The following is a 56,300-nucleotide window of genomic DNA, read 5'->3' on the forward strand; positions in this document are numbered from 1 at the left end:
CGCTCTGGTGCGTCGGGCCGTCTTCGCCCAGGCCAATGGAGTCGTGGGTGAAGACGTGGATGACCCGCTGCTTCATCAGCGCCGCCATGCGGATGGCGTTGCGGCTGTAGTCGCTGAAGGTCAGGAAGGTGCCGCCGTAGGGGATGAACCCGCCGTGCAACGCGATGCCATTCATGATCGCAGCCATGCCGAACTCGCGCACACCGTAGCTCAGGTGGTTGCCCCTGGCATCGCGCCCGGCCTTCACGCAGCCCTTGAAGTTGGTCAGGTTGGAGCCGGTCAGGTCGGCGCTGCCACCGAAGAACTCGGGCACCAGCGGCGCCAGCAGATCGAGTGCGTTCTGGCTCGCCTTGCGGGTGGCCACGGTGTCGGGCCGGGCGGCGATGGTGGCCAGCAGCTCGGGCAGCCGGGCCTCATAGTCGGGCAGCAGGTCGCCCGCCATGCGGCGCGTGAACTCGGCCGCCTCCAGCGGGTACGCGGCGCGGTAGGCGTCAAAGCGCTGTTGCCAGGCGGCTTCGGCCTCGGCGCCAGCGGCGCGGGCGTCCCAGGCGGCAGCGATGTCGGCCGGCAACTCGAACGGCGCGGCCGTCCATCCCAGGGCTTCGCGGGTGGCGGCCACTTCAGCGGCGCCCAGCGCGGCGCCGTGCACGTCGTGGGTGCCGGCCTTGTTGGGCGAGCCCATGCCGATCACCGTCTTGCAGCAGATCAGCGTCGGTTTGCCGTCCGGGCGGGCGGCCTGGGCGCGGGCGGCGGCCACGGCGGCGTCCACCGCGGCGCTGTCATGCCCGTCCACACCGGCGATCACATGCCAGCCGTAGGCGCGGAAACGCGCCGGGGTGTCGTCGGTGAACCAGCCTTCAACATGGCCGTCGATGGAAATGCCGTTGTCGTCCCAGAACGCCACCAGTTTGGACAGGCGCAGCGTGCCGGCCAGGGAACAGGCCTCGTGGCTGATGCCTTCCATCAGGCAGCCGTCGCCCAGGAACACATAGGTGAAGTGGTCCACGATGGTGTGGCGGGTGTCTTCGTCCTCGCGGTTGAATTCCGCCGCCAGCAGTTTTTCGGCCAGCGCCATGCCCACCGCGTTGGTGATGCCCTGGCCCAGCGGCCCGGTGGTGGTTTCCACACCCGGGGTGATCCCCACCTCGGGGTGGCCGGCGGTTTTGCTGTGCAGCTGGCGGAAGTTTTTCAGCTCGTCGATCGGCAGGTCGTAGCCGGTCAGGTGCAGCAGCGCGTAGATCAGCATCGAGCCGTGGCCGTTGGACAGCACAAAGCGGTCCCGGTCGGGCCAGTGCGGGTTGGCCGGGTTGTGTTTCAGGTGCCGGTTCCACAGCACCTCGGCGATGTCGGCCATGCCCATCGGGGCACCGGGGTGGCCGGATTTGGCCTTTTCCACGGCGTCCACCGCAAGCATGCGGATGGCGTTGGCCATGCGGCGGGCGAGTTCGGGCGAAGGATTGCGCATCGTCGTGTCTCCTTGCCGCCGCTCAGGCCAGTCCCATGGCGCGCTTCTTGCGCTCCATCATGCGCCAGATGAAGGGCGTGAAGATCAGCTGCATCGCCAGTTCCATCTTGCCGCCGGGCACCACGATGGTGTTGGCACGGCTCATCCAGGAGCCGTTGATCATCGTCAGCAGGTACTGGAAGTCGATGCCCTTGGGCTGGGCGAAACGGATCACCACCATGCTCTCGTCGGCGCTGGGAATGTCCCGCGCGATGAAGGGGTTGGAGGTGTCCACCACCGGCACGCGCTGGAAGTTCACGTGCGTCAGGCCGAACTGCGGCACGATGTAGTTCACATAGTCGGGCATGCGGCGCAGGATGGTGTCCACCACCGCTTCCTGGCTGTAGCCGCGTTGCGTCTTGTCGCGGATGAGCTTCTGGATCCACTCCAGGTTGATGGACGGCACCACGCCGATCAGCAGGTCCGGGTAGCGGGCGATGTCGACCGTGTCGGTTTTCACCGCGCCGTGCAGGCCTTCGTAGAACAGCAGGTCGGTTCCGGCGGGAATGTCTTCCCACGGGGTGAAGGTGCCGGGCTCCTGCTGGTAGGGCGCCGCTTCTTCGGCGTTGTGCAGGTATTTGCGGCACTGGCCGGTGCCGTCGGTGGCGTACTGGCGGAACAAGCCCTCGATTTCGGGGAACAGGTTGCCTTCGGCGCCGAAGTGGCTGAAGTGGCGGTTGCCTTTGGCCTCTTCCTCGGCCATTCGCTGTTTCATGGCTTTGCGGTCCAGCCGGTGGAAGCTGTCACCTTCAATGACGGCGGCCTTGAGGTTCTCGCGGCGGAAGATGTTCTGGAAGGTACGGGTCACCGTGGAGGTTCCGGCACCGCTGGAGCCGGTGATGGCGATGATGGGATGGCGTTCGGACATGGGGATATCTCCGGAGAGTGAAATTCAGGTCAAATCTGGCAATACCCAGCGTAAAAAGGTCACTGTTTGCTATTCTTTTCGGAACTTTCTCAATCCCGAAACAGACTCCGCTCGGAAAACAGCGGGTTGTCGTCCTTGATCGCGACCGGCTCCCGGTGGTAGCGCTCGATGCGTTCCACCTCGTTTTTGCTGCCGAACACCAGGCCAATGCGCTGGTGCAGGGCCGTCGGCTGTACGCCGAGCACCGGCTCCCGACCGGTGCTGGCCCGGCCACCGGCCTGCTCCATGATGAAGCCCACCGGACTGGCCTCGTACAGCAGGCGCAGGCGCCCGGGCTTGCTGGGGTCCTTGGTGTCGCGCGGATACATGAACACGCCGCCGCGCATGAGGATGCGGTGCGCCTCGGCCACCATCGAGGCAATCCAGCGCATGTTGAAGTCCTTGCCACGCGGGCCGGTCTTGCCAGCGAGGCATTCGTCCACGTAGCGCTTGACCGGCGGCTCCCAGAAGCGGCTGTTCGACGCATTGATGGCGAACTCCTGGGTGTCCGGCGGCACCTGGATGTTCGGATGCGTCAGCATGAACTGGCCCAGATTGGGGTCCAGGGTGAAACCGGCCACGCCGTTGCCCACGGTCAGCACCAGCATGGTGCTCGGGCCGTACAGCGCGTAGCCGGCCGCCATCTGCTGCGCGCCTGGCTGGAAGAAATCCGACTCGACCACGTCGCGGCCACTGTCAATGACGTCCTGCGGTGCGCGCAGGATGCTGAAAATGCTGCCTACCGTGACGTTCACGTCCAGATTGCTGGAGCCGTCCAGCGGGTCGAACACCAGCAGGTAGTTGCCGCGCGGGTGCGGCGCCGGGATCTGGTAGGGGTGATCCATCTCTTCGGAGGCCATGCCGGCGAGATTGCCGCTCCACTCGGTCATTTCGGTGAAATAGGCGTTGCTGATGACATCCAGCCGCTTTTGTTCCTCGCCCTGAATGTTGACGGCCGTGCTCACCTCGTCCTCGCCAAAGTGGCTGAGCACGTTGCCCAGTTCACCCAACGCAACCGAGCGGGCAATCGCTTTGCAGGCCAGCGCGACCTCAAGGACCAGCGAGTTGAAATCGCCGCTGGCGCCAGGAAAGCGTCGCCGTTGCTCGATGAGGTACTGTGTGAGGGTAAATCGGCGTCTTGTGGTCATCGTGGTCTTTCGACAGAAGAGGGGAAATCAGTGCAATCGGGTCGGGATCAGGGGCGGGCGCTGGAACGCAGGGTTTTCATGACACCGCGGTAGCCACCATCCGGGTCCGGTGCGCCAAACACCGCGCTGCCGGCCACGCAGGTATCGGCACCCGCCGCGACGATGGCACCAATGTTGTCCGACTTCACGCCTCCGTCGACCTCCAGCCAGATAGCCCGGCCGGTCTCGCCGGTGTACGCGTCAATCCGCCGGCGCGCCTCGCGCAGTTTGGGCAGGGTGGCGTCGATGAACTTCTGGCCGCCGAAGCCGGGGTTGACGCTCATCAGCAGCACGATGTCCAGCCTGTCCATCACGTGGTCCATCCAGTCCAGCGGGGTGGCCGGGTTCAGCACGATGCCCGCCTTGCAGCCGTGGTCGCGGATCAGCTGCAGCGTCCGGTCCACATGGCGGCTGGCCTCGGGGTGGAAGGTGATGAGATTGGCGCCGGCCTTGGCAAACAAGGGAATCAGCGCATCGACCGGCTCCACCATCAGGTGCACGTCAATGGGGATCGACACATGCGGACGGATCGCCTCGCACACCAGCGGGCCGATGGTGAGGTTAGGCACGTAGTGGTTGTCCATCACGTCGAAGTGCACCAGATCGGCGCCAGCGGCTTCAATAGCGCGCACCTCCTCGCCCAGGCGGGCGAAATCGGCGGAAAGAATGGAAGGAGCAAGGCGCAAAGCGGTGGTCATGGCAGGGTCTTTCAAGCGACACGGCGCTGCAGGGCATCCGAATGCCACGAGCGCAGGTGGGCAACGGTGGTGCCTTGCAGATCAGGAAGGACACGCAACGCGCCCCGGAAGTCCTGGTGGGCGGTATAGGCGTTCGGGGTAATGAGGGTGGCCAGGCCGGCCGATGTCGCCGCGCGCAGCCCGTTGGCGGAGTCTTCGAAGGCCAGGCATTCGGACCCGGTCAAACCCAGGCGGCGGAGTGACTGCAGGTAGACCTGCGGGTTGGGCTTTTTTTCGGGCGCGGTCGAGGCGTCTTCCACCACCTGAAAAAAATGCGGCCAGTCCGGCCCGATGGCGGCGCGCAACAGCGCAGCGATATTGACCGGTGAGGTCGTCGTGGCAATGGCCAGGCGCAAACCCGCCGCCCAGGCCGATTCGATCAGGCGCAGTACGCCGGGGCGCAACTGCACCGCACCCTCCTGGACGGCACGCTCGTAGGCGGCAGTCTTGATCTCATGGATACGGGCGACGGTGTCACGCACCCCGGCGCCCCCTATGTCCTTCAGATCGGGCTGAATGCTACGCCAGTAATGCAGGATGCGCTCTTTGCCGCCCGATACCTCCAGCAATCGGGTGTACAGGGCCTCGTCCCACACCCAGTCGCGCCCCACTTCGGCAAACGCCGCATTGAACGCAGCGCGGTGTGCGTTTTCCGTATCGGCCAGCGTGCCGTCGACATCGAAAATGAGCGCCTTGAGCATGGTCTGCATGGGTTGGAAAAAATCGGAGGGCACCCCTGTTGGGGCATGACGGGCTCACTATAAGCAAAAGCTTAAGTAAGTTATATTCAAGTTTTATTCTGTTTATATTCAGCTAAACCTGAATGAAAAACGCTACATTCCGCCAGCTTAGGGTTTTCACGGAGGTCGCCCGCCACCTCAGCTTCGCTCGTGCCGCCGAAGCCTTGCATCTGACACCGCCGGCGGTGACCATGCAGGTCAAGGAACTTGAAGGGCATGTGGGCCTGCCTTTGTTTGAGCGTACCGGTCGCCAGGTCGCGCTGACCACCGCGGGCGAGTACATGCTGGTCTACGCCCGCAGAATGCTCTCGACACTCAAGGACGCGGAAGATGCCGCCGCGCGGTTGCAGCGACTGGAGGTCGGACAGCTGACGATCGGGATGGTCAGCACCGCCAAGTATTTCTTGCCACGGCTGCTGGCGGAATTCAAGCAGGAGCACGCGGGCATCGAAATCCGCCTTGCGGTCGGCAATCGCGAGCAGCTGGTCAAGATGCTGCAGGGCAACGAAGTGGATATCGCGGTGATGGGACGGGCACCGAACGAGCTGGCCACCCGCGCCGAACCCTTTGCCGCACACCCCCATGTTTTTGTTGCGCCCACCGACCACCCTCTGCTCAAAGTGGGCCACCCAAGTGTGGAGTCGCTGCGGCCCTACGGATTCATCCTTCGCGAGCGGGGCTCAGGTACACGCGCCGCCATGGAGAAATTTTTGTCCCGCTCGCGCCTGGAGCCGCGTGTGGTGATGGAAATGACCAGCAACGAAACCATCAAACAGGCGGTCATGGCCGGCATGGGGATCAGCTTCCTTTCGCTGCACACCATCGGTCTGGAACTGGAGCATCAGCTCATTGCCACGCTGGATGTGGAAGGCACCCCCGTTTGGCGCGGCTGGAATCTGGTGCACAACCTTTCCAAGCTGCTGTCGCCGGCGGCCGAGGCATTCCGCTACTTCATGCTGGAGCGCGCTGAGAGTTACCTGGCCGGCAAGTACGGCGCCCTGGTCCCGCTTCCGTCGGGCAGCCACAGCGGCGCCTGATCAGTCATCGTCGGCCAGCTCCGCGTCCCAGCCCAGGCTCTTGGCCCGCTCCACCGCCTCGGCGTGGATGCGCGCATGGCGCTGGACCAGTTCGGCAGGCAGGCGACTGGGCAACTGGCCGTAGGGCTCCCAGGCCTTGTGCACGGCCTCGAACAGATTCTGCAGATCACCCGCGCTTTTGCCGGCAAAACCTTCGCCCTCCGGCAAAAGACCAAACACCCAGGCATCGCGGATGATGCGCCCGGTCATGGTCATGCCATGGGGTTCTTCGTGGGCGATGCCAGCGTAGGTCTGCTGACGGCTGTGGATCGTGCTCATGGTGGATTTCCAGGTTATCGGGTCAGACCAGCATAGAGCACCGGCAGCTTCTCAGGCAGTCTTTCCACTTTGTCCACCACCAGATAGTGGCGTTCACCAAAGATGCGGCGCACGTACTGGTCGGCGCGCGGGTCCAGGCTCATGCAGTAGGTCACCACGCCGCTGCGGCCGGCCTCCTCCACCGCTTTCCGGGTGTCCTGGCGAAGGTACTGCGGGTCGCGCACATCCACATCCGCCGGTTCACCGTCGGTGATGACGAGCAGCAGCTTTTTGGTGCTGCGTTGCGCCTTGAGCGACGCCGCGGCGTGGCGGATGGCCGCGCCCATGCGGGTGGAGAGCTGACCTTCCATGCCCGCCAGGCGCGCTTTCGCCACGCCGTCGTAGGGCTGACCAAAGTCCTTGAAGCGCCAGTAGTTCACGTCGTGCCGGCCGTCGGAACAGAAGCCGTGGATGGCAAACGGGTCGCCCACTTTCTCGATTGCGTCAGCAAGCAACGCGCAGGCCGAGCGGGTGAGGTCAAGCACGGTGTGTTCCTGGCCCGGGACCTTTTCGTTGGTGGACTGTGAGAGGTCCAGCAGGACAAGAACCGAAATGTCGCGCGTCTTGCGCACACTGCGCATCATGATGCGGGGATCCGGTTGCCGCCCCATGCGCAGATCGGTGAGTGAGGCCAGCGCCGCGTTGAGGTCGATTTCGTCGCCGTCTTCCAGCTTGCGGATCCGCTGCACGCCCTGGGGCTGCATGGCGTCCAGGAGGTACTTCATCCTCCCGGTCAGGCGGCGATGTTCAACCAGAATGTCATCAATGACTGCCGGGTCACCGGCCCTGGGCCGTCGCTCCTGTACGGTGGCCCAGGCCGGTCGTTCGAGCTGGATCATGTGGTCCCACTCACCGTAGTGCACTGCCGGCAGCACCGGCTCGCGACCTTCACTCTGGTTGAACGACACGCCCAAGTCTTCGTAGGGGAAAAGTTCAGTGCCCAGGACCCAGATTTCCTGCGCGTCATCACCCGCCCCTTCCACCTCCAGCTCGTTGACGAACTCCATCAGGTTGACTTGCTTTCGCACCTGCTGCGGCGGTTCGTACCCGGCGGCGATGGAACGCTCAACGTCAAAGCCGTCGAAAGCCCAGAAGTAGCGGTTGTCGTCGCGGTAGGCCGCGGTTTGCAGGTCGGTGCGCGGCTGGAAGGCCGGACCCTGCGTGAGCTCCCGGTAACGGTGTGCAAGCTGCACGCCCATCTCCCAAGACACCGTGTTGTGGTGTGGATCAGCGATGATTTGCGGAAGCGCCGCAGCCAGGAGCGCACGGCCCTGGGCGATCCAGGGGTGTGGGTCGACGAAGTCCGGGTCGAGCAACGCACGCGCCAGTCGCCCCAGCCAGTCGCCCGCTGACCGCTGCTGCGAGGCCTGCGCCGTGTGCAGGCTCGCCCAGAGCGATCGCAGCCCGGGAAAGCGCGCCATCGCCAGTGCCTCGACCCGTGCGTCTTCCATCAGACCGATCACCGCCATTTGCCACGGGCTGAGCGACTCGGCCGAGATTGGCTGGCGTGTGAAGACCACGTGCGCAGCGGCATGCGCGGCTGCGGCGCGGTACAGCTGTATCGCGTCCACCGGGCCGGCGTTGCCGTCGACCGCGTCGTAGGCGTCGGGCAGGTGGATGAAGTAGTCCTCAATGAAGGGCCGGTAGCCATCGCGGCTTTCGTAGTCTCCCGCCGTGGGGCGCATGAAAAAGTCGCGGCCCCAGAGCGCGCGAAGGTACATGTTGATGCGCCTTTGCACATCCACCAGCAGCGTGCCCTTGCGCTCCTTCTGCAGCATGGCCAGCGACTCTTTCGACTGCAAGCCGAAATAGGCGATCTGTTCTTCGTAGTTCGTGCGGTGCGCCTGCGCTCCCCAGGTCGCCCAGCGCCGCAGGCCGCCGAGTGTGAGCTGCACGAACAGTGCATCAAGCTGTCCCAGCAGGGGACGCAGGCCGCGCGGCGCCTGCGCCACCAGGGTATTGAGAAACTGCAGGTATTGCAGGAACAGCGCGCCATCGGCCAGGCGGCGCGCGGCAGTGGGCGCGGTGGCCAGCACCAGTTCGATCACCGCGCCCGAGGTCTTGGACGCAAGCAGGAGCGCGGTGGTGGCAAGCTCGCCCACCACGTCCTCGCCGATCTCCCGGGCCACCTGCGGCGCGCCGTCGAGCCAGGCATTGACCAGCTCATCGCCCCGGCCCAGACCCTGCAGCGCAGCGGCGCCTTTGACATAGTTGTCCAGCCCGCGTGCGGAGAACACTTTGGTGGCATCGGACCAGGTGTGCTCCAGCAGCGCGCGCGAGGCGGGTGCGAGCTGCTGGGTCCACTCGGTGTGGTCGTGCAGGTGGACGCTCATGGCGGAACGTCGGGAGTCAGAAGAATGTAGCCACTGCGGCGTCGAGCGCGTCGCGCATGTCCGGGTCGTCGGTGATGGGGCGCACCAGGGCCACACGGCAGGCGGCCTGGGCCAGCACGCCCTGGGCGATCAGGCTGCCCGCGTAGATCAGCATGCGGGTGGAGATGCCTTCGTCCAGGCCGTGGCCCTTGAGGTTGCGCGCCCGCTCGGCGATACCAACCAGCTTGTCCGCCACCTCGGCGCCGACGCCGGTTTCGTGCGCCACGATCTCGGCCTCGATCGCGTGTTCGGGGTAGTTGAAATCCAGCGCGCCAAAGCGCTGCTTGGTGGACTGCTTGAGGTCCTTCATCAGGCTCTGGTAGCCCGGGTTGCAGGAGATGACGATCTGGAAGTCCGGGTGGGCCTTGACCAGTTCGCCCTTTTTCTCCAGCGGGAGCACACGGCGGTTGTCGGTCAAAGGGTGGATAACCACGGTGGTGTCCTGCCGGGCTTCGACGACTTCGTCGAGGTAACAGATCGCGCCGTAGCGTGCGGCCATGGCCAGCGGGCCGTCCTGCCAGCGGGTGCCCTGGGCATCCAGCAGGAAACGGCCCACCAGATCGCTGGCAGTCATGTCTTCGTTGCAGGCCACAGTGATCAGCGGCCTGTTGAGCCTCCACGCCATGTATTCGACGAAACGTGTCTTGCCACAGCCGGTGGGGCCCTTGAGCATCATGGGCATGCGCACCGAGTACGCAGCCTCATACAACTCGACCTCGTCGGCGACGGGGCGGTAGTAGGGTTGTGTGGCGACGCGGTACGCGTCCAGAGTATCGCTCATGGGCCCCACCCCTTTCAGACGGTCTTTCCGCGGTAGATCACCATCGACGCGCCTTGCGACTGCTTGAAGTTGTCGTAGCCGATCAGGCGTACATGGTTGTCCGGATTGGCCTGGCGGCAGGCTTCGCACTCGGCCAGCACCTTGTCCACATCGGTCTCACCGAACATGGGCAGTTTCCACATGTACCAGTACGAGTCCATCAGGTACTGCGGCTCGGTGTGCTCGATCGCGGGATTCAGGCCCTTCTTGACCAGGTACTCGACCTGTTTGCGGATCTCATCCTTGGTCATGGCGGGCAAGTAAGAGAAAGTCTCGAACTTGCGGCTGGAGGGGTCGGAGAGGCGGCTGTGATAGTCCTGCATGCTCATGATGTGCTTCTTTCAGAGGGTTCGATGGAGCGGGTTCACTTGTGGGCGATGTCGAGTTTGTCCACCGTGTCGAACTCGAACTTGATCTCTTTCCAGGTCTCCATGGCGATCTTGAGTTCGGGCGAGTGTTTGGCGGCTTCGCTCAGTACGGCCTTGCCCTCTTTCTCCACCGCGACGCCTTCGTTGCGCGCCTTGACGCAGGCTTCCAGCGCGACACGGTTGGCGGCTGCGCCAGCGGCGTTTCCCCAGGGGTGACCGAGCGTGCCGCCGCCGAACTGCAGCACCGAATCGTCACCGAAGATGTTGACCAGGGCCGGCATGTGCCAGACGTGGATACCGCCGGAGGCCACCGGCATCACGCCGGGCATGGAGCCGAAGTCCTGGTCGAAGAAGATGCCCCGGCTGCGGTCTTCCTTGATGAACTCGTCACGCATGATGTCAATCCAGCCTAGGGTGGAAGCGCGGTCGCCTTCGAGCTTGCCCACCACGGTTCCGGAGTGCAGGTGGTCGCCGCCGGACAGGCGCAGGCACTTGGTCAACACTCGGAAATGGATGCCGTGGTGCGGATTGCGGTCGATCACGGCGTGCATCGCCCGGTGGATGTGCAGCAACATGCCGTTGTCGCGGCACCAGTTGGCCAGACCGGTATTGGCACAGAAGCCGCCGGTCAGGTAGTCGTGCATGATGATCGGCGAGCCGATTTCCTTGGCGTACTCGGCGCGCTTGTACATCTCTTCAGGCGTGGGGGCGGTCACGTTCAGGTAGTGGCCTTTGCGCTCGCCGGTCTCGCGCTCGGCCTTCTCGATGGCTTCCTGCACGAAGTCGAATCGCTGGCGCCAGCGCATGAAGGGCTGGCTGTTGACGTTCTCGTCGTCCTTGGTGAAGTCCAGCCCCCCACGCAGGCATTCGTACACGGCACGCCCATAGTTCTTGCCTGACAGACCGAGCTTGGGTTTGATGGTGCAGCCCAGCAACGGACGGCCGTACTTGTTCATCATGTCCCGCTCGACCTGGATGCCATGGGGCGGGCCACCGCAGGTCTTCACGTAAGCGATCGGGAAACGGATGTCTTCGAGCCGCAAGGCCCGCAATGCCTTGAAACCGAAGACGTTGCCCACCAGGGAGGTCAGCACGTTGACCACCGAACCTTCCTCGAAGAGGTCGATCGGATAGGCCACAAAAGCGTAGAAGCAGGTGTCGTCACCGGGCACGTCTTCAATGCGGTAGGCGCGGCCCTTGTAGTAATCCAGGTCGGTCAGCAGGTCGGTCCAGACTGTGGTCCAGGTACCCGTGGACGACTCGGCGGCCACGGCGGCGGCCACTTCCTCCCGATCGACCCCGGGCTGGGGCGTGATCTTGAACACCGCCAGAATGTCGGTGTCCTTGACGGTGTACTGGGGCTCCCAGTAGGTGCTGCGGTATTCCTTGACACCGGCGTTGTAGGTCTTGACGGCCATGCGTATTGCTCCAATTCGGGTAATGAACGACTCACTGAGGTGCCCAAAGCGGTCCGCACTGTGCTGCGATGGGGCGCTCCTGCTCTGAACTGGTGCGGATTCTGTCGGTCCTGAACAATAAATAAAAGTAAAATGTTTAGACGATAATGTTTTATAAAAATAAATGGTTCCGACACGCCCATGAACCTGCGTCACGTCACGTTGAACCAGTTGCGCATCTTTCTCGCGGTCGCGCGCAACAAAAGTTTTGCCCGTGCGGCCGAGGAACTGCATCTCTCGCCGCCCACACTGTCCTTGCAGGTCAAACAGTTGTCAGAAACCGTGGGCCAGCCGCTGTTCGAGCAACTGGGCAAGAAGATCTACCTGACCGCTTCCGGAACGACGCTGGCCGAAGCAAGCGAGGACATCGAAGCGCGCTTGCAGCGGCTGGCCGAGGACCTTGCCGCGCTGCAAGGTGTGGAGCGCGGCAGCCTCAAACTCGCCATCCTGACCACGGTGAAGTACACCGTGCCCAAGTTGCTGGGCGGCTTTTGCGCCGCGCACCCGGGTATCGAGGTAGCGATGGTGGTGGGCAACCGGGAGAAGCTGCTGCAACGCCTGGCCGGCAACGAGGACGACCTCTACATCATGGGTCAGCCCCCCGAGCAGATGAACGTGATCAGCGAGGAACTTGCCGACAACCCCCTGGTGCTGGTAGCGCCGCCCGAGCATCCGCTGGTGGGGCAGAGGGGCATCGCGCCGAAAAAACTCGCGCACGAGCCGTTCATCCTGCGCGAACCCGGCTCGGGAACCCGACTGACCGCAGAGAAATTCTTCGCCAGTCAGGGCCTCGTGCTCAGAAATCGACTGGAGGTCGGCAGCAATGAGGCCATCAAACAAACCGTGGCCGGGGGCCTGGGACTGGCGGTGCTGTCAATTCACACCGTCGCGGCGGAACTGGCTCTTGGCGAACTGGCACAACTCGATGTGCAGGGCTTCCCGCTGATCCGCCGCTGGCATGTGGTCTATCCGCGCGGCAAGCGCCTTTCGGCAGCTGCCACGGCGTTCAAGGACTGGCTCTTCACCCACAGCACCCAAACGGGCAGTTCGCCCATGGCCAACCCGCGGCCCGCCTGATCGCCAAACCTGCCAGGGCCAGGGTCGGACAAGCCTATTGCGCCAGGCCCAGGAACTCAACCATGTCCAGCCCCAAGGGACGATCGGGCATCGTCACGAGCGCGCGTCGCCCGGTACGGACACTCCCACGCAGGAGCACATTGGTCTGGGTGGTAGCTGCGATCGCCCAGTCGGGCGCGTTCGGGTTGCTGAAGAACTTCAGGACCGTGCTTACCGGCTCGCCGACCGGGGTCGACTGGGTCGCCATGGCGAAAAGTCCATCCAGCGGCGTGAACATCACTGGCCCGGTGTGCATGACCACGTTCAAACGAAACGGGGGAAGCCCCCGATCAGCGAACTTCTGCTGAATGAAGGAATCAATTCGCCGGCAGCCGTCTTGCAGGCCCAGCGCAGCCTTTGCCGCCCGCAGCGCATGGTTGACCGAATGGGTGTCTGCCGAGTTGACAAAAACGCACAACATGCCGTCACCGACGAACTGCATGTGCCGTGCCCCGAACAGATGAACCGTGTCGCCGACGCTGGAGTAGAACTTGGTCACCAGATCACCCAGTTCATGGGGCGCGAGCCGCTGCGTCCACTTTGCATAATCACGCATGTCCGCGAACAGTGCGGTCGCGCTCGGATGTCGCTCATGGGCATCGGTCTGCCCCGCCTCCGGCCACTGCATCGACAGCTCTTTGGCCATGCGCTTTTCGTAAAGCTGCGTAATCTTTTCCTGCTGTACCGCTAGCGCCTTGTCGACCGCCTGAGCCCGCACCGCCTCGACCCGCCCCCGCTTGTTCAACTGGGCAACGGCCGCCTCTCTCAGCTCCTGCGCCTTGAATGGCTTGGTGAGGTAGTCGTCCGCACCAGCTGTCATGCCGTGGCGCATGTTGGCTCGATCCTGCAAGGACGTGAGCAGAATGATGGGGGTGGTGGCCGTCGCCTCGGAGGCGCGAACGGCCTCCAGGACGCCGAATCCGTCCATCACCGGCATACGAACATCACTGATGATCAGATCAGGAAGGTATTCGCGGATCAGTGCGAGGCCCTGGGCACCGTCTTCGGCCACCACGACCTGGTAACCCTCCTTGCGCATCACGGCGGAAACCAGCACGCGCGTGCTGGCATCGTCTTCGATCACCACAACCAACGGCATCACATTACTCCAACAACCGGCAGCACTTTCCTGTTCGCGTCCTCACGGTTCCGGGTCACTCCTGGGACACCAAGTGACTGTCCGAACTGAACTCGTGGCCGAAGAGCCCGTATTGTGACCAGTGAAGCGCGCCCTTTGCGACAAATTGGCGAGTGAATTACCCCGGCTTTCCCCAAGGCCAACCCCTGACCGGCGGGCTGGTCAGACAGGAAGTACTCCATTGGTACGCGTTTTTGTGTCACTGGCAACCGAGTTTCCGCCGACGTACTCGAAGCGTTCGCTCGCAGTGGCAACCGCCCCACACGCCGCTAGAGTTTCCGGTGCGATTCCTCCATACTGCGACATCCCCGGTTGAAGTTCCGATACGTCCCACGAGACTCCTCCCCGCCCGCCTCGTGCCGATCCGCACATGAAACAGTTCTCGATTCGCAGCCTGCTCGGCCTCAGTTTGCTGCTTCTTGTTCTGCTTCCGGCCATCGGTCTGGGGTATCTGCTGATCCAGCGTGATCTGGCCTCGGTTGACGAATTGGCCTCGCGGACCCTCAGGGAGGCGGCCTTGCGCGGGCAAACAGCCGTTCAGGCCCATCTGCGCCACGCAACCCGCGCTCTTGACGGGATGGCGCCGGAAGGCGCGACAAGCCCGCAGAGGACCCGCACATCGGAATGGGTGAGTGATCCCGCCCTTTTTGCGCCGATGGCCATCGCGCTGGCCCGTTCTTCGCCGGACCTGCGTTTCATCTACTTCACCGGTGCCGACGGTCGTACACATGGCGTCGAGAACGCGGCCGATGGGCTACGTTTCGGCGGGCGCGGAGCTCTGGACAACGGGGCCCGCGTTTTTTCGTCGAGCACGGCCAAGTCGCCGCTCAGGCTTGCCGAAACGGCTGGCCAGAGCGCGGCACCGGGCAACCGCCCCTGGACCGACGCCGCATTGCAGGCCAAGGCCCGGGTGTTTTCACCGGTCACGCTGTCGACAATCAACAAACAGCTGTTGCTCACGGTTTCTCAGCCGGTCTATGACGGTGAAGGCGCAGCTGCCGGTGTGCTGGGGGTCGATCTGCGCCTTGAGGCCTTGTCCAGCCTGTTGCGCACCCAACCGGTCTCACCCAATGGCGTGGCGTATGTAGTGGATGAAAACGGCTTTCTGCTGGCCAGCAGCACCGATACGCTGACAACGCACCTCAAGGACGGGCAGCCGGCCTTGCGCACGCCGCACAGCAGTTCCAACGGACTTGTGCGGGCCAGCTATGCAGCGGTGGAACAGCAATGGGCGGCGGCGCCCGGTCTTCGCGAGAATCCTGCCGACCACAGTGTTCGCCTGGCGAACGGGGATGAACCCCTCTTCAGCCGTGTTGCCCGCGTCGGTAGCGCCGATGGCCTGCAATGGAGACTGGTGGTGGCGGCCCCTGAGGGCGACTTTCGCGTCATGAGCCAATCGGGGTTGATCGCGTTGCTGATGGGCATCGGCGCGCTGATGCTCGCCGGTGGGCTGATTGGCGTCTACAGCGCAAACCACATGGCCAACTACCTGCTTTATCTGAGGCGTGGGGTGGAAAGTCTGCATGATGGATTCGCGCTGGATCGGGTTCCACCGACGCCTGTACAAGAGCTGGCCGCTTTGACGCAGGCCATGGTTGATTGCAACCTGCAGCGACAGGACCGGAACTTCGACTCGCTTGCCGGCCCGGTCACGTATCCCCCCTCCATGCCCCTGCTGCCCGACGGGCAGGTGCAAGCGCTGCAAGACGAACTGTTCGCGCGAACGACCGAACTGGCGGCGGCTCGCGACCTCGCGATGAGCGCAACACGCAGCAAATCGGCTTTTCTTGCCGTCATCAGTCACGAGCTGCGCACACCGTTGAACGGGGTGGTCGGCATGGGCTCACTTCTGGCCCACACGACCCTCAACGAAGAGCAGCGCAACTACCTGCGGATTCTGAGCCTGTCCAGCCAGCAGTTGCAATCGGTATTTGACGAAATCCTGGAGTTCTCCCGGACCCATTCCGGCGAATTGTTCCTGCGGACGGAGCCCCTGAACGTGCGCGATGTGGTCGTGCAAGCCTGCGAATCCGCCGTCGAACCCGCGCAGGCCAAGGGCCTGCAATTGCTGGTGGACGTACCGGGCGAGGTTTTCCGCCCTGGCCGAGGCCGCGTGCCCTGGGTTACCCAGGGCGACCCCACCCGACTGGCCCAGGTTGTGAGTCACCTGTTGCTGAACGCCGTCAAGTTCACCGAAGCCGGAAGCATTTCCGTCAAGGTACGACCATTCGTCCAAGCGAATCCCGCAGCGCTGCCGATGCTTGAAGTTCGGGTCCAGGACACCGGCCAGGGGATTGCGTCCGACCAGTTGGGCAACATTTTTCTGCCGTTCACCCAGCTGGACTCTTCCACCAGCCGCAAGCACTCCGGCACCGGCCTGGGTCTGGCGACCTGCAAACGCCTGGTGGAGTTGATGGGCGGCGAGATCAATGTCGAAAGCAAGCCCGGCAAAGGTTCCCTGTTCTGGTTTACTGCTCTGGCTCCGTGGGCCGACACCGATGCGGTAGCCGAGGACGCCCCGGAGGTCGAAATGCTGACCCGGCCGGTTGCAACCGATCAGGAAACGAGTACACCGGCCGTTTTGGTTGTCGATGACAACCCGATCAATCTGGAAGTTGCCTGCGCGATGCTGCTGAAGCTAGGGTACAAAGTCCTCAAGGCAAAGGGCGGGCAGGAAGCCATCGACAGCGTTGCCGCAGCACTGGAACGGGGCGAGTGGCTGGGCGCCGTGTTGATGGACGTGCACATGCCCGAGGTCGACGGCATCGAGGCGACCCGGGCCATTGTCTCGGCCCATGGCAAGTTCGCGCCGCCGATCATCGCCCTGACGGCGGGTGATTCGCGCGAAGACATGCAACGATGCATGGATGCCGGGATGGTCGAATACCTGACCAAACCGCTGCAACTGCGTGCACTGGTGAAGGCCCTCGACCACTGGGTCAAGGGCGAGACCACGCAGCCCAGGAACGGCGACGACGCGAACGAGGAAGCCCCGCCATCGCGGTCAACGGATGCCGACATGGCTGCCGAAGCGCCGACACCGATGCGGTTCAGCGATACGGAAGCGGCCATGCCCATGGGTCTGGTGGATTTCGACCGGTTGAACGAGTTCCGGGAGTTTGACGATCCCGAACTGACGATGACCCGGGAAGTCATCGGCCTGCTCATTCATGAGGCACCTGTCCACCTGGCATCCATCGAGCAGGCAATCATGAACGGCGATGCCGAGCGGTTGAGCCTGGCCGCCCACTCCTTGCGCGGGACTGCCAGCAACGTAGGCGCCCTGACCTTGCAACACCTGTGCGGAGTGCTCGAACGGGCAACCGACGAAGCCAAGGCGGTCCCGGACGATGCAACCAGTTACCTGGTCGCCTTGCGCTTTGCCTGGCGCCGCACCCGACCGCTGCTCGAAAACTGGCACTGAACGGCAGGCAAGCGGCCTGCGGCACAGTCCCGGCGCAGAAGCCACGGTTTTTGATTCGCGCTGCGCGGCCCCTTGGAGTGAATGCCGATTCAGTGCCGCGCGGGAGTGTTCGTCCGCGCGGCTGCGTCGAAGCCCCCTTTGGCCTTCCATTCCTCCATTCCGCCCTGGAGGATGCGGACGTTCTCCCACCCGGCGACCCGTAGCGCAAAGCCCGCCTGCGCCGACAAGGATCCCGTGTTGCAGTAGACCAGTACCGACCGGTTCTTCGGAATCTCGTTTCGCCGGGCCAGCACCTGACGCCAGTCCATGTTGATCGCGCCAGGAATATGCCCTTTGGCAAACTGGCCGGCATCACGGGCGTCGATCACGAAGATGCGCGGCCACTCGTCTCGCGGAATCTGCTCAGGAAAAATCACGCCCCCGCCGTAGTCCACAAACTCCAGATAGCCGGCCATCTCGTCAATGGCAATGGCCTTGCTGTCGGCCCGGGCCAAAGGTGCGCAGAACATGCTGACCGCCAGCACCGCCAGGGAGAGCCGAGTTGTCAAATGCATGTTGCCTCCTGAAACACCGTTCTTTATATTGCCAGTCACTTATATTTTATCGTGACCACCGAATCCTTGCTCGAACCGTTGCGGCTGGCGCCGCTGCGCAGGCGAAACCCGCTGACCGCTTCGGGCTTTCGGTCGCACCCCCGCTCCAAGGTCCCGGCCGCCCGCGCAGCAGCCAGCCAACGACACCGGGGCCTGCAGGCGAGACAGCTCGAACGCCTGACAACACAGGCCAGCCCGCGCGCATCCACCGCCGAGGATTGGTGGGCCTTCCGCCTTGTACCCAGCGCGAAAAGGTCAATGATTGCTATCGAAACATGACTTCCGCTGCCCCCAAGGGGCCCGCGATCGTTCGCCCTCAGACCGCCCGGGCCGCCTCGACCGCCTTGTGCAGCGCCAGCAGCGCCTGGGTGAGTTTGTGTCCGGGGTCGAGGTAGACCATGGGGGTGGATTGCTCGTGCGATTCCCGCACCTTCACCGATGAGGGCAGGTAAGGCTGCAGCACCGGCAGGCCGTCGTCGATCAGGTCCTGCACCAGGCGGCGCGGCAGGTTGGCGCGAGGCTGGAACTGGTTGACCACAATGCCGTCCACCGACAAGTCCGGGTTGTGGTCGGCGCGGATTTCCTGCACGTTGTTCATCAGCGTGTACAGCGCCTGGCGGGAAAACTCGTCGCAGTCGAACGGAATCAGGCAGCCGCGCGCGGCGATCAGCGCCGAGCGGGTGTAGAAATTCAGCGCAGGCGGAGTGTCGATGTAGATGCGGTCATAGCGTTCAGACAGCTTCTGCAGCGCTTCGCGCAGCTTGTAGAGCTTGTGGCGCGATTCGAGTTTTCCCTGCAGTTCGTCCAGCGCCGGGCTGCTGGGCATGAGGTGCAGATTCTCGAACGGGGTTTCGACGATGTAGTCGGCCGGGTCGAGCGGACGCAGGCTGAAGCTCAACGTATGTTCAAACAGACCGGCCACGTTGGCATGGTCGCCCTGCGCGGCCTCGCCCAGCAGGTAGCTGCTGGAGTTGCCCTGCTGGTCCAGGTCAATCACCAGGGTGCTCAGGCCCTGGCTGGCGCTGATGGCGGCGAGGTTGCAGGTGATGGTCGACTTGCCCACCCCCCCTTTCTGGTTGAAGACGACGAGCGGCATGGCAGTTTTCCTTGGGTATCGATTGGAGGGTGCAGCAAAGGCCAAGCAGGGATTGTGCCGTTTCCGCCGCCCCGTCGGCCGCGACCGATGGCTGGCTACATACGGAGCAAGGCCTCGAACCGCTCCCATCAGGCGGCAAGCAGTTGTTCTGGCGCCAGAATGCGGTAGACCCTTCCCTGTTTGTCCAGCGGCTCGATCATCCCCTCCCGAACCAGGGCGCTGACCTCGCGGCTGACGGTTTCCAGCTTGAGGTCGAGCATGGCTCCCATGTCTTCGCGGGCAAAGAGGGTGGCGATGCCAGCATCGGCCGGACTGCGCATCTTGAGCACAAAGTGTGAGACCCGCTGCCGGGCCGTGCCGAAATTCAGATCGGCCAACCAGTCATCGGCCTCCTTGAGTGCGCGGTGCCACTTCTCCATCAGGCGCTTGTGCAGGCGCGGCGACTGCGCCGCCAGAGTCTGTATCACCGCCAGCGGGATGCGGCAGACGCTGATATCGGTGAGCGCGACTGCGTCGCTGTCGTAGTGCGCGGTGGCCAGGGCTTCCAGCCCCGCCACATCCCCGGGGCGCAGCACCCGCACGATACGCTGGCGCCCATCGGGTGTCACCCGCACCAACTTGATCAGTCCGGTGCGCAAAGTGAACACCCCCAGCGCGTTCGAGGCTTCGGTGAACAGCGCGCTACCGGCGCGGAGTTCCAGATCGTCGATGGGCGCGTGGATGAGGCCGAAATCCTGCTCGTTCAGGTCGGCAAACAGCACCATGTCACGAATGCCGCAGTTGCGGCAGTCGGACGTACCTTTCCAGGCCGATTCGGTCTTGATGGGGATCATGCAGCACTCCGGTAGGCGGCTGCCATTGTGTCATGGTCCCGATACTGCGGCTTGCTGCGGCCGAGATCTGGGAATACTACAATTTCAATAGCAAAAAGGTACCATTTTACGCTGGGTACAGTCGAAAAAAATGCAGAAACAGGTGCGCCATCAGGCTTTGAGCGTCCGGCGAGCCTGCTCAAGGCGCTGTTCAAGGTAAGCACCATAGAACTCGGCCAGGTAACCACCGACAAGGCGCTCCGCCAGTTCAACACCGTCACGCCCGAGGAACAACACGGTCGGCGCGATTCGCACCTTCCAGCCTCGCGCCAGCTCCTCGTGTGAGGCGCGGCCCCCTTTGGCATCGGTACTGGCGACGGCACTGCGCATGTCCACCTGTACCACGGGCAGGCCAATCTCGCGTCGCAGCGGCGCCAGATAGCTGTCACGCACCACGTTGCAGAAGGGGCAGCCGCTCAAACTGACCATGACCACCAGGGGCGAGCCCCCATCTACCGCGCGACGGATTTCAGCCGCCAGATTTGCGGAAGCCGGCAAACGCGCAGACAACGGCTCCGCCGCCCTCGCAGGGGGAACACCCACGATCGGCACCACCGGACAAAGCGCGCCTGCCATCAGAAGGCGGCGGCGCAATGGGCTGCCCGGCAACGATGTCGGTTGGAGAGGAATCGGCGTTGAGGACATGGCGATGCGGCGCGGCGAACGTGACCTGACAGTCGGCCTCTATATCAGTGAATGCGCAATTATCGGCGAACCCGTCCAGCGTGACAACTGGGCAGACCGCTCACGGACCTGAGTGAGCCATTCCCACCAGACCCGCTCATGCCGGGACGAACGTTGACTTCAATCAATACATTCTTTCATAAGGATTCATAAAGTGCTGCCATGGAGACTATGAGCATGGCACATCACCAAAACAGTAGACCGCAACGACTCGCCCGATGGGTGGCACTGGGGGTTCTCGTGGCCGCGGCAGGCTTGGCCCATGCACAGGGCAACAACGTCGCGTCGGTGATCGCCCGAAACCAGTGTGCGGTTTGCCATGGCGAACAGGGAGAGAGCACCAATGCGCAGTTTCCTCAGCTGGCCGGGCAGAACGCGCAGTACTTGCGCAAGCAGCTGGAGGATTTCCGCGCCGGCACGCGCAAATACGACGCGATGAATGCCATTGCCCGCGAGCTGACCGACGCGCAGATTCAGGCGCTTGGTGCGTACTACGAAGTCCAAAAACCGGCCCAGCATCCGTCGGACGACGCCTTGCTGGTCGGCGTGGGCCGTTACATCTACGAGCGGGGAAACATCTACACCAAAGTCCCCGCCTGCGTTTCCTGCCACAGCGCCAGTGGTCAGGGCAGCGCCCGATTGCCGCGACTCGCGGGACAGCATCCGCAGTATGTCGAGAACCAGTTGCGGCGCTTTCATGCGAAAGAGCGACGGAATGATTCCGGTGCCATGGCCTTCGTGACCGAAGGGCTCAGTGAGCTGGAACTGCGCGCAGTCGCAGCCTATGTCGGTGGCATGGGCGCTTCGGCAGCCAACCCGAGAGGCCGTCCATGAAATTCCCCGCACTCCCCTTGCTGCGCAGACGTCCCCGTCTGACCATGTTGGCTACATTGCTCGTGTTGTCGGCCGTCCCAGCCGCCTGGGCAATCGAGGCCGACAAGGTGCCCGAAGCCAAAAAAACCCCTCTGGGACTGTATCTGACGGCCAAAGAGGCGGCGGCCATGAAAGCCGAGGGTGGAGCGGCGGTGGCATTTGTCGACGTCCGCTCGCGCGCCGAAGCGACTTTCCTTGGCATGGCCACGGCGGCCGATGCGCTGATTCCGTACCAGGATTTCAGCGGTGACTCCGCCGGTTGGGATGAAAAGAACAGCACCTTCTCCATGGAAGGCAATCTGGATTTCGTCAAGCAGATGGAAGCGCTGTTGAAATCACGCCAATTGGGCAAGGACAGCCCGGTCATCGTGATGTGCCGCTCGGGCGCCCGTAGCGCGACCAGCGTGACGCTGTTGGCCAAGTACGGCTTCACCAAGGTGTACAACGTGGTGGACGGGTACGAAGGTGATGTTGCCCGCAGCGGTCCGCAGGCAGGTCAGCGGGTCGTCAACGGCTGGCGGGTCGAAGGCTTGCCGTGGTCCTACAAGCTCGATCCGAAGAAGGTCAAGCTCCTGGAATAACGCGCGACGACGCAAGCAGTCCAGACGGGAACCGATTCACCGGCACGTCTGTCATGCCGACGTCGGTTTACTTGCCACTCAGATATTCGGCCACGGCAGCCATCTCCAGCGGCGTCATCTTGCTGGCAATGGAGTGCATCACCGCGTTGTCGTTGGTCCGCTCGCGCTGGTTGAACAGCTTGAGCTGGCTTTCGGTGTAAGACGCAAACTGTCCGGCCAGCATGGGCAGACTGGCCGTGCCCTTGCCATCGGGACCATGGCAGCTTGCGCAGGCTGCGACGCCGCTGAACTTGTTACCACTGTGGTAAATGTAGCGACCCACTGCGGCGAGTGACGGGTCCTTGGGTGGTTCCGCCTGATGGGACTTTTTCTCGAAATATTTGCCCAACGCGATCATTTCGTCGGGTGTCAGTTTGGCCACCATGTCTGCCATGGCAGTGCTCTTGCGCTTGCCACTCTTGAAGTTTTCCAACTGCTTGGCCGTGTATTCGGCATGCTGGCCAGCCAGACGCGGAAAGACCTCGCTGGCCGATTCCCCCTCAGCACCGTGACAGACGAAGCAGACGCCAGAGACAATTTTCTTGGCCCGTGCCTCGTCGGCCTGGGCGAACACGGCGCTGGCGGCGAAAGCCGTCAAACCCGCAAGAATGCAGCGGGCCAGAAATTGGGGGGGAGTCAATGCCAACACGGTAGGGGCCATCCAAAATAGAGTCAACGGGACGAACAAAAAAATGGCCGCCGGCTTGTGACCGACGGCAATTTATCGGCGCATCAGGCGAGGACGTCGGCCCAGATGTTGCGCGCCCAAGCCATCGCGTAGCGGCCTTCCAGCTCGCTGGCGGCACTGGAGACACCACCCGAACCTGGCACGGTCAACATGGTTTTCTGGGCCGCGTCATACCGGTGCACGCTGGCGACGTGAACCACATCTTCTTCGGTGACGAAGCTGTAGCAGGTGTTGTTGTAGATGGGCAGCTGGGCCGGCTGTTTGCCCGTGAGCAGCGCCACCACGGCAGCCGCGCAGGTCTTGCCGTGCTGGTTGGCCATGTGGCCCGACTTGGGCATGGCCGGCGCGATCTGCAGGGCATCACCCAGCACATGCACGTTCTTGACAGCCTTGGATTCGAACGTAAGCCAGTCCACTTCGCACCAACGCTTGTTGGCGGTAGCCAGGCCGGTCTTGACAGCGATATCACCGGCACGCATGGCAGGAACAACGTTGGCCACGGCTGGCTTGAAGTCATCGTTGAACTCGAACTTCAGGGTGTTGGTGGCAGCATCGACATCGGTCACCGCGTGCTTCGGGCGGTATTCGATCATGCCGTCGTAGTGCTCTTTCCAGGCCTTGAGGAACAGCCCCTTCTTGGACTGGATGTCTTCGTTCGCATCAAAAATGATGACCTTGCTGCGTGGCTTGGCCTTCTTGAAGTAGCTGGCCACCATGCAGGCACGCTCGTACGGCCCCGGGGGGCACCGATAGGGTGCCAGGGGAATGGTCAACGCATAGACACCCCCGTTGGGCATGGCTTCGAGCTGTTTGCGCAGTGCAACCGTTTGCGGGCCGGCTTTCCAGGCATGAAGCACCCTGTCCTGCGCACCCGCCTTGGACATTCCGGGCAAGGTCTCCCACATGAAGTCGATGCCAGGCGACACAATCAGCCTGTCGTAGCCCAATTCCTGGCCAGAGGCGAGCTTGACCACGCGCTTGTCAGGGTCGATGGCTGCAGCCATGTCGCGCACCAGTTGCACACCGTGGCGCTTGACCAGATTGTCGTAAGGCGTGGTGACGTCGGCCATGGTCTTGTGACCACCCAGCACCAGGTTGGAGATCGGGCAGGAGACGAAGCTGGCGTTGGGCTCCACCAAAGTGACATTGACCGTGCCCTCGGACCACATACGGATGTATTTGGCAGCTGTGGCGCCACCGTAACCACCGCCGATGATCACCACACGGGGGCCGCCACTGCCACCGGTTGTGGCACATCCGGCGATCAGGGTCGATGCACCCAGAACTGAACCGGCACCCAGAGTCTGAACAAACTGACGACGTTTCATGGTAGTTCCTCCGGTTTACTTCTTCAGTGCCGCGAAATAGGCGGAAATCTGCTGGATTTGCTCGTCGCTGTAGCCTTTGGCCAGCTGGTGCATGACCGTCGCTGGCTTGCGGCCATTCTTGAAATCAAGCATCTTTTTGGCCAGGTCTTCCTGTTTCTGACCCGCCAGCGATTCCATGCCCGGCTGCGCCACGCCATTGGTACCGTGGCAGTTGGCGCAAGCGGCGGCCCAGTTACGCACCTGCAAGGCATCAGCCGCCTGGGCCGACGCATATGGCGCTGCAACCGCGAGCGCTGCAAGTACCAGTCCATGTCTCCAGCTTTTCATTGCATCTCCTATGTCAAAAGAACGATTCCAGTCCACAACCCGACCGCATCCAGCTTAATATGCCTGAATGGTTATATTCAGATTGACAATACTATCAGAGGCTTTCCCGCCTTGAAACCGGGGAAACCCCCAGCTACCGGGGTTCAGCGCGACGTGACGTCGTTTTCAATGGCAATCTGCGTGCACACCGCTCGGCACAGTGTCACCACCCGATCATTGATGATTCGATAGTAGATTTGCACGCCTTCACGACGCTTACCAAGCACTCCCGCCTGATACAGGGTGTTGAGATGCTGTGACATGTTGGGCTGGGTGGTGTTGATCTCGCTGAGCAACTCACCGACGTTCTTTTCACCGTTGCACAGGCTGCTGATGATTTTCAGCCGCATGGGCGCCGACATGACACGAAACACCTCGGCCGCGAGCTCGAAAACCTCATCGGTCTCGGCCAATGAGTCGTCGGAAGCGGAGCGCGCGGGTGGCGGCGAAATGGTTTTTCCCATGAGGTTCCCCTGCCTGGACGGTCGACCGCCCGGCGAGCGTTCAATTCGATAGTTGCGAATATACGCTTGTTATGGCCCCGAAATCCGGAAAGCGGCCACCGTCGATTCAGTGCGTTGCGCTGCGCAGGGTGCGACTGAGCAAAATGACCGGGATCAGGCCAACCAGTACCAGCGCCAGCGAAGGCAGGGCCGCCTCGCCCAGCCGCTCATCGCGCGCGAGCTGGAACGCCACGACCGCCAAGGTATCGGAATTGAACGGGCGCAGCACCATGGTCGCGGGCAGTTCCTTCATCACGTCGACAAAAACCAGCAGCGCCGCCGCAACGAGGGAGCGGCGCAGCAGCGGCACATGGACCCGTCCGAGCACCGCCGCGGCGCCCGAGCCAAGCATGCGGGCCGAGTCATCCAGACTGACCGGGATGCGGGCGTAGCCACTTTGTACCGACTGCAGGGCCACCGCACAAAAGCGCACGAGATAGGCCCAGACCAGACCCAGGGATGTCGCCGTGAGAAGCAAGCCGACGCCGGACTGGGGCGCCACCTGCTGCAGCCAGCCAACCGGCAGCAAAAGTCCCACCACAATGACAGCGCCGGGCACCGCATAACCCAGGCCCGCCAACCCGACGACCGCCCGCGTGAGTCGGTCGGGGCTGCGGCGCTGGCCAAACGCCAGCACCAGCGCCACGGCAACCGCCAGAACGGCGGTCAGCGCCGCCAGACGCACGCTGTTGAACGACCAGTCGACAAACCGATCCCAGGGCAACACCGACCAGTCGGCGGCCAGCGGGCGAACCATGAAGGCGACCGGCAGCACAAAACCGAACAGGATGGGCAGTGCGCACAGGACCCAGGCCACCGGCCAGCCGCGCCTGGACAGACGGACGGGCTGCGCATCAGCGGTGCCGCCGCGCCCGCCCCGACCGGTTGCAAACCGCATCTTCCGCTGCGCCCGTTGTTCCAGATGCAGCAAGATCACCACCACCACCAGCAGCCCCGTGGCCAACTGCGAGGCCGCGACGCGGTTGTCCATCGACAACCACGCCTTGTAGATGCCCGTCGTGAAGGTCTGGATGCCGAAATAGCTGGAGACGCCGTAGTCGGCCAGGGTCTCCATCAACGCGAGCGCCACCCCTGCCGCAAGGGCAGGCCGGGACATAGGCAACGCGACCTCCCGGATACGCCGCGACAGCGGAGCACCCAACAGCCGCGCGGCTTCCATCAGCTGCGCGGCGCGTTCGCTCAGGGCGGTTCGGGTGAGCAGATAGACATACGGATACAGCGACACGGTGAAGACCCATGCAGCGCCACCGATGCTGCGAATTTCGGGCAGCAGGCGGCCCTCCCAGCCGAATTGCGCACGCAAGCCCGTCTGCAGCGGGCCGCTGAACTGCAAAAAGTCGGTGTACGCATAGGCGACCACATAGGCCGGCATGGCCAGCGGCAACAGCAGCGCCCATTCGAATAAGCGCCGACCCGGGAAGTCGAACAAACTGACCGTTGCAGCCGTGGCCGCGCCCATCAGCGCCACGCCCAGGCCAACCCACAACGAAAGCTGAACCGTGGTCCAGACATAGTCGGGCAGAACGGTAGCGGCCATTCCTCGCAGGATGGCAAGTGTCTCGCCGTCCCATTGCAGCCAGGACAGCAACAAGGCCACCGCCGGCAGACACAGGAATGCCGCGATCAGCAGGAACAGGGCAGCGTGAAGCCGGCGCAGCGGCATGGGGAGGACCGGGGGATTGAATGAATGAGAATTGTAAGCATCTACAATCGAGTCATGTTTCTGCAGGTCTCCCAACTCGATGTGGTCTACCGCGGCCGGTCGCAACCGGCGGTGCAGCAGGTTTCGTTGGGCTTGCGCGCCGGGGATATCGGCGTGTTGATCGGGCCCTCGGGCTGCGGCAAGACAACCCTACTGCGTGCCGTTGCCGGATTGGAGTCCGTCTCCGGTGGCGAAATCCGCCTTGACGGCCAGGTAGTCAGCCGGGTGGGTCAGGTGCTACCACCGGAGAACCGGCGCATTGGCATGGTGTTTCAGGACTACGCCTTGTTTCCCCATCTGGATGTGGGCCAGAACGTGGCCTTCGGTTTGAACGCCCTGGCACGTGAACAGCGGGCCGCGCGGGTGGACGAGGTGTTGTCCCTGGTCGGCCTGGACGGTTCGGCGCGGCGCTTTCCGCACGAACTCTCGGGCGGTCAGCAACAGCGCGTGGCGCTGGCTCGGGCCCTCGCACCGCGGCCACGCCTGTTATTGCTGGATGAGCCGTTTTCGAACCTGGACGTTGATCTGCGCGAACGCCTGGCGCACGAGGTGCGCGGCATCCTCAAGCAGGCTCAGGCCACTGCCTTGTTCGTCACGCACGACCAGCTGGAAGCATTTGCCATCGGCGACACGATCGGCGTGATGCACCAAGGCACCCTGCAGCAATGGGACGACGCCTACACCCTCTACCACCGGCCCGCGACCCGGTTCGTGGCGGAATTCATCGGCCACGGCGTATTCATGCCGGCGACGATCCGGGAACGCGGCCACGACGTGGTCGTCCAGACTGCGCTGGGTGACCTGACCGACATGGCCGAGTGTCCACTGCCTTGCGCCTTTTCCGAGGGCCAGTGCGACCTGCTGTTACGGGCAGACGACATCCTGCATGACGACGATGCACCGGTAAAGGCGGAGATCCTTCGAAAGTCTTTTCGTGGTTCCGAGTTCCTGTACACCTTGCGGCTGGCCAGTGGCGAGACCGTTCTCGCCCATGTTCCCAGCCACCATGACCATCGGATCGGCGAGTGGATCGGCATCCGTGCACAGGTCGACCACGTGGTGACCTTCAACCGCGCCTGCCCCGCAGAACATGGTGACATGTGTGCGCTTCCCTGCACCGCGCCGTGCACCCGGGACTGCCATCATGCGCAATCCGCCCGCAGCGAACTGCCGCCCGGTGCCATTCCCATCGCGGCGGCAACGAACTGAACCTGCGGGTTCGCCACCCCGGCGGCTGCCAGCCGCAAAGACATTTGTGCTGCTGTCCGTGGAATGCGAAAACATGCTCCGACGGCAACACCATGGCGGCCCGAAAACGGCCTGGGCCGCATGATCATCAACTAAACAGCCCATAGCCAGCGTAAAAAGGTACTTTTTAGCTATGTTTTATATAGCGACATCCGTTCGCAATGCGTCGACACTTGCCCGGAGATCCGCAGCCCAGCTTCGGCGGTCGCGTCCATCGGCGGTCTGCGGCGTGCCATAGGTAACCGTGGCCACAATTTCGGGCGTGGTCAGTGTCCGCCAGACGGATCGCAGCAGGCTGTCGTCCCCGATGTAGCAGGGCGCCAGGCTGGTCCGGCCCGTGCGAGCATCAAGAAAGCGCAACGCAACCGGCTGTACCGGTGCCGGCGCCGAAATCGCCGCCTGGATCAGGTTGGCATGAAATGGCAACAGATGAAGTCCGTCGCTGGTGGTGCCCTCCGGAAAAACCGCCACGACTTCGCCCGCGCGCAGGGCATCAACCATGTGGTGTACCACCCGCATCGCGTCGCGGCGTGATTCGCGCTGCACGTACAGGGTCCCGGCCCCGGTGGCCAGCGCACCAACCACTGGCCAGTCCTTGACATCCGCTTTGGAGACAAAGCGGCAGTAACGCGCCGCGTGCATAACAACAATGTCCAGCCACGAGATATGGTTGGCCACGAGCAAGGCCGGCCCCGATGTGACCGGGTCGCCGCGTACCTCAATGCGGATGCGCCACAGGGCCAGCAACTGCTGGGACCAGATCTGAACATGCGCCTGCTGGTGGGCCGGGGACAGGCGGTGGAACCGGGTCTGAATGATCCACAAGCCCACCAGCAGGTGCCCCAACCCCCGCAACAGGCGCCAGACCGCCCCCATGGCCTTCATGCATGTCTCGATCGATCGCGCGGCATCAGCTTCGCATCAGGGCGCCTCATAGGCCACATGGCCACCTACCAGCGTGCATCGCACTACGCCTGGCAACTCCAAACCTTCAAACGGGGTGTGCTTGCCCTGGCTGCGCAGGCTGGCGGGCCCGACAGTCCAGTGCCGGCCGGGATCGAACAGGCACAGATCCGCCACACCGCCCACGGCCAGCCGCCCGACACTGGCCTGCAGGGTTCCAAGCGCCGGACCAAGAACCCGTGCCGGCTCACTCGTCACCCGCGCCAACGCAGCAGTCATATCGACGCCCTGCTCGGCAGCCCACTTGAGCGTGAGCGACAGCAACAACTCCAGCCCGGTGGCACCGGGCTCGGACTCGGCAAATGGCAAGGTCTTGGCGTCCGCATCGACCGGGGTATGGTCCGAAACCAGCACGTCGATCAACCCCTCGGCCAAGGCAGCACGCAGGGCGTCCCGGTCCCGGCTCTGCCGCAGTGGCGGACTCAGGCGCGCGCGGGTGTCGTAGTACCCCAGATCGGTATCGGTCAGGTGTAGTGAGTGAATGCCAACATCCGCCGTAACCGGCAAACCTTCCGACTTGGCTTTGCGTAACAGTTCAATGCCAGCGGCACTGCTCAGACGGCACAGGTGAACGCGGGCCCCCGTGGCTCGTACCAGTTCAAACACGACATGCAAGGCGATGGTTTCGGCAGCGACCGGAATACCCGCCAGGCCCATACGGGTAGCCAGCGGCCCACTGGCCGCAACGCCGCGCCCAAGATACAGCTCCTGAGGACGCAACCAGACGCCATACCCGAAACTGCTTGCGTACTGCAGTGCCCGCAGCAAAACCTGGGTGTTCGCAATCGGCACATCGGCCTGACCGAAGGCCACACAGCCCGACTCGCTGAGTTCGACCATTTCGGTCAGCACTTCGCCCTGCAGCGCACGGGTCAGCGCGCCCACCGGAAAGACCCGCGACTGATGAAGCTTTTCTGCGCGCATGCGCAGCATCTCGACCAGTCCGGGCTCGTCCAGCACCGGATCGGTATCCGGCGGACAGGCCAGTGCAGTCACCCCCCCGGCCACGGCTGCGGCCATCTCGCTTTCCAACATGCCTTCATGTTCATGACCGGGCTCGCGCAATCGCACCGCCAGGTCGACCAGGCCGGGCGCTACGACACAGCCGCGGGCATCAATCTCCCGGCTGGGAACAAAGCCATCGGGCGCTGCACCGATCGCCAGTACACGCCCTGCGGCGATGGCCACGTCCGCCTTCTGGTCGCGTCCGCTTGCCGGATCGACCACGCGGCCGCCTCGGATCAGTATCTTCATCGCTCTATTCCTCACGCTTCGTTGCCGGCCACAATCGACATCACGGCCATGCGGACCGCAATGCCGAAGGTCACCTGCGGCAAGATCACGCTCTGGCGGCCATCAACCACCGCCGAGTCGATTTCGACGCCACGATTGATCGGCCCCGGGTGCATGACGATGGCGTCGGGTTTGGCCCGCTGCAACCGCTCGGGCGTCAGACCGTAGCTCTTGAAATATTCCTGGCTCGACGGCAGCAAGGCACCACTCATCCGTTCGTTTTGCAGACGCAGCGCGATTACCACATCACAGTCGCGGATGCCCTCTTCCAGGCTGTGACACACCCGCACACCCATCTGGGCAAGATCGCCTGGCACCAGCGTTTTCGGCCCGACTACGCGCACTTCCGGCACCCCCAGAGTGGTCAGCGCGTGAACGTCCGAGCGCGCGACCCGGGAGTGCAAGACGTCACCGACGATCGCCACGGTCAGGTTGGTAAATTCTTTCTTGAAATGCCGGATGGTGTACATGTCCAGCAGACCCTGGGTGGGATGGGCATGTCGACCATCACCGGCGTTGATGACATGGACATGCGGTGCGACATGCCGGGCAATCAGGTACGGTGCACCGGACTCGCTATGCCGGACCACAAAGATGTCGGCCGCCATCGCACTGAGATTGGCGATCGTGTCCAGCAGCGACTCGCCCTTGCTGGCGGACGAGCGTGCGATATCGAGATTGATCACGTCCGCGCTCAGACGGGTGGCAGCGATCTCGAAGGTGGTTCGGGTTCGGGTGGAATTCTCGAAGAAAAGGTTGAACACGCTCTTGCCCCGCAACAGCGGCACCTTCTTGACTTCGCGATCACTGACGCTCACAAAGTTGGCGGCCGTATCGAGGATGTGGGTCAGGATGTCACGCGACAGACCTTCTGTGGACAAGAGGTGAATCAGCTCACCGTTGCGGTTGAGTTGGGGGTTGCGTTTATGCAGCATGGTCAACAGTCCTCGACCTTGAAACTGAATCGGTCGCCCTCTTCCCGAGCCAAGGCAAGCGACTGGGATGACGGCAAACTGACCCGGGCCGCGGCAAAGTCGGCCTGAATCGGTAACTCCCGCCCTCCGCGGTCCACAAGGACTGCCAGGCGGACGCGGGCCGGACGACCATAGTCAAACAACTCGTTCAGCACAGCGCGGATCGTGCGCCCCGTATAGAGCACATCGTCCAGGACCATGATGTCGGCCCCATTGACGTCAAACCCGAGTACCGTTTGACCACCCGCCGAAAGTCCCCGGCTCGCAAAGTCGTCCCGGTGCATGGCCGACGAGATCGCCCCCGCCGAGCCGGTCAATGACAAATCATGGTGCAGGCGATCAGCCAGCCACGCTCCGCCGGAGCGGATTCCCACCAGTCGGGTATCAGGGAGGCACAGGGCTCGTACACCACGCAGCAACTCGGCATACAGTGCCTCGGCATCGAGGGCCAACAGGCTCATGGCAGATTCCTCAGGAATTGTTCAAGAATGATGCAGGCGGCGCCGGCATCGTCGTCGGCCCCTCCCGCCATGCGGGCCTCGGTCGTGCTGTAGCGTTCATCCACTTCGAACACCGGAAGGCCAAACCGCCCAGCCAGCTGCCGCGCAAAGCGTTGCGCCCGCGCCGTGTTCTCGTTGGGTTGCCCATCCGGATATCGCGGCACACCAACCACCAGTGCGTCGGGCTGCCATTGACGTAGGCGTGCGGCCACCTGGACAAACCGCGCGTCGCCTTCTGCACGCACAGTGGCCTGTGGCGTGGCGGTTCTCAGGAGGCGGTTGCCCACGGCAACACCCGTTCTCTTGAGTCCGAAATCCAGAGCCAGGAAGGTGTGCAGGTGGGCAGGGACGTCCGCAACCACAACGTGGGTCATGCGTGCCCTGCTACGGGTGAGAGCATCCACGGTGCCAGACCAAGCAGGCCGAGCGCCCGATCGTAGCGCTCGGCAACCGGGGTCTCGAAAATGAGTGCCGGGTCGGCAGCAACCGTGAGCCAGCTGTTCTCGGCCAGCTCGGACTCCAGTTGGCCCTGTGCCCAAGACGAATAACCGAGCGACATCAGGACCCGTCGCGGGCCGGCACCGGAAGAAAACGCCTCCAGAACATCGCGGGATGTGGTCATCTCCAAGCCGCCTGGAATAGCCAACGAAGAGGCATAGATGCTGCCGGTTTCGTCTGTGTCGTCCGCAGCCACTCGCTCATGCAGAACAAATCCCCGCTCCGTCTGTACCGGACCGCCCACAAAAACCGGCTCGCTCACCAGGTCCGATCGTCGCAGGGGCAACTCCACCTTGTCGAAGAGTTCTGCCAGATTGATCGATCCGGGTTTGTTGATGATCAAACCCAAAGCACCCTGGTCATTGTGCTGGCACAGATACACCACACTCCTGCCGAATAGCTCATCCCGGAGGCCGGGCATCGCAATAAGGAAATGGTTGGTCAGATCGATCGGGGCAGAATCGGCGGCCATCCGACGATTTTAACGGCGCCCATGACAAAAACTTTCCATGACGGGCTGATGTGGTTTCGCCGCGATCTGCGGACTGATGACAACGCAGCGCTTTTTCACGCCCTCAAGGCTTGCCGACGGGTTTTCTGCGTCTTCGTGTTCGACCGGGAAATTCTGGATCCCTTGCCCCGCTCAGACCGCCGGGTTCATTTCATACGCGATTCGCTGGTTGAACTCGACCACCTGTTGCGCACTCTTGCCGGTAACGACGCAGCAGGACTGATTGTTCGCCACGCCGCAAGCCGCACCGAAATTCCTCGTCTGGCAAGTGAGCTGGGGGTTCAGGCGGTTTTCGCCAGCCATGATGACGAACCGCAGTCCCTGGCCCGGGATGCGCAGGTGCGCGGCGAGCTGGCGGCACGAGGCATCGCGCTGCACACGGTCAAAGACCATGTGGTGTTCGAACGGGATGAATTGCTGACACAAGCCGGCCGGCCCTACACGGTGTTCACGCCATACAAAAACGCCTGGATGGCCAAAGTGGACGACTTTTATCTCCGCCCCTATGCCGTCGAGCACCATTCGTCCGGGCTGGCATCAAGGCCGCCAGACCTGATTTCGCCCGTGCCTGTGCTGGCAGATATTGGTTTCAAAGAAACCAACCTGCACAACCTTCGGCTTCCCACCGGTGCAAGCGGAGGTCAAACCCTGTTTGCCGATTTCCTCGATCGGATCGATTCGTATCACGAAACCCGCGATTTCCCGGCCAACAAGGGCCCAAGTTATCTGAGCGTTCACCTGCGCTTCGGAACCGTTTCGATCCGTCGTTTGGCAGCGCACGCTCATCGACTGGCCCAAGACGGCAGCCAGGGCGCGGTCACGTGGTTGAGCGAGCTGATCTGGCGCGACTTCTATGCCCAGATCCTGTCGCATTTCCCGCATGTGGTCGGGCACAGCTTCAAGCGGGACTACGACCGAATCCATTGGGCACACGGAAAACACGCCCAACAGGACTTTCTGGCGTGGTGCGAAGGGCAAACTGGCTACCCGTTGGTTGATGCGGCCATGCATCAGCTCAATTCGACCGGCTACATGCACAACCGCTTGCGCATGGTGGTAGCGAGTTTTCTGGTCAAAGACTTGGGAATCGACTGGCGACAAGGAGAAGCATACTTCGCCGAAAAACTCAACGACTTCGATCTCGCTTCAAACAACGGTGGCTGGCAATGGGCCAGCTCGTCCGGATGCGACGCACAGCCATTTTTCCGCATATTCAATCCGGTCAGCCAGAGTCGAAAGTTCGATCCGCAGGGGAAATTCATCCGTCGCTATCTGCCACAACTGCATGCCTTGCCGGATGAGGCAATTCACGCGCCATGGGAAGCACCTACAGCAACATTGGCCCAAGCCAATGTCGTACTCGGGCAAGACTACCCTTTCCCCCGGGTCGCCCATGATGAGGCACGCCGTAAGACCTTAGAACGCTACGAGGTCGTCCGAAACGGCTGAAAACAACCGGAACGGGAGGTGACAGCCTGATAAACAGCTCAGGCTGTCGCGGCCACCGCCGTATAGCGCTGTATCAGTGCCAGCAACTCGTCTTCGGCATACGGTTTGCCAAGGTAGTGGTCGACTCCGAGTTCCTTGGCATGTTCACGGTGCTTCTCTGCGATCCGGGATGTGATCATGATCACCGGCAGATCGCGCAGGCGTTCGTCCGCGCGAATGTTTCGCACCAGATCGAATCCGTCCATACGGGGCATTTCAATGTCGGACAACACCACCGACGGACGCTCTTCCTGCAAACGCTCCAGAGCCTGCAATCCGTCGGCCGCCATTGAAACCCGATAACCTTCACGCTGCAGCAGGCGTTGCGTTACGCGGCGGACCGTAATGGAATCGTCGACAACCAGAACCAGCGGAATCTGTGGCGCGATGGCTTCGAGCCGAGCGACGGCAGCGCCGGAAGTTGTCGCCGCGGACTGCTGGGCGCCCTCGCTGCGAGCCCGCACGGACCACTCGCGTGCCTGCGCTCCGTGAATGGCCGCCAGCGCAACCGGGTTGTAAATCAGAACAACCGCGCCGGAGGCCAGCATGGTCATTCCAGTCAATCCCCCAATACGCGCCAACTGCGGCCCCAGGTTCTTGACCACCACTTCCTGGTTACCCAGTACCTCGTCTACGTGAACTGCAACGCGTTGGTCGGCACTGCGAAACACTACAGTTGGCGTCGTCCGGCCGACAGGATCCGCACTGGCGCCGCTGGATTGAAGCAAAGCTCCAGACCAGAAGAAGGGCACAGGCTCGCCGCCAACTGCAATGGACCCATGCAAATAGGCCGATTCCAGTTCCGGCGCGGAAAGGCGCCGGACGATTTCCACCAAGTTGGCTGGCACACCAAAGGTCAGCCCGCCCGAGCGGATCATCACAACCTGCGTAACGGCGGTCGTCAGTGGCATGATCAGCTTGAAACTGGTGCCTTGACCACTGTTGGTCTGCGTCTCGATACGGCCACCGAGACCTTGCACTTCGGTACGAACCACATCCATACCGATACCACGTCCGGCCAGCTCTGTCACTTCGGTGGCCGTGGAAAAGCCTGCAGAAAAGATCAGATTCGCCGCGTCACTGTCACTGATTTCGCCCGTGAGCAGTCCTTTTTCCTGCGCCTTCCTGCGGATCTGAACGAGATCAAGCCCTGCACCATCATCGCGAAACTCCACCGACACATCATTGCCTGCCTGGTTGAGCTCGATCGTAATGACCCCAATCGGCTCTTTACCACTTCGGCTCCGCTGATCCGCATGTTCGATTCCATGGACAACACAATTGCGCAGCAAATGTTCAAAGGCGGCCGTCATCCGGTCAAGAATGCCGCGATCCATTTCGATCGACCCACCGACGATATCCAGCTTGACTTGTTTGCCGGTATCCTTGGCAGCCTGACGGACTACGCGGTAAAGCCGCTCCGAGATGCTCTCGAATTCGACCATTCGGGTTCGAAGCAGATCGCGTTGAAGCTCTCGCGTCTGCCGGGACTGGGCCACCAGATCATCCTGCGTCGCATCAACGGCTTTCTGAATGGTCCGCTGCACCGTCGCCACGTCATTGACCGACTCAGCCATCATGCGAGTCAACTCTTGAACGCGGGTGAATCGATCGAATTCAAGCGGATCAAAATTCAGTTGGGAGTCTTTTGCTTGCGCCAGTCGCGACTGCATCTGCGTTTCGGCCTGCAATTCGATGTCACGGAGTTGCTGGCGCAAACGGTCCAAGTTTCCGGTCAGGTCGAGCATCGCCGCGCGGAGCTGGCTGAGTTCGGACTCAACCCGCGAGCGGGAAATCATGACCTCACCAGCCTGGTTGACCAATCGATCCAGGACCTGGGCACGCACCCGTACAGCCTGCTGCGCACCCGCGCGCGTTCCGGCCAGAATCAAGGCCGCCGGCTGGGCCACGACGCCCCGCTGGATCGGCTCGGCCGCCGGAGACGATGGGGGGATCGGCGCCTCACCGACAGCAATGGGTTCGACCAGGACAGCAAGCTCGTCCGACGCAGGCAGAACCGACTCGACGACCGAAGGAGCGCCGGGGGCAGCAATCGCTGAAATCGGGAGCGCACCGTGATCCTGACTGGACTGGCGCAAACGTTCAAAGACCGCTTCAATTTCGTCAACCCGCCCCATCAAGGGCGCAATCTGCGCCGTATTCACCGGCTCAGACCCCAGGCTTTCGATTTCACTTTCCAGGCGATGGGTCAATTCACCCAGTCGCATGGCTCCCGCCAGGCGGGAACTTCCTTTGAGCGTATGCAGAACCCGCAATACCTGAGCCCGTGCCGAAAGGTTTTCCGGTCGCTCCACCCACTGTCGCATGGCACCACCCAATTGGGGCAACAGTTCCAGCGCTTCGTCCTCGAACACCGGGAAAAGATCGGGGTCCAAGGTATCCGTTGAGTCCAGATCAGATTCGGCGGCCTCGTAAACGGTTGAAACGGAGGCAGCTGCGGCGAATGTCAGTGCAGCGGGTGCCTGCCAGGCGCTGTCGTCCAAAGAGGCTTGTGGTGGAGTCACCTCCAATTCAGCCAACTCGGAGGAGCCCGATGATTCCGCCGCCAAATCCTCTGGCGAGAGCAGGAATTCATCCTTCGTCGGCGCTTCATCAGCGTCCACAGGCTCCAAGGCCTGCAGCAAGTCTTCCAGACCGGCGGGGGCCTCACGCAGGAAGCCGGCAGCAAACTGATGCAGGAGGCGACGGATCTCTTCAGCCGCATGTCGTAAAACCGCGCCTTGTTGGGCGGTACCACGATCCTGCAGCCGCAGGCGCTGAATGGCGTGCTCCGTCGCCCTGGCCACAGCCGAGAGAGACAGAAATCCGACAGTTCCGGAACTTCCTGCCAAGGAATGCGCCCACGCTTCAGCAGACTCCGGAATCGGGGCATCCGGCGCCAGAGCCCATTCGTTGAGCGCGTTCTCCAGACAACGCGACCATTCGTCCGCTTCATTCAGGAATACGTTGTACAGGGGAATGCTGACGCGCAGATCCCCGATAACCTTGACCGATTCCTCCACCGGTTCAAGACCGTCACCGGTAGCCGCATCGGCAAAGGCAAGCGCATCCCAGGAGTCGACCGCTTCCACCGGAGTGGGTGCCACCTGAGGCGAAGCTTGCTCAGAGTTCAACGCCAACGCGGGCGGGGCCACACCATCGAGCTGACCCTCAGGCCACTCCATCTCCATTGCTTCAATCTGGTCGACCGAAGAGGGCGCCGACGATGATTCACTGACATCAACAAACTCGCCGGGAACGTAGTCTCCGCTGTCTGCCGGTACTTCAAACGTCTCGCCAACCGCGGGAACGTCACCGAAGACATCGATCATCTCGGAGGCGCCCTCCGTCGCCGCCGCAACCTGCTCTTCCACCACAAACGTCACATCAACAGGGGGAACTTCAATTACCAGGCTACTGGCCGGTTCAACCGCCAAGTCGGCCCCGTAGTCCCTTGCGACAGCAGGCAACTCCTGACCTTCAGGTTCGGTGTAGCCGTCTCCCCCGGGCGTATCGCCAACCAAGAACGCTGGCGCAGCCACCGCTTCAGCCGCTTCGGCCTTGTGGATAGGCAACAACTGTCCAGACAAACGCATGGCGTCCGCCGCCACACGAACCGGCATCGGTGTCCATCCGGTCGGACGTGCCATTGCGATGTCGTCGGCCCACTCGGAAAAAACGTCAAACGCTTGCTCGCACAAGGTACCCAGTTCCCGCGTGACAGGCTTGTTCTCGGCCAACCACGCATTGAGAACCTGCTCCATGGACCATGCGGCCTCGCCGAATTCGGTAAGGCCAACCATCCGGGAGCTGCCCTTGAGGGTGTGGAATGCGCGCCGCAAGGTTGTCTGCATTTCCAGATCGGACGGCAGGTCACGCAAACCTGCCAGCGCATCACGCCCGCCTGAGATGACTTCACCCGCCTCTTCCAGGAAGATTTGAAGCAACTCGTCGTCCACCTCATCGCCGGAATCAACGGCCGAACTAACCGGCGCTGGTGGCTGGGGAACGGTGACCGCTACCGGCACAGACTCCAACACGTCGTCCACTCTCGCGGACAATGCCCCGCCATCGCCCTGCGAGGCGACGACGGATGCCGACTGATCGGCTGCAAATACATCGGAGAGATCGACTTCAGGCGCAGACTCCACAACCGGGGCGGGCACGACCGCTGTAGCGACCTCAGGCACCAGAAAATCAAGGTCAAGGCTCGCGGCAGGTGCTTGCTGCGCAGTTTCAGAAGTGGGTTCAGGCGCGGCGTCGCCCGCGAACTCCAGATCAAGTCCGCTGGACTGGACGCTACGCCCCATGACTGGCTTGAGCTCACCGGCATCGGCGTCAAAAACAAACAGCTTGCGGGCCAGCGCCGGCTGGTAATTCAACATATCAATCAGGAACCCCAGCGCACCCAGGTTGTTGCCCAAACGCTCAAAGTCACCTGTGTCGTCGCCACCGGCGATATCCACCTGAATGGCCTTTTCGACCGTATCTCGCATCCGCGCGACCGCTGTCACAGCCTGATCAAGGCCAAGAACCGACAACACGCCCCGCATCTGACCAAGGTAGGCCGGAACCTCCGCAATCGATTGGCGGTCTGCCGGATTGCGAAAGAATTGATCCATGGCCTTCTCGGCCAAAGACAAGGTGGTTCGCAACTCACCGACCACAGTACCCATGGTCTGCCGGTCATTGACACTGCGATAGAGATCCTCCATCCAGGATTCAAGAGGCTGCGACTCGCCACCACCGCCCACCCATTCCAGACGATACGCCAACGTATCGATACGGGCCGCCGTTTCTGCCCCCTCCAGCCGTCGCTCGGCGAGCGATGCCTCCAGGTAAAGAATGGCCGTTGCGACTTCCAAGGCCAGCGGAGCTGCAGGGGCAGCCCCTGAACGCACCGTTTGTTCCGCCATCTGGCGCAACACGCCGGCCAGTCGGTCGCCCCCTTCAACAAGCCGTGCGATGGAGTCACCCATCAGGGAAAACTGATCACCGAGATTCTTCAGGCGGGTCAGATCTCCCCCGGAAACGGCGGACCACGCCTCCTTGACTGCCTCAATTCGCTTGCGCGCCTGCGTCAGCAGCGACGGGTCATAGCGCCCGTAGACCGGAACGTCGTAATCGACCGGTTGATACGCCTCCAGGCCAAGACTCCTGCGCACCGCCATCAAAACAGGCGCTTCTCCTGGGAGGGCTGGCAATGCCTGTGAGCAAAAGAATGCAAGATCCTTTGCCAGACGCTCCGGGCTGCTGCGATCACCCTGGATGAAACTCGCAAACTGCAAAAGCATCCGAGAAGCCATCCGCTTGGTGTAGACATCCAAACGGACCAGGCCTTTACCCATTGCTTCAAAACAGCCAGCAGCGACCGTCCAGAGCACGGCAAGATGCCGGTCGCCGCCCTGCGCAGCCACCGCGAGGCACGCACTGTGGAGGCGCAACGCGGAGTTCACATCGCCGGACTGGATCAGATTCAGGACCGCCTGATCAAGCTCCCGGCGAGCCGGCAGTTCCCGCTCACCCAGCGTGACGCCGTCAATCGAACGCCAACGCCATTCCACGGACCACAGGTCAGCGGGATGGATTCGGTCCGCGTGATTCTGGCTTTGCACATCACGATATTGCGGAAACAAGCCCACAGACGAAGGCTGGCGTCCTGCCAGCAGCAGCTCCAGATATTCGACCAAGGCAAAGCCGGCGCGCTCGACAACGCCGACATTCGAATCTGTGCATTGTTCCGGACGCTGGATATAGCGTTGCACAGCCTGTTCCATCGCGCGAAGAAACTGCGCAGGAATTTCAAGACCCACCATCTCCAGCGCACCCACCGCCTGATGCAACTGCTGACGGGCAATACGTAACTGCGAGGCATCAACCGACGCAAGGTCTGTCCCTCTTGCCGCATCGGAATCACGGACGAACTTGCGCAGCGCCTTGTTTCCGACATCAAGCGACTTGCGAACTTCATCCAGAACCCAAGCGAGGGGACCCAGATCTACCGCGTCTGCCTGAACAGTCGCTGCACCATTCGGTTCATTGATTGGCATCACTCGTCAGGCTCCAAATTGACAGGCCGGTAAACGCGCGCTGCGTCACGCGATCTTGAACCGCGAAACCGACTGGCGCAACTCGTCTGCCATGCGGGAGAGTTCACGAACCTGGTCAGCTGTCGATCGGGTACCTTCTCCCGTCTGCTCGGTCACGGCAAAAATGTGCTGGATGTTTCCCGCCACCACGTTGGCCGATTCGGCTTCGCGAGATGCAGCCGTCGAAATCTGCTCGATCAGCTCGGCAAGTTGGCGCGAAACGCGGTCAATCTCCGACAGCGCCGTCCCCGCGTTATCGGACAGTTTCGCGCCCTCGACCACACCCTGCGTCGAGCGTTCCATGGCGGCCACCGCGTCCTGCGTATCGGTCTGAATCGCCTTCACCAGCGCAGAGATCTGCCGCGTTGCATCCGCCGACCGCTCGGCCAGTCGCTGCACTTCTTCAGCCACCACCGAGAAGCCCCGCCCGGCTTCACCGGCGGAGGCCGCCTGAATGGCGGCGTTCAAGGCCAGCACGTTGGTCTGTTCGGTAATGTCCGAGATCAGTTCAGTAATTTCCCCGATCTCCTGGGACGATTCGCCCAGTCGTTTGATCCGCTTCGAAGTCTCCTGAATCTGATCGCGAATCGAGTTCATGCCGCCGATGGCCGCCTGCACCGCCCCCAGTCCAGATTCCGCCGCCATAAGTGATTGACGCGCAACCGTGGCCGACTCTTGCGCCTGGCCCGACACCTCGTTGATTCGAGACGCCATGTCCAGCACCGACTGACCGGTTTCACGAATCTCGCGCAGCTGCTCCGTCGATGCGGCCAACAGCTCGGTGGACGTACTCTCCACCTGGCCGGTCGTCTGGGCCACACGGGTTGCTGTCGACTGTACGTTGCCCACAAGCAGCCGGAGTTCTTCCACGGTGTAGTTGACCGAATCGGCGATTGCGCCGGTAATGTCTTCGGTCACGGTGGCTTCCTGTGTCAGGTCACCTTCCGCAACGGTCTGAAGTTCGTTCATCAGCCTCAGAATGGCGGCCTGGTTGGCGTCGTTGATACGTTTTGCTTCCAGTTCGAGTTGTTCCGCTTCTTGCCGTTGCCGTTCCGCAACCAACTGGCGAGCCCGGCTATCTTGCAGCTGAACATAGGCAAAGCCCCCCGCACAACCCAGCGCGGCCAAGGCGCTCAGGGCCAGCATCAGCAACGGGCCCGTACCCAGACCCGTTTTGGCCGCGAGTTGCTCTTGAACCTCCTGCAGGCTGCGGCGAAGCGGTTCACTGTCGGCAATGATCGCCGCCTGGGCTTCACGGGCAGATACCAAGCCCTGAAGGTTGCCCAGAATCGCACCGGCCTGCCCGCGGGTTTCTTCGTACAACTTGAGCAAAGCATCGAGGCGCTCACGCGTCTGCGCATCTTTGGCCGGAGACAGTCGCAGTTCGGCGCTGCCGTCCAGAAGTCCCTGTGAAATCTCCTTGAAGGAGTTCAAGTCCTTGCCCAAGAGGAAAACCGCCTCGGGGCTGACGCCCTCCATGGTCAGAAACTCGTTGGCGGATTTACCGATACGCTGGGTCAACATCACCAACTGACCGGCCGCCGAGATCTCCGCGGCGGGTGCGTTTTGCTGGAGCTTCAGCGAAGAAACCGTCTCCGCGATCTCCAGCAAATCCGATGACTGGCGGTTGATGGTTCGAAGGGCTGAGCCGACTTGGGTCAGGATCTTCTGTTGCGCCATGACGGCCGCAGCGCTCTTTTCCGCACCATCAACCAACGGAAGGGATTTGTCGAGCGCTTCCGGATCAATGCCCGTGACCGCATCAAGGCGCAGTTCGGCGTCGCCGTTCTTCAGGCCTCGAACAGATTTGGCCAAAATCTCCGAGCTTTCTTTCACCTCGGCAAAGGCCTGGGGGCTTCCCAGCAAAGCCTGTGAAACCGACTTCGCCAATCGCTGCGATTGGGTTAGCGCCTGTCCCGACGCGCCCACCTGCTGGGCCACCTTATCCGCCTGATTGAGCGCATAGAAGGTCACGCCGGCCAGTGCCACCAGCGAGACCGCCAGCGCAATCCCCAACGTCCGCTGGTGTTCGGCTGCGGTTCGAGAGCCCAGAATTGGCACCGTGACAAGATCCCCGACCGGCCTGCCCGCATCCTCGCCATCGGCACTTTGGGCCGATGCGTCGAATGGCGCCTGGGCAACCGGGGCCGCCATTGCCGCCGTTGCGTCGACGGCCAGCGACTGCGACGAATCCATTGCGATCGACCGGTCTTCCGACACCACGGAAAAGTCGACACTGGCCCCCTCGCGTGCGTCCGACTGGGCAGACTTTCCTTTGCTGGAAAGCTTTTGGGCAATTTTCTGGATCAGGGACATTTTTTGCCTTCCTCGAAACGTTCAGGCGCTGACTAAAAGAAATTCGGGTTGCTGGGAGAGGCTTTGCAGATTGATTTCCTGCCAATCCAGTCCTCTTTCATCGGTATACAGATGCCCGAAGAAGGCTGGAGAGCCCGCTGGGCTGGTACCGGAGCGAAGAAATGAATCGGTGTTGCGCAAACCCACCAGGCTGTCGACGAGCAATCCACAGTTGACACCGAACACCGGGTTGAAGACGACCACCCGAGACTGGGCCAATTGGGTCTCAGAACGTGGCGGCACCGGCTTGCCGCTGACATACCCACCGAAGTCAACAATCCCGAAAAGGTTGCCGCGCAAATTGCCGACGCCAAGAAACCAGTCGCGTGTGTACGGAACCCGCTGCAACGGCACCATTGGGAAAATCTCGCCCGAATGACTGAGCGGGAAGAGAAACCGGTGTCCGCCAGCGACCAGCGCCAACCAGGACGCCGACGCGCCGGACGCGCGGGCCTGCTTGAGCCTGTCTGCCAGACGGCCCTGAAAATCCCGGAGCGCTTCACGACTGGCCATGGGTCATTCAACCCAGCGCGCGAATCTTGGACAGCAGTTCCTCGCTGTCAACCGGTTTTGTGACATAGTCCCGCGCTCCCTGGCGCATGCCCCATACCCGATCAGTTTCCTGATTCTTGCTGGTGCACATGATCACCGGCACATCGGAGTACAGCGGGTCGCGGGAGATGGCCCGGGTTACCTGGAAGCCGTTTTGGCCCGGCATCACCACATCCATGAGGATCAGGTCCGGTTTGTCTTCAGCAAGCCGTTTCATTGCCTCTTCGCCATTCTCGGCAGTCCGTACCAGGAAGCCCTGCTTCTGCAACAAATCGGTCAGGAACATCAGTTCGGTCTTGGAATCGTCAACGATCAGTACTTTCTTGATTGGCATCACTGTCCTCCTGGGGCATGGTTTCCGTGCTGCTGCACGGCTTGCAGCAACTGGTCTTTGGTAAAGGGTTTGGTCAGGTACTCCTGTGACCCGACCATGCGCCCGCGCGCTTTGTCGAAGACTCCGTCCTTGGACGAGAGCATCACCACCGGAACATGGGCGAAGCGGGCGTTGCGTTTGATGATGGCACAGGTCTGATAGCCATCCAGTCTCGGCATGAGGATGTCGCAGAAAATGATATCGGGCAGGTTGTCGCTGATCTTCGACAAGGCGTCAAAACCGTCTTCGGCCAACAGGACTTCGTGCCCGCCTTGCTTGAGGAAGATTTCGGCGCTTCGCCGGATCGTGTTGCTGTCGTCGATGACCAGCACCCTGATAGCGGTTCGCGGTGTACTCAAGATTTGAACCCCTGTAGTCGGAATGGGGGCGCGTATTGCTCGAGCGCCCGCCTAAGGTCTGTCAGATTTCCACCATCTCGAAGTCTTCTTTGCGGGCTCCACATTCAGGACAGGTCCAGTTCATCGGAACATCACTCCAAGCCACTCCCGGTGCGATTCCATGGTCCGGTGCGCCGGTTGCCTCATCGTAGATCCACCCGCAAATCAGACACATCCAAGTCTTGTTGTGCGTGTTACTGGTCACAGCTTAAAAGTCCTTCACATAGAATGCAATCATTGTATCGAGCCCCTTGGGGCGATCCCTCTGCGGCTGACGCGTCGGCCGCGCTCCGCCGCATGACTTTGCCCCCCCACCGGGTCCCGGACGCAGAAGACCCCTCTCACCAGACCGCTGAGGTCGCGGATCAGCCGGTCAGCGTCCTGACTTTCAACGCCGTAGACCCCAGCGGGGCATCGGGACTGGGCGCCGATGTCCAGGCCATCGGTTCGGTCGGCTGCCACCCTTTGCCCGTCGTAACTGGCGCCTACACAAGGGATTCCGCCGAAATCCACGGCTTTGCGGCCTTTGACGACGAGTCGGTTTCGGAGCAGGCGCGGGCCGTCCTCGAAGACATCCCGGTCGGGGTCATCAAGGTGGGCTTTGCCGGCTCCCCGGCCATCCTCGGGCAGATCGCCGAGTTGTCCTCCGACTATCCGGACGTACCACTTATCGCTTACATGCCGGACCTGTCGTGGTGGGACGAGACCCACATCGATTCCTACCAGGAGGCGTTTACAGACCTTCTCTTACCGCAAGCTTCGCTGTTGGTAGGAAACCACAGCACATTGCGCCGCTGGTTGCTGCCGGACTGGGAGAGTGACCAGAACCCCGGGCCACGCGATATCGCGCGCGCAGCCTCGGAGCACGGCACACCCTACGTCCTGGTGACCGGACAGACGCCAGCAACCGGGTCAATCGAGAATACGCTGGCCACGCCACAGTCGGTTCTGTTCACCCGGAAATTCGAGCGCTTTGAGGCCCGCTTTGTCGGCGCCGGAGAAACCTTGTCCGCGGCACTTGCAGCCTTGCTGGCCACAGGCAGCGACCTGAACACGGCGGTCGCCGAGGCTCTGGAGTATCTTGACGAGGCCCTCAACGCCGGCTTCCGCCCTGGCATGGGACGGTTCGTCCCGGACCGCTTGTTCTGGGCGCAGGGCGACGGCACAGACCCCTCCGATCCTGAGGGCACCGACCCCTCGTCCCCTCAACCTGGCGACATCTTCGATGACCCCTTCAATGAAACCCGACACTGACCGCAACATCGCCCTGTTCGACCGCGCCCGCCGCGTGATTCCCGGTGGCGTCAATTCACCCGTGCGCGCCTTTCGCGCCGTCGGCGGCACGCCGCGCTTTGTGCAGCGCGCCCAGGGTGCGTACTTCTGGGACGCCAACGGCCGACGCCACATTGACTACATCGGCTCCTGGGGCCCGATGATCCTGGGCCACGGCCATCCGGCGGTGCTGGAGGCGGTGCAGAAAGCCGCTGTCGACGGCTTTTCGTTCGGTGCGCCGACCGAGCGCGAAATCGAACTGGCCGAAGCCATCCTGGCGCTGGTGCCGTCCATGGACATGGTGCGGCTGGTGAGTTCGGGCACCGAAGCCGGCATGAGCGCGATCCGGCTGGCGCGTGGCGCCACCGGGCGCAGCAAGATCATCAAGTTCGAGGGCTGCTACCACGGCCATGCCGACGCCCTGCTGGTCAAGGCGGGCTCGGGCCTCGCCACCTTCGGCAACCCCACCAGCGCCGGGGTGCCGGCCGAGGTGGTGCAGCACACGCTGGTGCTCGAATACAACAACGTGACCCAGCTCGAAGAGGCCTTCGCGCTGCATGGCCAGGACCTCGCCTGCCTGATGATCGAGCCGATCGCCGGCAACATGAATTTCGTGCGCGCCAGCCTGCCGTTCATGCGCCGCTGCCGCGAGTTGTGCAGCCAGCACGGCGCGCTGCTGGTGTTCGACGAGGTGATGACCGGCTGCCGGGTGGCGCTGGGCAGCGCGCAAAGCGTCTACGCCCGCGACATCCCCGGCTTCGAGCCCGACATGACGGTGCTGGGCAAGGTGATCGGCGGTGGCATGCCGCTGGCGGCCTTTGGCGGCAAACGCGCGGTGATGGAGCAGCTGGCGCCGCTGGGCCCGGTCTATCAGGCGGGCACCTTGTCGGGCAACCCGGTGGCCACGGCCTGCGGGCTGGCCACGCTGCGCGAGATCAGCCGCCCCGGTTTCTTCGAATCGCTCTCGGCCATGACGCGCCGCCTGGTCGACGGGCTGGCTGGCGCAGCGCAGGAAACCGGCGTGCCGTTCTGCGCCGACAGCGAAGGCGGCATGTTCGGCTTTTTCCTGCTGCCCGAGTTGCCGCAGAACTACGCCCAGGTCATGAAGACCGATGGCACCCGCTTCAACACCCTGTTCCACGGCCTGCTGGACCGTGGCGTCTACATCGCTCCGGCCCTGTACGAAGCGGGCTTTGTGAGCGCGGCCCACACCGCAGCGGACATCGACGAGACGGTGTCGGCGGCACGTGATGTGTTCAGATTACTATAATACCTATAGCAAACAATGACCATTTGCCGATGGCTATCGGCCGAAATCATAAAAAAAAGCGGCCGAGGCCGCTTTTTTGATGCCCGGGCCGGCGTCGGCGGCCCCTGCCGGGTGGCACGGCGCCGGATCAGTGCCGGAAATGGCGCACGCCGCTGAACACCATCACCACGCCGCGCTCGTCGGCGGCGGCGATGACTTCCTGGTCGCGCATGGAGCCACCCGGCTGGATCACACAGGTGGCGCCGTGGTCGATCACCACGTCCAGGCCGTCGCGGAACGGGAAGAACGCGTCGCTCGCCACCGCCGTGCCCTGCAGCGACAGGTTCGCGTGGCCGGCCTTGATGCTGGCAATGCGGGCGGAATCGAGCCGGCTCATCTGCCCGGCGCCCACGCCCATGGTCATGCCGTCCTTGCAGAACACGATGGCGTTGGACTTGACGTACTGCGCCACGGTCCAGGCGAACATCAGGTCGTCGAGCTGCTGCGCCGTGGGCTGCAGCTTCGTCACCACCTTCAGGTCGGCGCGCTGCAGCACATGGTTGTCGGCGGTCTGCAGCAGGATGCCGGAGCCGATGCGTTTCATGTCGATCGCGTTGCGACCCTGGTCCCAGGCGGCCACGCCCGAGCGGGAAGCGCCCAGCGGCGCGGGCAGGTCGATCTGCAGGATGCGCACGTTGACCTTGCTCTTGAAGACTTCCAGCGCGCCGGCGGTGAAGCCCGGCGCCATCAGCACCTCGACGAACTGTTTTGAAATCTGCTGCGCCGCGGCCTCGTCCAGCTCGCAGTTCAGCGCGATGATGCCGCCGAAGGCGCTGGTCGGGTCGGTCTGGAAGGCCTTGCTGTACACCTCCAGCGCGTTGGCCCCGATGGCCACGCCACAGGGGTTGGCGTGCTTGACGATGACGCAGGCCGGCGTGTCGAAGCTCTTCACGCATTCCCAGGCGGCATCGGCGTCGGCGATGTTGTTGTAAGAGAGTTCCTTGCCCTGCAGCTGTTTCGCGGTGACCAGCGAGCCCGGCGCGGGATACAGATCGCGGTACAGCGCGGCGCTCTGGTGGCTGTTTTCACCGTAGCGCAGGTCCTGCACCTTGACGAAGCGGCCGTTGCTCTGGCCGGGGAACAGGTCCAGCGTGGGCGCCTGGTCATCGGCCGGGGCGTCCTCGCCCACCTGCACGGCGGAGAGGTAGTCGCTGATGGCGCCGTCGTACTGGCTGATGCGGTTGAACGCCGCCACCGACAGCGCAAACCGGGTCTTGCGGGACACCTGACCGTTGGCCTTGAGCTCCGCCATCACCGTGGCGTACTGCGACGCATCGGTCAGCACCGCCACGTCCTTCCAGTTCTTGGCGGCACTGCGCACCATGGCCGGGCCGCCGATGTCGATGTTCTCGATCGCGTCTTCCAGCGTGCAGCCGGGCTTGGCCACCGTGGCCTCGAACGGATACAGGTTCACCACCAGGAAGTCGATGGTGCCGATGCCGTGTTCGGCCAGCGCGGCCATGTGCGCCGGCACGTCCCGGCGCGCCAGCAGGCCGCCGTGCACGCGCGGATGCAGGGTCTTGACGCGGCCGTCGAGCATTTCGGGAAAGCCCGTCATCTCGGCCACCTCGGTCACCGGCAGGCCGTTGTCGGCCAGCAGTTTGGCGGTGCCGCCGGTGGACAGCAGCCGGATGCCCTGGGCATGCAGGGCCCGGGCGAGGTCGACGATGCCGGTCTTGTCGGATACGGAAAGGAGTGCGTTCATGGCGAAGGCCCGTTCAGGGCTTGAGGAGTTGGTGTTCGACGAGTTTCTTGCGCAGGGTGTTGCGGTTCAGGCCCAGCCACTCGGCCGCGCGCGACTGGTTCTGCTGCGCCTGCGCCATCACCACTTCCAGCAGCGGCTTTTCCACCAGACGCACCAGCATGTCGTACATGTCGCTCGGCGGCGTGCCGTCGAGATCTCGAAAGTAGGTTTCCAGGTTCGCACGAACGCATTCTTCAATGCCAGGCTGGGTCATGACGCATGTTCCACAGAGTTGTCAGCGGCCGCATCGGCAAGCCCGTCCGGACCCGGGGCCGGAAGGCGATCGAACCGGTCAGCCAGCTGATCGAAATAATCGGATACCGCCTGCCATTGAGCAGGCGCTTCGTCCACGGTGTTGATGTGTTGGCGAAGGACGTCGCCGCCGGGCCACTGCCGCACATACCAGCCGATATGCTTGCGGGCCGAGCGCACCCCGCTGTATTCGCCGTACAGACCGTAATGAGCCTGCAGGTGTGCCAGCAAAGCGCGGCGCACTTCCGCCACCAGGGGTGGTGCCAAGGTTTCACCGGTGTCCAGGTAATGGGCGATTTCCCGAAAAATCCAGGGCGCGCCCTGCGCCGCACGGCCAATCATCAGCGCATCAGCGCCAGTCGCGGCCAAAACCGCACGCGCCTTGGCCGGGCTGGTAATGTCCCCGTTGGCTACCACCGGTACCGTCACTGCCGCCTTGACGGCCGCGATGGTCTCGTATTCCGCCGCGCCACGGTAGCCCTGCTCGCGCGTGCGGCCGTGAACGGTGATCATGGCTACGCCGGCCGACTCCGCCGCGCGGGCCAGCGTAACCGCATTGCGGCTCGCGTCGCACCAGCCGGTGCGCATCTTCAGCGTCACCGGCACCTTGCGGGGCGCACACACAGCGACCACCGCGTCGACAATGGACAAGGCCAGCGCCTGGTCACGCATCAGCGCCGAGCCGGCCCACTTGTTGCAGACCTTCTTGGCCGGGCAGCCCATGTTGATGTCGATGATCTGGGCGCCACGGTCGATGTTATAGGCAGCAGCCTCGGCCATCATCGGCGGGTCCGTGCCGGCAATCTGCACGGCAATCGGCCCGGGCTCGCCGGTGTGGTCCGCCCGACGCGAGGTTTTGAGGGTGTGCCAGAGATCCGGCCGTGAGGTCACCATTTCACTGACCGCATAGCCCGCCCCGAACTGTCGACACAATTGCCGGAACGGCCGGTCGGTCACTCCCGCCATCGGGGCAACAAACAGGCGATTGGGCACGGCGTATTGACCAATCGAGAGGCAAGCGGGATTGTGCGGCATGGGGTCCGGAGGCGGGGAGCGGGATTGTACCTGCCTAAAATTTCAGCAGGCGCAATGACCACCGGGCTGACTACACTCGCGGCTGTTATGGAAGCCTGGATCAGTTCCCTGCTCGCTGCGCTGGCGCTGCCCGAATTCGGGCTGAGCACCGTTTTTGTGATCGCCTTCGTCTCCGCCACGCTGTTGCCCATGGGTTCCGAACCCGCCGTTTTTGGCCTGGTGAAGCTCAATCCCGATCTGTTCTGGCCGGCCATTGCGGTCGCCACCATCGGCAACACGCTGGGCGGCGCAGTGAGCTGGTGGATGGGCTGGGGAACACACCGGATGGTCGATCGATACCGCCACTCCAGCACGCATGTGCGGGCGCTGGGATGGCTGGAGAAACTTGGCCCGAAAGCCTGCCTGCTGTCGTGGTTGCCCGCTGTCGGCGACCCATTGTGTGCCGTCGCCGGCTGGCTGCGCCTGCCGTTCTGGCCCTGCGTTCTCTACATGGCGATCGGCAAGTTCGGCCGCTACCTGGTCATGACGGCCGCGTTGCTGTGGCTCATACCCGGCCAATGGACTGGCTGATCGCTATTTTTATTATAGCTAAAAACGACCTTTTCACGCTGGGTATAGGTCAAAAAGCCGCCAAATCCGTCGCCGCGCTGCCGTGTCAGACGTTGAACAGGAAATTCATCACGTCGCCGTCCTTGACGACGTATTCTTTCCCCTCGCTGCGCATCTTCCCTGCATCCTTGGCCGCTTGCTCGCCGCCACAGGCAACATAGTCGTCATAGGCGATGGTCTGCGCGCGGATGAAGCCGCGCTCGAAATCGCCGTGGATCACGCCTGCGGCCTGCGGCGCGGTGTCGCCGATGTGGATGGTCCAGGCGCGCACTTCCTTGACGCCGGCAGTGAAGTAGGTCTGCAATCCCAGCAGCTTGAAGCCGGCGCGGATCAGGCGGTTCAGGCCCGGCTCGGTCTGGCCCATCTCTTCGAGGAACAGGGCGCGGTCTTCGTCGCCCATGTCGGCCATGTCGGCTTCCATCTTGGCGCAGATGGCCACCACCGGCGCGTTCTGCGATGCGGCGTATTCCTTCAGCCGGTCCAGATAAGGATTGTTTTCAAAACCCGTCTCACTGACGTTGCCGACGAACATGGCGGACTTGGCGGTAATCAGGCACAGCGGCTTGAGCAACAGTTGCTCCTCCTTGCTCAGCGCCAGTGTGCGGGCCGGCTTCCCCTGGTCCAGCACGGCCTGCACTTTGGTCAGCACCTGCACCAGCTTGGCCGCCTCCTTGTCATTGCCCGACCTGGCCGCCTTGGTGTAGCGATGCAGGCTCTTTTCCACGGTGCCCAGGTCAGCCAGGCACAGTTCGGTCTGAATCACTTCAATGTCGGCAATGGGGTCTACGCGGCCGGCGACATGGATCACGTTGTCATCTTCAAAGCAACGCACCACATTGACGATGGCATCGGTCTCCCGAATGTGGGCCAGGAACTGGTTGCCCAGGCCTTCACCCTGACTGGCTCCGGCCACAAGGCCGGCAATGTCGACAAACTCGACGATGGCCGGGACCACCCGCTCGGGTTTGACAATCTTTGCCAGCTCGGTCAGGCGGGGATCGGGCACCTCCACCACACCGACATTGGGCTCAATGGTGCAAAACGGGTAGTTTTCAGCCGCAATACCGGCTTTGGTCAGGGCATTGAACAGGGTGGACTTGCCCACGTTGGGCAGTCCCACGATGCCACATTTGAGGCTCATGAAGGCGCTTTCGGACGGTCTGCAAAGCCTGCGATTCTACGAGCGGCCTCAATCGAAGCGCCAGGTCGCACTGCCGGGCAGCCCCTTTTGCAGTCGCACCCCGTCGCCCTCCAGCACGATGGCGTTCATGCCAAACGTCAGCGCCCCATCCAGCCGCGGGTCGGCGCGATAGGTGGCCAGCGTGTCGCCCACGGCGGTCGAACGCTCGGCCGTAGACGGGTCAATATCCGGAATCGGGCACCGCGCGCACGGTTTCACCAACCGGAGGGTGACGGGTCCGTCAGCGCCAGACAGGCGTACATCGCGGATGAAGTCCTCCTCGTGAGCCTGCACACCCGACAGCACCAGATTGGGTCGAAACCGCTCCAGGCCAACCGCGGCATGCCCGCGTGCGGTCAGCCGCATGTTGAGTGAATCGAGCGAGGCCTGCGAGACAACCAGCAGCGGATATCCGTCCGAGAACTGGTTGGGCGCTTCCAGGCCAGCCGTCCACCGGAACTGCGACAGCCGCCGGTGCTCAGGATCGAAGCGAACCAGCCGCAGGCGGTGCCCGAGGAAGTCCGAAAACCATTGCGCCGCGACATTGCCCATGTCAAAAGCGGGCACGCTGTCGTCCCAGACTTGAACCCGCACCGGTTTTTCGACCGCGTTGATGGCCAGATGCAAAGCGAGCATGCCCGGAGCACGCAAGACCAGTTCCTCGCTGCGAATCTGGCACCGGATCAGCGCCATCCGCGGCAACTGACGCTGCGAAACAAAGTCGCCCCGCTGGTCGACCGCCATCCAGGCCCGGTCCAGGTCCAACCCGGCTTCCGTCAGTTCCACCGCATCCAGTTCAACGCCGGCGCATGATTTGACCGGGTAAGCAAACAGCCGTGCCAGCGTGACGGCGGTGCCGGGCTTCTGACGGGCTTCGTCCGGGGTATGGGGTGGGGTTTCCTGCATCGTCGCTTGTCCAGTCTGGTGGGGGCTTGCCCCGACAAAAACCTCATTTTGACCGCCCTTCTAGAATCGGCAGCATGAAATCCACCGACATCTGTATTCGCGGGGCGGGCATCGTTGGCCGCGCCCTCGCGCTGCTGCTGTCGCGCGAGCGCCTGCGGGTGGCGCTGGTGGAGCGCCCTGTTTCACCAGCCGGCGAGGCAACAGCCCGTGCCGATGTCCGGGCGTACGCCCTCAACGGCACGTCACGCGCGCTGCTCGAGTCGCTGCGCTGCTGGCCGGACCTGGCGGCAGCCACGCCGGTGCTCCGCATGGAGGTGCAAGGAGACCGGGGCGGCGCACTGGCGTTCGGCGCCGCCGAACAACAGGTGGAGGCGCTGGGCTGGATCGTCGACGTGCCAGCCCTGGAACGCCGCCTGGATGACGCGATTGACTACCAGCCCCTCATCGAGCGGGTCACCACATCGACGCCCGCCCGGCTGAGTGTGGTCTGCGAAGGCCGGGCCAGTGAGACCCGACTGGCCCTGGGGGTGGACTACGTGACCACGGCCTATCCGCACACCGCCATTGCCACGCGGCTGCATGGATCGGTTCCCCATGGCGGCGTGGCCCGGCAATGGTTTTCCTGTGGCGAAATACTGGCTTTTTTGCCGCTGGACGGGCCGCAGGGGAACTCTGTCGCCGTTGTCTGGTCTGTCGAGCATGCGCGAGTGCCCAGGCTTGTGGCGCTGTCGCCTGAGGAATTCGCAAAGGAACTGGAAATTGCCAGCCACCAATCCATGGGGAGCCTGACATTAAGCGCCGATCGTGTGGCCTGGCCTTTGCAACGGTCGATGGCGTCGCGGTGGATCGGGCAGACCGACGGCCGCAGTTGGGCACTGGCGGGCGATGCCGCGCACGCAATGCATCCCCTGGCTGGTCAGGGCCTGAATGTCGGGCTGGCCGACGCGGCGGAGTTGGCCCGAGTGCTTGGTGGTCGCGAATACTGGCGCGAACCGGGCGACCTACGCCTGTTGCGCCGCTACGAGCGGGCGCGCCAGGGCGCGGTCATGACGATGACAACAACCACCGATATCTTGCAACAACTCTTCGCCCGCGAGGGTGCCGTCTGGGAGGGTCTGCGCAACTGGGGCCTGACCGGCGTCGATCAGTTGGCACCGCTCAAAGGCTGGCTGGCCCGGCAGGCCATGGGGCCACGCTGACACACATCTGCGGCGCGGCATTGCGCCCTCAATCCTCACACCCTTCCTTCTGACACCGAGAAAGTCTGCCGTGAAATCGTTCCTCACCTTTGTCGCTGCCGCTGTCGTGGCGCTTTCGGCCCAAGCCTTCGACACGGCGATCCGAAAGAACCTTGCCGAGCGGCTTCCCAACCTGCCCAAGATTGATGAAGTGAACAGGACCGCCATGCCGGGTCTGTTTGAAGTCCGCGTCAACGGCACCGAAATTCTCTACACCGACGCCGAGGCCAACTTCCTGATCCAGGGCAGCCTGATCGATACCAAGGCCAAGCGCAACCTGACTGAAGAGCGCATCGACAAGCTCACGGCCATCGATTTCGCCTCGTTGCCGGTCAAAGACGCTTTTACTGTCGTGCGGGGCAACGGCAAGCGGAAACTGGCTGTTTTCGAAGACCCCAACTGCGGCTACTGCAAACGCTTCGAACGGGACCTGCAAAAAGTCGACAACGTGACCATCCACATGTTTCTGTATCCCATTCTCGGAGCCGGCTCGACCGAGCGATCACGCAACATCTGGTGCGCAAAGGACCGGGCCAAGGCCTGGAACGACTGGATGCTCAAGGACGTGGATCCCGCAAGCGCCACCTGTGACACCGCCGCCCTGACGCGTAACGTCGAACTCGGTCGCAAGTACAAGATTACCGGCACGCCCACCCTGATCTTTGCCGATGGATCACGCGTTCCGGGCGCCATCAACGCGCAGCAGATCGAAAAATTCCTCAGCGACGGCAAATAGGCGCCGCCAAGGTTTTCTGCCCCGTGGACCACAGCGGCATCCATCGCCTGATCAACGCCCTGGGTTACGCAGGGCTGGTGCCTTTTGTGGTCTTGGCCGCCCTGCTGTGGCTGGTCACACCGGATTTGCACCCCTTTGTTGCGTTGGCACTTGCGACCTATGGCGCCGTGGTGCTGTCGTTTCTGGGCGGTATCCATTGGGGCATCGGGCTGCGCTACGCCGCCTTGCAGGAGTCCGGATACCGGCTGCATCTGGTGTGGGGGGCTGTGATCGCGCCCCTGGCGTGGCTAACCATCCTGATGCCGGCTTTCGCGGGGCTGCCGCTGCTGGGCCTGCTGGCACTTGCCTGCTATGGCGTTGACCGTTGGACATGGCCGCAAGCCGGGCTGGCACACTGGTTGCCGCTTCGATTTCGGTTGACCCTGGTTGCGACCCTCAGTTGTCTGATCGGCGCAGCCGGAACCTGACACCACGGGCCAGGGCCCGAACATGATGACTCACCAATACAAGCCCGTCTCGGGCATTCATTGCGAAGTGCATTGCGACGATGTGCACCAGCACCGCTTTACCGTCGAAATCCGGGTTCCCAGTCCGCAGGCGCAACAGCGAGTCGCGCTCCCGGTCTGGATTCCCGGCAGCTATCTTGTGCGGGAATTCTCACGGCACCTGAACGGGCTGCAGGCCTTCCAGGGCGCCGATGAGCGGCCCGTTCAGCAAGTGGACAAATGTTGCTGGCAGATCGAATGCACGCCGCAGCAAGCGCTGGTTCTGCGCTACCAGGTGCAGGCGGTCGACCAGTCGGTACGATCCGCCTGGCTGGATGCGGACCGGGGGTTTTTCAACGGCACCAGCCTGTTCCTGCGGGTTGATGGCTACGCGGATCGACCCCACACGCTGCACGTTCATCCACCCAGATCCGCTCCTGCCTGGTCGCTGGCCACCGGGCTGACCGCCGTGCGCACCAGGGCGAACGGCTTCGGGCGCTACCGCGCGGCGGACTATGACGAATTGGTTGATTGCCCGGTCGAAATGGGGCCGTTCTGGAGCGGCGAGTTCACCGCTGGCGGTGTTACGCACCGCCTGGTGGTTGCCGGCGCCGCGCCCGGTTTTGACAGCGCGAGGCTGCTGGACGAGACCCGACGTATCTGCGAGACGGTCATCCGGTTCTGGCACGGTCGGGGCAAGCCGCCATTTGACCGCTACATCTTTTTCATCAACGCGGTCCACAGTGGCTACGGCGGTCTGGAGCATCGCAATTCAACCGCCCTGATCTGCAACCGCGCCGATCTGCCGCGCCGGGGTGAAAAAGCTCGGACCGAAGGTCACACGACTCTGCTGGGTCTGATCTGCCACGAATACTTTCATACCTGGTGCGTCAAACGGCTCCGCCCGCAGGAGTTCACTCGCTACGACTACTCGCAAGAAAACTACACCCGGTTGCTGTGGTTTTTCGAGGGCTTCACGAGCTACTACGACGATCTCCTGCTGCTGCGCGCCGGCCTGGTCGACCTGCCGGACTACCTGGCGCTGCTGACCAAGACTGTGCAGCAGGTTTTGCAGACCCCGGGACGGCGCGTTCAATCCGTTGCCCAGGCCAGTTTTGACGCCTGGATCCGCTACTACCGTCCCGACGCCGACACACCCAACACCAGCGTCAGTTACTACACCAAAGGGGCGTTGGTCGCGTTGTGTTTCGACCTGAGCCTGCGCCAAAGCGGAAAGGGCACGCTGGACAGCGTGATGCGGGGTCTGTGGCGTCGCTGCAAAGGCGGCCCGATGCAGGAAGCAGACTTCGTCGCCGAACTTGAACGCTGCGGTGGTCGAAGCTTTTCGGCCGAAGTCGCCGCATGGATTCATGGTACGGACGAGTTGCCCCTGCGTACCTTGCTGACCGAAACCGGCATGGTCTGGAAGGAAATCGATCCGGCCATGGCGCAATGGCTTGGGCTGAAAGTGAGCGAGTCGACCTCCGGCGTGGTGATCGACACTGTCCTGCGCGGCGGCGCAGGGGAACAGGCGGGTCTGGCCCCCGGGGACGAATGGCTGGCGGTCGAGTCCGGACCGCCGGGCAAACGCCAGGTCTGGCGGATACTGAAACTGGACGAGTTGCGGCTCTACGGCTTCACACCCCCGGAGCCCCTGGATATCTGGGTCAGTCGCGACCGCAGAGTGCTGAAACTGCGGTTGAAGGTTTCCGACCCGGCCCGAAAAATCGCGCTCGCCGCGCCGGAGAAACCTGACGCGGCAACCACCTGGCCGCAAGCCTG

At 62.9% G+C, this 56,300-nt stretch carries 52 protein-coding genes (2 of these 52 running past the window's edge); 15 read left to right on the forward strand and 37 right to left on the reverse strand.

The genetic code is table 11. From position 1 onward, the window contains the following. From tkt to AC2EBU_RS08080, 5 genes are all read right to left on the reverse strand, one after another. Positions 1-1,465: the 5' portion of a transketolase gene (tkt, locus tag AC2EBU_RS08060; protein ID WP_484609839.1), read on the reverse strand. It extends 617 nt beyond the left edge of the window; 1,465 of the gene's 2,082 nt are visible here — the first part of the coding sequence; its start codon is at positions 1,463-1,465; its stop codon lies off the left edge, out of view. Positions 1,466-1,487: 22 nt separating this feature from the next. Further along, a complete protein-coding gene (locus AC2EBU_RS08065) occupies positions 1,488-2,372 on the reverse strand; it encodes a phosphoribulokinase (RefSeq protein WP_484609840.1) in 885 nt (294 codons plus the stop codon). A gap of 89 nt (positions 2,373-2,461) precedes the next feature. Next, complete coding sequence (locus tag AC2EBU_RS08070) at positions 2,462-3,559, reverse strand: class 1 fructose-bisphosphatase (protein ID WP_484609841.1); 1,098 nt, start codon at positions 3,557-3,559, stop codon at positions 2,462-2,464. 47 nt (positions 3,560-3,606) lie between these two features. Continuing rightward, a complete protein-coding gene (gene rpe, locus AC2EBU_RS08075; RefSeq protein ID WP_484609842.1) occupies positions 3,607-4,296 on the reverse strand; it encodes a ribulose-phosphate 3-epimerase in 690 nt (229 codons plus the stop codon). 11 nt (positions 4,297-4,307) lie between these two features. Continuing rightward, positions 4,308-5,036: an HAD-IA family hydrolase gene (locus AC2EBU_RS08080; RefSeq protein WP_484610145.1), complete on the reverse strand. Its 729-nt coding sequence runs from the start codon at positions 5,034-5,036 to the stop codon at positions 4,308-4,310. Positions 5,037-5,158: 122 nt separating this feature from the next. On the opposite strand from AC2EBU_RS08080, the gene AC2EBU_RS08085 reads away from it, so the two are divergent. Further along, entirely contained in the window at positions 5,159-6,112 is a 954-nt protein-coding gene (locus AC2EBU_RS08085; protein WP_484609843.1) for a LysR substrate-binding domain-containing protein, read from the forward strand. Here AC2EBU_RS08085 and AC2EBU_RS08090 read toward each other — a convergent pair whose 3' ends face one another. Genes AC2EBU_RS08090 through AC2EBU_RS08110 form a run of 5 tightly spaced genes read right to left on the reverse strand, consistent with a single transcriptional unit; the run spans position 6,113 to position 11,447 of the window. After that, positions 6,113-6,430 (reverse strand): hypothetical protein, encoded by a 318-nt coding sequence (locus AC2EBU_RS08090; protein WP_484609844.1) that lies wholly within the window; start codon positions 6,428-6,430, stop codon positions 6,113-6,115. It lies immediately after the preceding gene. A 14-nt stretch (positions 6,431-6,444) separates the two neighbouring features. Beyond that, positions 6,445-8,802, reverse strand: a complete 2,358-nt coding sequence (locus AC2EBU_RS08095) for a nitric oxide reductase activation protein NorD (protein WP_484609845.1) — start codon at positions 8,800-8,802, stop codon at positions 6,445-6,447. Positions 8,803-8,818: 16 nt separating this feature from the next. Then, on the reverse strand, positions 8,819-9,622 hold the full coding sequence (locus tag AC2EBU_RS08100; protein WP_484609846.1) for an AAA family ATPase: 804 nt from the start codon (positions 9,620-9,622) through the stop codon (positions 8,819-8,821). Between the two features lie 14 nt (positions 9,623-9,636). Continuing rightward, positions 9,637-9,990: a RuBisCO small subunit-like domain-containing protein gene (locus tag AC2EBU_RS08105; protein ID WP_484609847.1), complete on the reverse strand. Its 354-nt coding sequence runs from the start codon at positions 9,988-9,990 to the stop codon at positions 9,637-9,639. Between the two features lie 35 nt (positions 9,991-10,025). Then, positions 10,026-11,447: a form I ribulose bisphosphate carboxylase large subunit gene (locus AC2EBU_RS08110; protein WP_484609848.1), complete on the reverse strand. Its 1,422-nt coding sequence runs from the start codon at positions 11,445-11,447 to the stop codon at positions 10,026-10,028. Between the two features lie 180 nt (positions 11,448-11,627). On the opposite strand from AC2EBU_RS08110, the gene AC2EBU_RS08115 reads away from it, so the two are divergent. Further along, positions 11,628-12,563 carry a LysR family transcriptional regulator gene (locus AC2EBU_RS08115; protein WP_484609849.1) on the forward strand — a complete coding sequence of 312 codons (936 nt, stop codon included), beginning with the start codon at positions 11,628-11,630 and terminating at the stop codon, positions 12,561-12,563. 34 nt (positions 12,564-12,597) lie between these two features. Here AC2EBU_RS08115 and AC2EBU_RS08120 read toward each other — a convergent pair whose 3' ends face one another. Continuing rightward, positions 12,598-13,701 carry a response regulator gene (locus AC2EBU_RS08120; protein ID WP_484609850.1) on the reverse strand — a complete coding sequence of 368 codons (1,104 nt, stop codon included), beginning with the start codon at positions 13,699-13,701 and terminating at the stop codon, positions 12,598-12,600. 409 nt (positions 13,702-14,110) lie between these two features. On the opposite strand from AC2EBU_RS08120, the gene AC2EBU_RS08125 reads away from it, so the two are divergent. Beyond that, positions 14,111-17,164: a hybrid sensor histidine kinase/response regulator gene (locus AC2EBU_RS08125; RefSeq protein ID WP_484609851.1), complete on the forward strand. Its 3,054-nt coding sequence runs from the start codon at positions 14,111-14,113 to the stop codon at positions 17,162-17,164. Between the two features lie 89 nt (positions 17,165-17,253). Here AC2EBU_RS08125 and AC2EBU_RS08130 read toward each other — a convergent pair whose 3' ends face one another. Further along, positions 17,254-17,718, reverse strand: a complete 465-nt coding sequence (locus tag AC2EBU_RS08130; RefSeq protein ID WP_484609852.1) for a rhodanese-like domain-containing protein — start codon at positions 17,716-17,718, stop codon at positions 17,254-17,256. Positions 17,719-17,769: 51 nt separating this feature from the next. On the opposite strand from AC2EBU_RS08130, the gene AC2EBU_RS08135 reads away from it, so the two are divergent. Beyond that, on the forward strand, positions 17,770-18,036 hold the full coding sequence (locus AC2EBU_RS08135; protein ID WP_484609853.1) for a hypothetical protein: 267 nt from the start codon (positions 17,770-17,772) through the stop codon (positions 18,034-18,036). 37 nt (positions 18,037-18,073) lie between these two features. Here the strand turns inward: AC2EBU_RS08135 and AC2EBU_RS08140 are convergent, their stop codons facing one another. The 3 genes from AC2EBU_RS08140 to AC2EBU_RS08150 all read right to left on the reverse strand — a co-directional run bounded on the left by AC2EBU_RS08140 (position 18,074) and on the right by AC2EBU_RS08150 (position 20,370). Next, positions 18,074-18,853, reverse strand: a complete 780-nt coding sequence (locus AC2EBU_RS08140; RefSeq protein ID WP_484609854.1) for a ParA family protein — start codon at positions 18,851-18,853, stop codon at positions 18,074-18,076. A 128-nt stretch (positions 18,854-18,981) separates the two neighbouring features. Next, a complete protein-coding gene (locus AC2EBU_RS08145; protein ID WP_484609855.1) occupies positions 18,982-19,686 on the reverse strand; it encodes a Crp/Fnr family transcriptional regulator in 705 nt (234 codons plus the stop codon). A gap of 150 nt (positions 19,687-19,836) precedes the next feature. Beyond that, entirely contained in the window at positions 19,837-20,370 is a 534-nt protein-coding gene (locus AC2EBU_RS08150) for a thioredoxin fold domain-containing protein (protein ID WP_484609856.1), read from the reverse strand. 216 nt (positions 20,371-20,586) lie between these two features. Here AC2EBU_RS08150 and AC2EBU_RS08155 point away from each other — a divergent pair, with 216 nt between their 5' ends. Then, the gene (locus tag AC2EBU_RS08155; protein ID WP_484609857.1) at positions 20,587-21,243 is read left to right on the forward strand and encodes a c-type cytochrome; all 657 of its coding nucleotides are present in this window, start codon (positions 20,587-20,589) and stop codon (positions 21,241-21,243) included. After that, positions 21,240-21,863 (forward strand): rhodanese-like domain-containing protein, encoded by a 624-nt coding sequence (locus AC2EBU_RS08160; protein ID WP_484609858.1) that lies wholly within the window; start codon positions 21,240-21,242, stop codon positions 21,861-21,863. The genes AC2EBU_RS08155 and AC2EBU_RS08160 overlap by 4 nt, the downstream gene beginning before the upstream one ends. Positions 21,864-21,930: 67 nt before the next feature. Here AC2EBU_RS08160 and AC2EBU_RS08165 read toward each other — a convergent pair whose 3' ends face one another. From AC2EBU_RS08165 to AC2EBU_RS08185, 5 genes are all read right to left on the reverse strand, one after another. After that, positions 21,931-22,542: a c-type cytochrome gene (locus AC2EBU_RS08165; RefSeq protein ID WP_484609859.1), complete on the reverse strand. Its 612-nt coding sequence runs from the start codon at positions 22,540-22,542 to the stop codon at positions 21,931-21,933. Positions 22,543-22,634: 92 nt separating this feature from the next. Continuing rightward, entirely contained in the window at positions 22,635-23,918 is a 1,284-nt protein-coding gene (locus AC2EBU_RS08170) for an FCSD flavin-binding domain-containing protein (protein WP_484609860.1), read from the reverse strand. 15 nt (positions 23,919-23,933) lie between these two features. Then, on the reverse strand, positions 23,934-24,245 hold the full coding sequence (locus AC2EBU_RS08175) for a c-type cytochrome (protein WP_484609861.1): 312 nt from the start codon (positions 24,243-24,245) through the stop codon (positions 23,934-23,936). A 143-nt stretch (positions 24,246-24,388) separates the two neighbouring features. After that, positions 24,389-24,748, reverse strand: a complete 360-nt coding sequence (locus tag AC2EBU_RS08180) for an ArsR/SmtB family transcription factor (RefSeq protein ID WP_484609862.1) — start codon at positions 24,746-24,748, stop codon at positions 24,389-24,391. 106 nt (positions 24,749-24,854) lie between these two features. Continuing rightward, positions 24,855-26,471, reverse strand: coding sequence for an ABC transporter permease (locus AC2EBU_RS08185; protein ID WP_484609863.1), 1,617 nt, complete (start codon positions 26,469-26,471; stop codon positions 24,855-24,857). Positions 26,472-26,525: 54 nt separating this feature from the next. On the opposite strand from AC2EBU_RS08185, the gene AC2EBU_RS08190 reads away from it, so the two are divergent. Then, positions 26,526-27,719: an ABC transporter ATP-binding protein gene (locus AC2EBU_RS08190; protein WP_484609864.1), complete on the forward strand. Its 1,194-nt coding sequence runs from the start codon at positions 26,526-26,528 to the stop codon at positions 27,717-27,719. Positions 27,720-27,896: 177 nt separating this feature from the next. Here the strand turns inward: AC2EBU_RS08190 and AC2EBU_RS08195 are convergent, their stop codons facing one another. The 6 genes from AC2EBU_RS08195 to AC2EBU_RS08220 are packed head-to-tail and all read right to left on the reverse strand — an operon-like array spanning position 27,897 to position 32,458. After that, positions 27,897-28,643, reverse strand: a complete 747-nt coding sequence (locus tag AC2EBU_RS08195) for a lysophospholipid acyltransferase family protein (RefSeq protein ID WP_484609865.1) — start codon at positions 28,641-28,643, stop codon at positions 27,897-27,899. A gap of 36 nt (positions 28,644-28,679) precedes the next feature. Beyond that, a complete protein-coding gene (locus AC2EBU_RS08200; RefSeq protein ID WP_484609866.1) occupies positions 28,680-29,975 on the reverse strand; it encodes a dihydroorotase in 1,296 nt (431 codons plus the stop codon). 11 nt (positions 29,976-29,986) lie between these two features. Continuing rightward, the gene (locus AC2EBU_RS08205) at positions 29,987-30,949 is read right to left on the reverse strand and encodes an aspartate carbamoyltransferase catalytic subunit (protein WP_484609867.1); all 963 of its coding nucleotides are present in this window, start codon (positions 30,947-30,949) and stop codon (positions 29,987-29,989) included. A gap of 2 nt (positions 30,950-30,951) precedes the next feature. After that, a complete protein-coding gene (pyrR, locus tag AC2EBU_RS08210) occupies positions 30,952-31,449 on the reverse strand; it encodes a bifunctional pyr operon transcriptional regulator/uracil phosphoribosyltransferase PyrR (protein WP_484609868.1) in 498 nt (165 codons plus the stop codon). Beyond that, positions 31,446-31,862, reverse strand: a complete 417-nt coding sequence (gene ruvX, locus AC2EBU_RS08215) for a Holliday junction resolvase RuvX (protein ID WP_484609869.1) — start codon at positions 31,860-31,862, stop codon at positions 31,446-31,448. The genes pyrR and ruvX overlap by 4 nt, the downstream gene beginning before the upstream one ends. Further along, positions 31,859-32,458 carry a YqgE/AlgH family protein gene (locus AC2EBU_RS08220; protein ID WP_484609870.1) on the reverse strand — a complete coding sequence of 200 codons (600 nt, stop codon included), beginning with the start codon at positions 32,456-32,458 and terminating at the stop codon, positions 31,859-31,861. Before AC2EBU_RS08220 ends, ruvX begins: the two co-directional genes overlap by 4 nt. Positions 32,459-32,479: 21 nt before the next feature. On the opposite strand from AC2EBU_RS08220, the gene AC2EBU_RS08225 reads away from it, so the two are divergent. After that, positions 32,480-33,946 carry a cryptochrome/photolyase family protein gene (locus tag AC2EBU_RS08225; RefSeq protein WP_484609871.1) on the forward strand — a complete coding sequence of 489 codons (1,467 nt, stop codon included), beginning with the start codon at positions 32,480-32,482 and terminating at the stop codon, positions 33,944-33,946. Between the two features lie 38 nt (positions 33,947-33,984). Here the strand turns inward: AC2EBU_RS08225 and AC2EBU_RS08230 are convergent, their stop codons facing one another. The 6 genes from AC2EBU_RS08230 to AC2EBU_RS08255 form a co-directional block, all read right to left on the reverse strand. Beyond that, positions 33,985-40,035, reverse strand: coding sequence for a hybrid sensor histidine kinase/response regulator (locus tag AC2EBU_RS08230; RefSeq protein WP_484609872.1), 6,051 nt, complete (start codon positions 40,033-40,035; stop codon positions 33,985-33,987). Between the two features lie 45 nt (positions 40,036-40,080). Next, the gene (locus AC2EBU_RS08235) at positions 40,081-42,390 is read right to left on the reverse strand and encodes a methyl-accepting chemotaxis protein (RefSeq protein ID WP_484609873.1); all 2,310 of its coding nucleotides are present in this window, start codon (positions 42,388-42,390) and stop codon (positions 40,081-40,083) included. 21 nt (positions 42,391-42,411) lie between these two features. Then, positions 42,412-42,942 (reverse strand): chemotaxis protein CheW, encoded by a 531-nt coding sequence (locus tag AC2EBU_RS08240; RefSeq protein ID WP_484609874.1) that lies wholly within the window; start codon positions 42,940-42,942, stop codon positions 42,412-42,414. A 7-nt stretch (positions 42,943-42,949) separates the two neighbouring features. Beyond that, positions 42,950-43,315 (reverse strand): response regulator, encoded by a 366-nt coding sequence (locus AC2EBU_RS08245; RefSeq protein ID WP_484609875.1) that lies wholly within the window; start codon positions 43,313-43,315, stop codon positions 42,950-42,952. Beyond that, complete coding sequence (locus tag AC2EBU_RS08250; RefSeq protein WP_484609876.1) at positions 43,315-43,713, reverse strand: response regulator; 399 nt, start codon at positions 43,711-43,713, stop codon at positions 43,315-43,317. Before AC2EBU_RS08250 ends, AC2EBU_RS08245 begins: the two co-directional genes overlap by 1 nt. A gap of 61 nt (positions 43,714-43,774) precedes the next feature. Next, on the reverse strand, positions 43,775-43,927 hold the full coding sequence (locus AC2EBU_RS08255) for a rubredoxin (protein ID WP_484609877.1): 153 nt from the start codon (positions 43,925-43,927) through the stop codon (positions 43,775-43,777). 122 nt (positions 43,928-44,049) lie between these two features. On the opposite strand from AC2EBU_RS08255, the gene thiD reads away from it, so the two are divergent. Continuing rightward, positions 44,050-45,006, forward strand: a complete 957-nt coding sequence (gene thiD / locus AC2EBU_RS08260; RefSeq protein ID WP_484609878.1) for a bifunctional hydroxymethylpyrimidine kinase/phosphomethylpyrimidine kinase — start codon at positions 44,050-44,052, stop codon at positions 45,004-45,006. Next, positions 44,990-46,294, forward strand: a complete 1,305-nt coding sequence (gene hemL, locus AC2EBU_RS08265) for a glutamate-1-semialdehyde 2,1-aminomutase (protein ID WP_484609879.1) — start codon at positions 44,990-44,992, stop codon at positions 46,292-46,294. Before thiD ends, hemL begins: the two co-directional genes overlap by 17 nt. Positions 46,295-46,421: 127 nt before the next feature. Here hemL and purH read toward each other — a convergent pair whose 3' ends face one another. Genes purH through dusB form a run of 3 tightly spaced genes read right to left on the reverse strand, consistent with a single transcriptional unit; the run spans position 46,422 to position 49,364 of the window. Continuing rightward, entirely contained in the window at positions 46,422-48,038 is a 1,617-nt protein-coding gene (gene purH, locus AC2EBU_RS08270) for a bifunctional phosphoribosylaminoimidazolecarboxamide formyltransferase/IMP cyclohydrolase (protein ID WP_484609880.1), read from the reverse strand. A 13-nt stretch (positions 48,039-48,051) separates the two neighbouring features. Then, the gene (locus tag AC2EBU_RS08275; RefSeq protein ID WP_484609881.1) at positions 48,052-48,291 is read right to left on the reverse strand and encodes a Fis family transcriptional regulator; all 240 of its coding nucleotides are present in this window, start codon (positions 48,289-48,291) and stop codon (positions 48,052-48,054) included. Further along, on the reverse strand, positions 48,288-49,364 hold the full coding sequence (gene dusB, locus AC2EBU_RS08280; protein ID WP_484609882.1) for a tRNA dihydrouridine synthase DusB: 1,077 nt from the start codon (positions 49,362-49,364) through the stop codon (positions 48,288-48,290). The genes AC2EBU_RS08275 and dusB overlap by 4 nt, the downstream gene beginning before the upstream one ends. Positions 49,365-49,451: 87 nt before the next feature. On the opposite strand from dusB, the gene AC2EBU_RS08285 reads away from it, so the two are divergent. Next, positions 49,452-49,934: a YqaA family protein gene (locus AC2EBU_RS08285; protein ID WP_484609883.1), complete on the forward strand. Its 483-nt coding sequence runs from the start codon at positions 49,452-49,454 to the stop codon at positions 49,932-49,934. An 85-nt stretch (positions 49,935-50,019) separates the two neighbouring features. On the opposite strand, the gene ychF is transcribed toward AC2EBU_RS08285, so the two are convergent. After that, complete coding sequence (gene ychF / locus AC2EBU_RS08290; protein WP_484609884.1) at positions 50,020-51,114, reverse strand: redox-regulated ATPase YchF; 1,095 nt, start codon at positions 51,112-51,114, stop codon at positions 50,020-50,022. A 48-nt stretch (positions 51,115-51,162) separates the two neighbouring features. Next, positions 51,163-52,059 (reverse strand): MOSC domain-containing protein, encoded by an 897-nt coding sequence (locus AC2EBU_RS08295; RefSeq protein WP_484609885.1) that lies wholly within the window; start codon positions 52,057-52,059, stop codon positions 51,163-51,165. Positions 52,060-52,133: 74 nt separating this feature from the next. Between AC2EBU_RS08295 and AC2EBU_RS08300 the strand changes: the two genes are divergently transcribed. The 4 genes from AC2EBU_RS08300 to AC2EBU_RS08315 form a co-directional block, all read left to right on the forward strand. Further along, a complete protein-coding gene (locus tag AC2EBU_RS08300; protein ID WP_484609886.1) occupies positions 52,134-53,258 on the forward strand; it encodes an FAD-dependent monooxygenase in 1,125 nt (374 codons plus the stop codon). A gap of 70 nt (positions 53,259-53,328) precedes the next feature. After that, complete coding sequence (locus tag AC2EBU_RS08305) at positions 53,329-54,033, forward strand: DsbC family protein (protein ID WP_484609887.1); 705 nt, start codon at positions 53,329-53,331, stop codon at positions 54,031-54,033. Positions 54,034-54,056: 23 nt separating this feature from the next. Continuing rightward, entirely contained in the window at positions 54,057-54,500 is a 444-nt protein-coding gene (locus AC2EBU_RS08310) for a DUF3429 domain-containing protein (protein WP_484609888.1), read from the forward strand. Positions 54,501-54,525: 25 nt separating this feature from the next. Further along, a protein-coding gene (locus AC2EBU_RS08315) for a M61 family metallopeptidase (protein WP_484610146.1) crosses the window boundary here: on the forward strand, positions 54,526-56,300 show its 5' portion. Its footprint extends 1 nt past the window's final position; 1,775 of the gene's 1,776 nt are visible here — the first part of the coding sequence; its start codon is at positions 54,526-54,528; only part of the stop codon is in view: it crosses the right edge, with 2 bases visible at positions 56,299-56,300.

Source organism: Curvibacter sp. T50 (genome assembly GCF_057219955.1).

What these genes read in the sequence shown, in the direction of transcription:
- purH (WP_484609880.1), bottom strand. Translation starts at nt 48,038, where the DNA reads ATGAACGCACTCCTTTCCGTATCCGACAAGACCGGCATCGTCGACCTC.
- thiD (WP_484609878.1), top strand. Translation starts at nt 44,050, where the DNA reads ATGACTTTGCCCCCCCACCGGGTCCCGGACGCAGAAGACCCCTCTCAC.
- dusB (WP_484609882.1), bottom strand. Translation starts at nt 49,364, where the DNA reads ATGCCGCACAATCCCGCTTGCCTCTCGATTGGTCAATACGCCGTGCCC.
- AC2EBU_RS08140 (WP_484609854.1), bottom strand. Translation starts at nt 18,853, where the DNA reads ATGCCGCTCGTCGTCTTCAACCAGAAAGGGGGGGTGGGCAAGTCGACC.
- AC2EBU_RS08175 (WP_484609861.1), bottom strand. Translation starts at nt 24,245, where the DNA reads ATGAAAAGCTGGAGACATGGACTGGTACTTGCAGCGCTCGCGGTTGCA.
- AC2EBU_RS08170 (WP_484609860.1), bottom strand. Translation starts at nt 23,918, where the DNA reads ATGAAACGTCGTCAGTTTGTTCAGACTCTGGGTGCCGGTTCAGTTCTG.
- AC2EBU_RS08240 (WP_484609874.1), bottom strand. Translation starts at nt 42,942, where the DNA reads ATGGCCAGTCGTGAAGCGCTCCGGGATTTTCAGGGCCGTCTGGCAGAC.
- AC2EBU_RS08225 (WP_484609871.1), top strand. Translation starts at nt 32,480, where the DNA reads ATGACAAAAACTTTCCATGACGGGCTGATGTGGTTTCGCCGCGATCTG.
- AC2EBU_RS08085 (WP_484609843.1), top strand. Translation starts at nt 5,159, where the DNA reads ATGAAAAACGCTACATTCCGCCAGCTTAGGGTTTTCACGGAGGTCGCC.
- AC2EBU_RS08120 (WP_484609850.1), bottom strand. Translation starts at nt 13,701, where the DNA reads ATGCCGTTGGTTGTGGTGATCGAAGACGATGCCAGCACGCGCGTGCTG.
- AC2EBU_RS08190 (WP_484609864.1), top strand. Translation starts at nt 26,526, where the DNA reads ATGTTTCTGCAGGTCTCCCAACTCGATGTGGTCTACCGCGGCCGGTCG.
- AC2EBU_RS08205 (WP_484609867.1), bottom strand. Translation starts at nt 30,949, where the DNA reads ATGCTGCATAAACGCAACCCCCAACTCAACCGCAACGGTGAGCTGATT.
- AC2EBU_RS08185 (WP_484609863.1), bottom strand. Translation starts at nt 26,471, where the DNA reads ATGCCGCTGCGCCGGCTTCACGCTGCCCTGTTCCTGCTGATCGCGGCA.
- AC2EBU_RS08195 (WP_484609865.1), bottom strand. Translation starts at nt 28,643, where the DNA reads ATGAAGGCCATGGGGGCGGTCTGGCGCCTGTTGCGGGGGTTGGGGCAC.
- AC2EBU_RS08125 (WP_484609851.1), top strand. Translation starts at nt 14,111, where the DNA reads ATGAAACAGTTCTCGATTCGCAGCCTGCTCGGCCTCAGTTTGCTGCTT.
- AC2EBU_RS08220 (WP_484609870.1), bottom strand. Translation starts at nt 32,458, where the DNA reads ATGGCCGCCGATTCTGCCCCGATCGATCTGACCAACCATTTCCTTATT.
- AC2EBU_RS08245 (WP_484609875.1), bottom strand. Translation starts at nt 43,315, where the DNA reads ATGCCAATCAAGAAAGTACTGATCGTTGACGATTCCAAGACCGAACTG.
- ruvX (WP_484609869.1), bottom strand. Translation starts at nt 31,862, where the DNA reads ATGACCCACGTTGTGGTTGCGGACGTCCCTGCCCACCTGCACACCTTC.
- AC2EBU_RS08110 (WP_484609848.1), bottom strand. Translation starts at nt 11,447, where the DNA reads ATGGCCGTCAAGACCTACAACGCCGGTGTCAAGGAATACCGCAGCACC.
- AC2EBU_RS08100 (WP_484609846.1), bottom strand. Translation starts at nt 9,622, where the DNA reads ATGAGCGATACTCTGGACGCGTACCGCGTCGCCACACAACCCTACTAC.
- AC2EBU_RS08275 (WP_484609881.1), bottom strand. Translation starts at nt 48,291, where the DNA reads ATGACCCAGCCTGGCATTGAAGAATGCGTTCGTGCGAACCTGGAAACC.
- AC2EBU_RS08230 (WP_484609872.1), bottom strand. Translation starts at nt 40,035, where the DNA reads ATGCCAATCAATGAACCGAATGGTGCAGCGACTGTTCAGGCAGACGCG.
- AC2EBU_RS08070 (WP_484609841.1), bottom strand. Translation starts at nt 3,559, where the DNA reads ATGACCACAAGACGCCGATTTACCCTCACACAGTACCTCATCGAGCAA.
- AC2EBU_RS08145 (WP_484609855.1), bottom strand. Translation starts at nt 19,686, where the DNA reads ATGATCCCCATCAAGACCGAATCGGCCTGGAAAGGTACGTCCGACTGC.
- AC2EBU_RS08155 (WP_484609857.1), top strand. Translation starts at nt 20,587, where the DNA reads ATGGCACATCACCAAAACAGTAGACCGCAACGACTCGCCCGATGGGTG.
- AC2EBU_RS08105 (WP_484609847.1), bottom strand. Translation starts at nt 9,990, where the DNA reads ATGAGCATGCAGGACTATCACAGCCGCCTCTCCGACCCCTCCAGCCGC.
- AC2EBU_RS08115 (WP_484609849.1), top strand. Translation starts at nt 11,628, where the DNA reads ATGAACCTGCGTCACGTCACGTTGAACCAGTTGCGCATCTTTCTCGCG.
- AC2EBU_RS08295 (WP_484609885.1), bottom strand. Translation starts at nt 52,059, where the DNA reads ATGCAGGAAACCCCACCCCATACCCCGGACGAAGCCCGTCAGAAGCCC.
- AC2EBU_RS08095 (WP_484609845.1), bottom strand. Translation starts at nt 8,802, where the DNA reads ATGAGCGTCCACCTGCACGACCACACCGAGTGGACCCAGCAGCTCGCA.
- AC2EBU_RS08130 (WP_484609852.1), bottom strand. Translation starts at nt 17,718, where the DNA reads ATGCATTTGACAACTCGGCTCTCCCTGGCGGTGCTGGCGGTCAGCATG.
- pyrR (WP_484609868.1), bottom strand. Translation starts at nt 31,449, where the DNA reads ATGAGCCTGTTGGCCCTCGATGCCGAGGCACTGTATGCCGAGTTGCTG.
- ychF (WP_484609884.1), bottom strand. Translation starts at nt 51,114, where the DNA reads ATGAGCCTCAAATGTGGCATCGTGGGACTGCCCAACGTGGGCAAGTCC.
- AC2EBU_RS08300 (WP_484609886.1), top strand. Translation starts at nt 52,134, where the DNA reads ATGAAATCCACCGACATCTGTATTCGCGGGGCGGGCATCGTTGGCCGC.
- rpe (WP_484609842.1), bottom strand. Translation starts at nt 4,296, where the DNA reads ATGACCACCGCTTTGCGCCTTGCTCCTTCCATTCTTTCCGCCGATTTC.
- AC2EBU_RS08150 (WP_484609856.1), bottom strand. Translation starts at nt 20,370, where the DNA reads ATGTCCTCAACGCCGATTCCTCTCCAACCGACATCGTTGCCGGGCAGC.
- AC2EBU_RS08200 (WP_484609866.1), bottom strand. Translation starts at nt 29,975, where the DNA reads ATGAAGATACTGATCCGAGGCGGCCGCGTGGTCGATCCGGCAAGCGGA.
- AC2EBU_RS08180 (WP_484609862.1), bottom strand. Translation starts at nt 24,748, where the DNA reads ATGGGAAAAACCATTTCGCCGCCACCCGCGCGCTCCGCTTCCGACGAC.
- AC2EBU_RS08235 (WP_484609873.1), bottom strand. Translation starts at nt 42,390, where the DNA reads ATGTCCCTGATCCAGAAAATTGCCCAAAAGCTTTCCAGCAAAGGAAAG.
- AC2EBU_RS08285 (WP_484609883.1), top strand. Translation starts at nt 49,452, where the DNA reads ATGGAAGCCTGGATCAGTTCCCTGCTCGCTGCGCTGGCGCTGCCCGAA.
- AC2EBU_RS08160 (WP_484609858.1), top strand. Translation starts at nt 21,240, where the DNA reads ATGAAATTCCCCGCACTCCCCTTGCTGCGCAGACGTCCCCGTCTGACC.
- AC2EBU_RS08065 (WP_484609840.1), bottom strand. Translation starts at nt 2,372, where the DNA reads ATGTCCGAACGCCATCCCATCATCGCCATCACCGGCTCCAGCGGTGCC.
- hemL (WP_484609879.1), top strand. Translation starts at nt 44,990, where the DNA reads ATGAAACCCGACACTGACCGCAACATCGCCCTGTTCGACCGCGCCCGC.
- AC2EBU_RS08090 (WP_484609844.1), bottom strand. Translation starts at nt 6,430, where the DNA reads ATGAGCACGATCCACAGCCGTCAGCAGACCTACGCTGGCATCGCCCAC.
- AC2EBU_RS08080 (WP_484610145.1), bottom strand. Translation starts at nt 5,036, where the DNA reads ATGCTCAAGGCGCTCATTTTCGATGTCGACGGCACGCTGGCCGATACG.
- AC2EBU_RS08255 (WP_484609877.1), bottom strand. Translation starts at nt 43,927, where the DNA reads ATGTGTCTGATTTGCGGGTGGATCTACGATGAGGCAACCGGCGCACCG.